36 protein-coding genes and 1 pseudogene are annotated in these 41,867 nt (G+C 47.5%); 5 read left to right on the forward strand and 32 right to left on the reverse strand.

Annotation, left to right across the window (positions count from 1 at the left end):
• Positions 1–653: 653 nt before the first annotated feature.
• The 5 genes from ARB69_RS10445 to ARB69_RS10470 form a co-directional block, all read right to left on the reverse strand.
• The gene (locus tag ARB69_RS10445; protein ID WP_055152978.1) at positions 654–3,314 is read right to left on the reverse strand and encodes an FtsX-like permease family protein; all 2,661 of its coding nucleotides are present in this window, start codon (positions 3,312–3,314) and stop codon (positions 654–656) included.
• Positions 3,311–4,018 carry an ABC transporter ATP-binding protein gene (locus ARB69_RS10450; protein WP_050640542.1) on the reverse strand — a complete coding sequence of 236 codons (708 nt, stop codon included), beginning with the start codon at positions 4,016–4,018 and terminating at the stop codon, positions 3,311–3,313. Before ARB69_RS10450 ends, ARB69_RS10445 begins: the two co-directional genes overlap by 4 nt.
• Before the next feature lie 95 nt (positions 4,019–4,113).
• Positions 4,114–5,037, reverse strand: a complete 924-nt coding sequence (locus tag ARB69_RS10455) for a sensor histidine kinase (protein ID WP_330377614.1) — start codon at positions 5,035–5,037, stop codon at positions 4,114–4,116.
• Positions 5,038–5,102: 65 nt separating this feature from the next.
• On the reverse strand, positions 5,103–5,774 hold the full coding sequence (locus ARB69_RS10460; protein ID WP_055152980.1) for a response regulator transcription factor: 672 nt from the start codon (positions 5,772–5,774) through the stop codon (positions 5,103–5,105).
• A 356-nt stretch (positions 5,775–6,130) separates the two neighbouring features.
• On the reverse strand, positions 6,131–8,662 hold the full coding sequence (locus tag ARB69_RS10470) for an FAD-dependent oxidoreductase (RefSeq protein WP_055152984.1): 2,532 nt from the start codon (positions 8,660–8,662) through the stop codon (positions 6,131–6,133).
• 153 nt (positions 8,663–8,815) lie between these two features.
• Between ARB69_RS10470 and ARB69_RS10475 the strand changes: the two genes are divergently transcribed.
• Positions 8,816–10,225: an MATE family efflux transporter gene (locus ARB69_RS10475; protein ID WP_129878385.1), complete on the forward strand. Its 1,410-nt coding sequence runs from the start codon at positions 8,816–8,818 to the stop codon at positions 10,223–10,225.
• Positions 10,226–10,328: 103 nt separating this feature from the next.
• On the opposite strand, the gene ARB69_RS10480 is transcribed toward ARB69_RS10475, so the two are convergent.
• The 8 genes from ARB69_RS10480 to ARB69_RS10520 all read right to left on the reverse strand — a co-directional run bounded on the left by ARB69_RS10480 (position 10,329) and on the right by ARB69_RS10520 (position 19,564).
• Positions 10,329–10,847 carry a nitroreductase family protein gene (locus tag ARB69_RS10480; RefSeq protein ID WP_055152988.1) on the reverse strand — a complete coding sequence of 173 codons (519 nt, stop codon included), beginning with the start codon at positions 10,845–10,847 and terminating at the stop codon, positions 10,329–10,331.
• Positions 10,848–11,154: 307 nt separating this feature from the next.
• The gene (locus tag ARB69_RS10485; protein ID WP_055152990.1) at positions 11,155–12,000 is read right to left on the reverse strand and encodes a MerR family transcriptional regulator; all 846 of its coding nucleotides are present in this window, start codon (positions 11,998–12,000) and stop codon (positions 11,155–11,157) included.
• A 1,043-nt stretch (positions 12,001–13,043) separates the two neighbouring features.
• Positions 13,044–14,291: an ABC transporter permease subunit gene (locus tag ARB69_RS10490; RefSeq protein WP_055152992.1), complete on the reverse strand. Its 1,248-nt coding sequence runs from the start codon at positions 14,289–14,291 to the stop codon at positions 13,044–13,046.
• A gap of 1 nt (position 14,292) precedes the next feature.
• Complete coding sequence (locus ARB69_RS10495; protein WP_055152994.1) at positions 14,293–15,180, reverse strand: ABC transporter ATP-binding protein; 888 nt, start codon at positions 15,178–15,180, stop codon at positions 14,293–14,295.
• Positions 15,181–15,262: 82 nt separating this feature from the next.
• Complete coding sequence (locus ARB69_RS10500) at positions 15,263–16,060, reverse strand: hypothetical protein (RefSeq protein ID WP_050640549.1); 798 nt, start codon at positions 16,058–16,060, stop codon at positions 15,263–15,265.
• Positions 16,044–16,625: an RNA polymerase sigma factor gene (locus ARB69_RS10505; RefSeq protein WP_242857576.1), complete on the reverse strand. Its 582-nt coding sequence runs from the start codon at positions 16,623–16,625 to the stop codon at positions 16,044–16,046. Before ARB69_RS10505 ends, ARB69_RS10500 begins: the two co-directional genes overlap by 17 nt.
• 404 nt (positions 16,626–17,029) lie before the next feature.
• A complete protein-coding gene (gene recQ / locus ARB69_RS10515) occupies positions 17,030–19,150 on the reverse strand; it encodes a DNA helicase RecQ (RefSeq protein ID WP_055152997.1) in 2,121 nt (706 codons plus the stop codon).
• Positions 19,151–19,198: 48 nt separating this feature from the next.
• Complete coding sequence (locus tag ARB69_RS10520) at positions 19,199–19,564, reverse strand: MGMT family protein (RefSeq protein ID WP_055152999.1); 366 nt, start codon at positions 19,562–19,564, stop codon at positions 19,199–19,201.
• A gap of 552 nt (positions 19,565–20,116) precedes the next feature.
• Here ARB69_RS10520 and ARB69_RS10525 point away from each other — a divergent pair.
• Positions 20,117–21,454, forward strand: coding sequence for an MATE family efflux transporter (locus ARB69_RS10525; protein ID WP_055153045.1), 1,338 nt, complete (start codon positions 20,117–20,119; stop codon positions 21,452–21,454).
• A 278-nt stretch (positions 21,455–21,732) separates the two neighbouring features.
• On the forward strand, positions 21,733–23,028 hold the full coding sequence (locus tag ARB69_RS10530) for an MFS transporter (RefSeq protein WP_055153001.1): 1,296 nt from the start codon (positions 21,733–21,735) through the stop codon (positions 23,026–23,028).
• Between the two features lie 134 nt (positions 23,029–23,162).
• On the opposite strand, the gene ARB69_RS10535 is transcribed toward ARB69_RS10530, so the two are convergent.
• The 5 genes from ARB69_RS10535 to ARB69_RS10555 form a co-directional block, all read right to left on the reverse strand.
• On the reverse strand, positions 23,163–23,354 hold the full coding sequence (locus ARB69_RS10535; RefSeq protein ID WP_025655996.1) for a hypothetical protein: 192 nt from the start codon (positions 23,352–23,354) through the stop codon (positions 23,163–23,165).
• A 224-nt stretch (positions 23,355–23,578) separates the two neighbouring features.
• A complete protein-coding gene (locus ARB69_RS10540) occupies positions 23,579–24,265 on the reverse strand; it encodes a DUF2461 domain-containing protein (RefSeq protein ID WP_055153004.1) in 687 nt (228 codons plus the stop codon).
• A gap of 10 nt (positions 24,266–24,275) precedes the next feature.
• The gene (locus ARB69_RS10545; protein WP_055153006.1) at positions 24,276–25,124 is read right to left on the reverse strand and encodes an RNA polymerase sigma factor; all 849 of its coding nucleotides are present in this window, start codon (positions 25,122–25,124) and stop codon (positions 24,276–24,278) included.
• A 125-nt stretch (positions 25,125–25,249) separates the two neighbouring features.
• Positions 25,250–25,468, reverse strand: coding sequence for a hypothetical protein (locus tag ARB69_RS10550; protein WP_055153008.1), 219 nt, complete (start codon positions 25,466–25,468; stop codon positions 25,250–25,252).
• 196 nt (positions 25,469–25,664) lie between these two features.
• Positions 25,665–26,078 (reverse strand): hypothetical protein, encoded by a 414-nt coding sequence (locus ARB69_RS10555; RefSeq protein ID WP_055153010.1) that lies wholly within the window; start codon positions 26,076–26,078, stop codon positions 25,665–25,667.
• 536 nt (positions 26,079–26,614) lie between these two features.
• Here ARB69_RS10555 and thrS point away from each other — a divergent pair.
• The gene (gene thrS / locus ARB69_RS10560) at positions 26,615–28,576 is read left to right on the forward strand and encodes a threonine--tRNA ligase (RefSeq protein ID WP_055153012.1); all 1,962 of its coding nucleotides are present in this window, start codon (positions 26,615–26,617) and stop codon (positions 28,574–28,576) included.
• A gap of 221 nt (positions 28,577–28,797) precedes the next feature.
• Here the strand turns inward: thrS and ARB69_RS10565 are convergent, their stop codons facing one another.
• The gene (locus tag ARB69_RS10565) at positions 28,798–29,289 is read right to left on the reverse strand and encodes a cysteine hydrolase family protein (RefSeq protein ID WP_050640558.1); all 492 of its coding nucleotides are present in this window, start codon (positions 29,287–29,289) and stop codon (positions 28,798–28,800) included.
• Between the two features lie 154 nt (positions 29,290–29,443).
• Here ARB69_RS10565 and ARB69_RS10570 point away from each other — a divergent pair, with 154 nt between their 5' ends.
• Positions 29,444–30,376, forward strand: a complete 933-nt coding sequence (locus ARB69_RS10570) for a helix-turn-helix transcriptional regulator (RefSeq protein ID WP_055153014.1) — start codon at positions 29,444–29,446, stop codon at positions 30,374–30,376.
• Between the two features lie 99 nt (positions 30,377–30,475).
• On the opposite strand, the gene ARB69_RS10575 is transcribed toward ARB69_RS10570, so the two are convergent.
• The 13 genes and pseudogenes from ARB69_RS10575 to ARB69_RS28460 all read right to left on the reverse strand — a co-directional run bounded on the left by ARB69_RS10575 (position 30,476) and on the right by ARB69_RS28460 (position 41,459).
• The gene (locus ARB69_RS10575) at positions 30,476–30,733 is read right to left on the reverse strand and encodes a TfoX/Sxy family protein (protein ID WP_050640560.1); all 258 of its coding nucleotides are present in this window, start codon (positions 30,731–30,733) and stop codon (positions 30,476–30,478) included.
• Positions 30,734–31,035: 302 nt separating this feature from the next.
• Positions 31,036–31,728 (reverse strand): ABC transporter permease, encoded by a 693-nt coding sequence (locus tag ARB69_RS10580; protein ID WP_055153016.1) that lies wholly within the window; start codon positions 31,726–31,728, stop codon positions 31,036–31,038.
• 77 nt (positions 31,729–31,805) lie between these two features.
• Positions 31,806–32,657, reverse strand: coding sequence for an ABC transporter ATP-binding protein (locus tag ARB69_RS10585; RefSeq protein WP_055153018.1), 852 nt, complete (start codon positions 32,655–32,657; stop codon positions 31,806–31,808).
• Positions 32,641–33,138 (reverse strand): hypothetical protein, encoded by a 498-nt coding sequence (locus ARB69_RS10590; protein ID WP_050640563.1) that lies wholly within the window; start codon positions 33,136–33,138, stop codon positions 32,641–32,643. The genes ARB69_RS10585 and ARB69_RS10590 overlap by 17 nt, the downstream gene beginning before the upstream one ends.
• Entirely contained in the window at positions 33,139–33,579 is a 441-nt protein-coding gene (locus tag ARB69_RS10595) for a LytTR family DNA-binding domain-containing protein (protein WP_050640564.1), read from the reverse strand.
• Between the two features lie 344 nt (positions 33,580–33,923).
• A complete protein-coding gene (locus ARB69_RS10605) occupies positions 33,924–34,919 on the reverse strand; it encodes an N-acetylmuramoyl-L-alanine amidase family protein (protein WP_055153022.1) in 996 nt (331 codons plus the stop codon).
• Between the two features lie 129 nt (positions 34,920–35,048).
• Positions 35,049–38,330 (reverse strand): annotated as a pseudogene (locus ARB69_RS10610) (UvrD-helicase domain-containing protein).
• A 25-nt stretch (positions 38,331–38,355) separates the two neighbouring features.
• Positions 38,356–39,063 (reverse strand): hypothetical protein, encoded by a 708-nt coding sequence (locus tag ARB69_RS10615; protein ID WP_055153024.1) that lies wholly within the window; start codon positions 39,061–39,063, stop codon positions 38,356–38,358.
• Positions 39,064–39,127: 64 nt separating this feature from the next.
• Positions 39,128–39,592 (reverse strand): low molecular weight protein-tyrosine-phosphatase, encoded by a 465-nt coding sequence (locus ARB69_RS10620; protein WP_055153025.1) that lies wholly within the window; start codon positions 39,590–39,592, stop codon positions 39,128–39,130.
• Between the two features lie 158 nt (positions 39,593–39,750).
• Positions 39,751–40,644 carry a Fic family protein gene (locus ARB69_RS10625; RefSeq protein ID WP_055153027.1) on the reverse strand — a complete coding sequence of 298 codons (894 nt, stop codon included), beginning with the start codon at positions 40,642–40,644 and terminating at the stop codon, positions 39,751–39,753.
• 36 nt (positions 40,645–40,680) lie between these two features.
• Positions 40,681–41,037, reverse strand: coding sequence for a transposase domain-containing protein (locus ARB69_RS27665; protein ID WP_055153029.1), 357 nt, complete (start codon positions 41,035–41,037; stop codon positions 40,681–40,683).
• Between the two features lie 27 nt (positions 41,038–41,064).
• Entirely contained in the window at positions 41,065–41,181 is a 117-nt protein-coding gene (locus tag ARB69_RS28245) for an IS66 family transposase (RefSeq protein ID WP_242857577.1), read from the reverse strand.
• A gap of 170 nt (positions 41,182–41,351) precedes the next feature.
• Positions 41,352–41,459, reverse strand: coding sequence for a hypothetical protein (locus ARB69_RS28460; protein WP_420319456.1), 108 nt, complete (start codon positions 41,457–41,459; stop codon positions 41,352–41,354).
• Positions 41,460–41,867: the final 408 nt, after the last annotated feature.

The raw sequence follows: 41,867 nt of genomic DNA on the forward strand, positions 1-41,867 counted from the left end.
GGCATATACAGCCCCGGTCCCTCCCCGGTATCCCTGTCATAAAGCTGGCTCATCCGACCGGTAGGAAAGGGCCCGTTCACCGGTTTGGATCCCTGACGGGGGCAGCGGATGTGAATTGACTACACGGAGCGTTCATCTGCATGAACGGATTCGTATGACTATTCAGGATGACATTCCCTAATAAAATTCCCCCCCCTCATAATATAATACCTAAACAATTAAAAACATTTAAACAAGATGCACATTACACACATCCAATCCCATCCGCCTCCCCCGTTTAGACCCCCACTAGGGAACGAGTCTTTTCCAACCGGTCGGATGAGCCAGACAAGCGGACTGTAAGCGGCAAGCCCTCCGGCCTGTATGGTCGGTTTAAAACGCCTTATAGCGGACGATTAGAAGCTCTTAGAGAGCCGGAGGCATCCGGAAGGGATGAAAATTGATTCTCCGAAATCAATTTTCAATCCGGCCTGTGCTGAAAAAATATCAATTTTTTCAGCGCATGCCGGATGTGCCCTTCCGGGTGCCTCTGGTTCTCTTAGAGCTTCTTCGTTAAGCGCTCAGGATTTTAAACCGACCATACAGGCCGGAGGGCTTGCCGCTTACAGTCCGCTTGTCGTCCCCCATCCGTCACCGAGTCTAAAGCTCGTTGACTATGCAATTGATTTGATGATCTGTTCTTTTAGTACGGATTGTCCCGAGATGAGTACTGCTACGATACAGATCAGGATATTTACCGCTGCCATCAGCAGAACAGGCAGTGGGGACATGCCCGCCTTGGGATGCAGGTACAGATACACATGAACCATGAAGTAATACAGGATTTTCTGTAAGATCAGGTACATCACCACCATGACAAGGCTGGAATACAGACCGTATCTCACACCCTCTTTCACCAGCATTTTCCGGAATCCTGCATCGGTGATACCCATGGCCCGCAGGATGCCGAATTCGTGCTTTCTTGCAGCCACCAGATATTGCATGCTGTTCAGGATATGGAGAAAACTGATTGCCAGGAGAATCGCTCCCACACCATAGAAAAACAGCATTTTCCGGGCAAGGTACTGATTCTCTTGTTTGATCTGCTCCGTATAATCTTTTACAACACATTTCTTGACTCCTGACACTGTCTTGCGTATCTCATCGGATACTTTCGAGGCGTCTGCCCCTTCTTTCAGGCTGATGCTGATTGTCCGGTAACCGCTGACTCCAAAATTCTTCTTCATCTGCTCATTTGTCATGATGATATCAACCCGGTCCCTGCCGTCATCCCCTATAAATGTATCCACCTTCGCCAGAGGCCGGCTTGCTACTGCGGCTGCCTGGAAGTCTGAATGTCTGTACCGGATCTCCTCTGATTCAAAACGCAGCACCTCCCGGGCGGCTTCTGGGCTTGCAGGCGTTTTCAGAGTGATGTTATCGCCTGCCTTGATCTCGATCCCGTCATAATTTCCCTGCCCGTCCATGATGGTCTTGAAGATCATACTGTTCTCTGCGCGCATCCTGTCCGGATCAATTTCTCCCTTCAGAAGATACTCGTTCAGGCCTTGAAGCAGCTCATCGTCATACCCGTATATATTTGCTTTCAGCAGATAATCCTTCTCTCCGATCTGCACAGCTACGCCATTGTACTTCTCCATCAGTACCGGATCTGGTTTGATATCCCCACTGTTCGCAATTTCAGGATAATAGGAATTCCATTTAAATGTCCCGTCCAGGAATGATACTTCCCCCAGCATATATCTGACCGCGTTCATGCTTTTGATTCCCTGTATCTGTCTCAGCTCCTGAACCGTCCGCTCGGGGATGACCGTCTCCAGTGCATCCGAATCTACATAGATCTGGATATCTGAACCCAAGCCGTCATCAGCCTTGAAGGTCAGTTCATTATTAATTCTGGTATTTTCAGACACGTATGCCGCACCCAGAAAAAGCAGGCCTCCAACGGACAGAGAGAGCAGAATTCCCAGAAACGCTCCTTTTCTTGCAAACATAAACTTTTTTGTCAGAACCCCCGTGAGATTTGGAAGCTTTACGCTGTATATTTTCCGGTTCTTTCTTTTCTTCCCGCCTTCTTTGGCAAGCAGCTCCCTGAGCGTCAATTTGTGCATTCTGCGCACCAGTATGAAGCTAATCAGAAAGATCAGAACAAGGAAGAATACCGCCCCTCCCACAATGACATCTTCAGATATATAAAATCTGCCGGGGGCAGGCAGGCTCACGGCTATCTGCCTGGTATCCCCGCTCTGGTGTACAATAAAGTCTTCCGGATACACGAAAATCTGCCCCTGGGCTCTATAGATCAGTGAGGCGGCAGCATTTCCCAGGATACAGCCCAACGGGTACCCGGGCAGAAAAATCATAAATAATTCTGCCGCAAGAATGCCAAAGGTACTTTTCTCCCCCATTCCCACGGTCTGCAGAATGCTGTACTGGGACATTCTCCGGATAACGGATACCTGGAACAGGCTGTACATGATGAAAATACTGAACAGCCCCAGTGCGGCCATAACTACCTTTTCGGTAAGATTCCAGTTTTCATTCAGCATGTACCAGATATAAGGCAGACCGGTGCCCTTCACCGTGACGCCCGTCTTAATCGTATTCAGCACAGACGTGCCGCCCTCTCCGCCCAGATATTTGAGCATTTGATTATTTCTTTTCAAACCGGATTTTTCAATCCCAAATGTATCTGCCAGTCTTGCCGCCTGCTTATACACCTTGCGGGACTCATCAAACTTCATATAAAGAAACTCACCGTTTGTCCCGTAATCCAGATCCTGGTCAACCAACACCTGCATACTGTCCGCATCCGGCATGCTGGAAATGATTCCGCACAGGGTGAATTCCTCATTGTCCAGCTTCACCCGGCTTCCGATCTCCGCCGGAATATCCAGATTTCTGAGCGTGTAGGTATCCATTGCCACTTCATTTTTCTGCTGTGGATAGTGTCCCTGCTCCAGCCTGCGGCCCATGATATCCAGATAACCTGAGTCTGCATATGCCATGGTAATCTCGTAGGGCTCTTCCATGACTTTCCGGATCGTCAGAACCCCAAACTTCTCTACTTTGTATCCCTTTCCCTCGGTATGCCCCTGAAAATCCGTGAACCAGGGGAAATCGCAGCGCACATAATAATGCCAGTCTCCTGCCTTTCCTCTGGCATTTTCAAGAGTAGCGTTTCTTCCGCTCCCCATCAGAGAGCCTATACCGGTAAGTATGGACGCAGAAAGAAGAATCCCCAGAAACAGGGACAGCGTCTGTTTTTTGTAATATTTTAAATAGGCAAAAGCCAGCCGGATGGTGTTTTTCAATGCTTCTCACCGCCTTTTGCGTAAAATTCTCTTTCGCCGTCATACAGCCGCCCGTCCTCGATGCGTATCAGCCTGTCACAGGTCTGAGCAAGCGCTTCGTTGTGTGTCACCATTAAAATTGTCTGGTTATACTTTTTGCTGCTGGACTTTAAAAGCCCCATCACTTCGATGGCCGTGCGGGAATCCAGATTACCGGTGGGTTCATCCGCCAGTATGATGGCTGGTTTATTCGCCAGCGCCCTGGCAAGGGCCGCCCGCTGCTGCTGACCGCCGGACAGTTCATTTGGGTAGCTCTTTCTCTTCTCCCAAAGTCCCAGCTCTTTCAGCAGATCCTCTATATAAGCGTGATCCATATATTTTCCTTTGTCGAAAGTGGCCGGAAGAGCCACATTATCGTATACGTTAAGCACCGGCATCAGGCTGTAATTCTGGAAAACGAAGCCGATATTACGGCGCCGGAAAATCGTCAGCTCTTTCCGCTTCAGCTCTGCTATATCGTGGTCCCGTATGATCACGTTCCCCTTCGTAGGTATATCGAGCCCCCCGATCAGATTCAGCAGGGTGCTTTTCCCGCTCCCGCTTGCCCCCACAATTGCCGCAAACTCGCCCTGCTCCGCGGAGAAACTCACGTCGGACAGCGCCCGGACCGGGATATCCCGGGAGCCATATACCTTATCTACATGCTGTATGTCTAAAATCTTCATCCTAAACACTCCTTTCCTGTTCATTCTGATTTTATCAGGGCGTGCTTACATACATCCTACAAATAAAAAAGAAATTCTTACAAAACTGTCAGAAATCAATTTCCACAGTTCTGTAAGAAAACAGAAAAGCAGCTTCCCTTCCCAGGCTCAGAAGCCACGTTCATATATCCTTTCTCTTTTTCCAGAATCAACTTGGACAGATACAGGCCAATCCCGGATCCGTCCATATTTTCCGCATCCTTACTCCGATAAAAGCGCTGAAAAATCTTTGTCAGCTCCTCTTTCGCGATTCCCATCCCTGTATCCCGAAACCAGATCTCCGAATACATCTCATACCGCCTCATCCCTATCGTAATACACCCTGACTCCGGCGTATACTTTACGGCATTCTCCAGAATATTGGCAAATACCTCTGTAGTCCATTTGGGATTATGGTACAGGAAACAGTCCGGAAAATACTCGGTCTCTATCTCAATCCCCTTGCGTTGTGCCTTTTCGTAAACCAGATTCACCGCGTCAAGCAGCGTCCGGCGTATCAGTGCCCCCTCCGCCTCAAATACAATCACATTCTGTTCCAGCTTCACCATCTTAAACAGAGAATTCAGAATCCACTCCACCTTTACCGACTGCTTCTTCATCTTACCAAGAAACTTCTCCTGTTCCTCCCGTGGAAGCGATCCATCCTCCAGAATTTCTTCATACATCATAATGTTTGCAAGAGGAGTCTTCAGCTGATGAGACATATTGGAAATCAAGCTTTTTACCTGCTCCTTCTCCCTCTGGGCGCCGCCCACTTCAGCCTCCAGTTTTTCCTGGATACGCCTCGCCTTCCCCGCAAGGGCAGACACCTCCCCCTCACTCAAATCCGTCTGTTCAATCCTTTTATTATCCAGAATCCGGTCCATCATCCGGTCAACTTCCCGGTAAAGCCTCTGTTTCTTCCGCCTGAACCACAGCGCTGCTCCGGCAAAAACAAGAGCCAGTCCGCCAAAAATCCCCATCCATAACCATTCCATCATTCTCTACCGCCCTGTTTCTATCCACCCTCACATGCGTAATCAGACACTCATTATTATTCGATATACTAGTTCTCTTTCCATATGTATCCCAGTCCATGCACCGTCTTAATACAGCTGGGGGAATCCGGGTTCTCCTCAATCTTAGAACGCAGTCTCCGAATATTCACAGAAACCGTATTCTCATCCACAAACCGCCCGGAACTGTCCCAGACATATTCCAAAATCTGTTCCTTAGACAAAACCTGATTCCGGTTTTCCAGAAAAAACAACAGCAGCTTATACTCCACCTTACTCAGCAGAACTTCCCCGCCATCCCGAAAAACCCTGCACTCCCGCAGATCAACCCGTATCCCATTAGACTGGACAGCCTGTCCTCCATCACGCCGCATAACCAGCCGTTTCACCCGCGCTTTCAGAACCGCAACCGAAAAAGGTTTCGTCATAAAATCATCAACCCCCAGCTCCAGAGCCATCACCTCATCCAGCTCCGTATCCCTGGCCGTCAGCATCAATACAGGCACATCACTCTCCGCCCGAATCTCCCTGCAAAAATCAAATCCGCTCCCATCCGGCAAATTACAATCCAAAATAACACAGTCATACCCGCCCCTGGCCAGCATCCGCCGCCCGTCCCGGATACTAACCGCCAAGTCCGTGACATACCCGTCCGCCGAAAAAGCAAACCCAATCCCTTCCCCCAAATCAACATCGTCCTCAACAATCAACAAACAAGCCATACTCAATCCCTCACTTCACAATCCCTGCAGTCACCAACATCCTCACAAAAAAATCCCCGTGCTGACCATATCTTATTTTAATATTCTATCATAGTAAAAAACTACTGTAAATCCAATCCAGCAATACCATCCCCACACTGGCTCCTCCAGCAAATATCCCCCTCTACTTACTACCAGTCCAACTCAATCTACTTCCAACCCAATCCGCCTCCCCCGTTCCATTCACTCCCGAGAAAAGCCACGCCCTTCCTACCGCCCGGATGCGCCCAGCGGTTTTGTCGGACAGACGGGAAGCAGCCTTCCGGCATGTGTACCCGAAGGCTGCTTCCCGTATGTCCGTCAAAACCGCGGACCTCCTACCCTTTCATAACCTCCCCATAAGCCATTCGTTTCTCCACTGCCGATCCCATCTTCCCCATCTCAGCCACATCCCCGATCAGGATAACTCCGCAAAGTCTATTATTAAGGAAGTAATATTTCTTATACTGTTTTCTACCCATATCTTTAAATTCCACCGTCTTATACACAAGGTTCGGGTTCTTCCCCGTATCTCCCACTGCATAAAGCGCGGTATTCATTCCGTTAAACGTAAGCGCCGCCGGTACCTGCTCATATTCAACTTCTTCTCCTGCCGCATTGGCGCCTGCCACTTTTCCCTGTTCCACGGCTTCCGGCCAGATTGCATAATTGACGTTCTGGTATTGTGCACAGTCACCGCATGCATATACATCTGCCATACTCGTTTCCATTCTGCCGTTCACCACCACGCCACGATCCGTCTCCAGCCCCATCTGCTCAGCCAGCCCGATATTGGCGCGGACTCCGCTGGAAATGATAACCATATCCGCAGGGATTTCCTCCCCGCCTTTCAGCCGAACTGCGGTTACCCGCTCTTCTCCCAGAATCTCCTCCACCTGTATGCCGGTCCTGATGTTAATTCCACACTCTCCGCCAATATCTTTTAACAACTCTCCCGCAGAAGCATCCAGCTGGCGCCCCATCAGAACAGGCGCAATTTCCAGCACCGTAACACTGCACTTTGCCTTCTTCATCTCCCAGGCAGCCTCCAGCCCCAGTACGCCGCCGCCAATGACAACGACATTTTTTACCTTAGGAAGAAGATCGGCAATCTTCCTCGTATCCTGCAGTCTCCGGATAGCTACGACTGCTTCCTTGTCACTGCCGGGAATCGGAGGGATAAAGCACTCCCCGCCCAGAGCATAAATCAGCTTTGTATATTTCAGGCGTGTTCCATCCTCCAATGACACCTCTTTTTCTTTTGTATCCACGGAAGTCACTTTCTTACCCAGAACCTGTACGATTTTCTGTTCCTGATACCACCTTTCATCCTGAATGGCGATCTGGTCCTCATCTAATTCCGCCATGATAGACTTTGTCAGCATGGGCCGGTTGTATGAGCGGTAAGGTTCATCAGAAATCATCACAACGGAAGCTGTCTTATCCCGTTCACGGATAGCCTTTGCCGCCTGATAACCTGCCGCGCCATTTCCCAGAATCAGATAGAAGTCTTCCGTATCTTTGCGGTAAGAACTCTCCTCCACTTCCACGGGAACAAAGTTTTCCTTCCCCACCCCGCAGACCGGGCAGATCTCCAGTGAGGCATCGAATATCTCTCCGCAGACAAGGCATTTTACAAGGCCGCTCTCTGCGGTTTTCTTCTTTGTATTTGGTCTGTCCAGAAGGATACACCCAAAATTATATCCAAAATCAAAGGCGTCCTGTCTGTCCGCCTGATCCGGTCTGAAACGAACCTGATACCCTTCCACCACCTGCATCCTCAGCTGTTTGAGGCGCTCTTCTATATGGGGAACGCCTTCGCCGCTCCATCCGTAACTGCCGAATACGCCTGCAAGCTTGCCGCCATGGGTAACCGGCGTCATAGCCAGCGTCAGATCCCAGATCGGTTTCAGCGCCTCCCCCACAATCGTAGGCGTCCCAAGCAAAATCCCGTCTGCGAATCCCAGTTCCTCCACGGCTTTGCCCGGATCTGCCTCTACCATATCATAAAGGCGGATATCAATATCCCCGCATTCCCGAATCCCTTCCGCAATGTTCTCTGCCAGCTCTTTTGTATATCCATAAGCACTGACATAGGCAATAATAACGGTTTTCTTCTGATTAGGATTGCGGACGTCACACCATTTCTCATACCATTGGTAGATCTGCTCCAGCTTTGTGTCCAGAACCGGCCCGTGACCGGTACATATCATCGTAATATCCAATTGGCGCACCCGCTCCAGCGCCTTGACCATATAAGACTTAAAGGGGCCGATGATACAGTCAAAATAATACTTCGTGGCCTTTTCATAATCCTCCCAGTTCTCCACTCTGCTCAGCAGCACATCATGAAATCCATAATGAGAGCCAAAAGAATCACAGGTTACAAGGATCTGCTCCTCCTCAATGTAAGTGTACATCGTATCCGGCCAGTGCAGGTTCGGCACAGCCATAAAATACAGCGTCTTATTCCCAATCTGCATACTCTGCCCATCTTTAACCACAATTCCCGTAAAATCCCGGTTCACGATCTCTTTCAAAAAACCGTTTGCAGTCCCGGTAGAAATAATCTTCAGATGCGGACACATATCCAGAAGCCGCTCTACGCTTCCCGCGTGATCCGGCTCCGTATGGCTTACGACCAGATAATCAATCTCACTGACTGTAGTCACTTCTTCCAGTTTTTCCAGGTAATCATCCCAGAATTTCTCTTTAGCTGTCTCGAACAAAATTGTCTTATCCCCGGCCTTTAATACATACGAATTGTATGTAGTTCCAAACTCCGTATACATAATGATGTCAAATACACGCAGGGAATCATCCACAATACCGGTCCAGTAAAATCCTTCTCTTAATTTCAGGCTTTTCATTGCGCATCTCCTTTCAGGAAACAAATGTCTTTTTCTTATAATACCACAGAAATCATTTTCTTAAACCTTATAACATGATTTCCAAATAAACGTTTAAAATATGTAAGAGTTCAGGCACGCTCGAACTGTTACTAAAATATACTTATAATCTTTATGAACTTAGCAATACTAATTTTACTGATTTTATTACTGAAAGGTGCCACACTCATGAATAAAGAATATTTAATAAACCAAAGACCTCTGAAGGCACTTCTTGTCTTTGCCTTTCCTATTATGATCGGAAACCTGTTCCAGCAGTTTTATACCATGGCCGATTCCGTCGTGGTCGGACGGTTTGTGGGCGAAGATGCCCTGGCTGCAGTTGGGGCGTCCTATTCGCTGACCAATGTATTCATTTCTATCGCCATCGGCGGCGGCATCGGTTCCTCCGTTGTTACGAGCCGCCTTTTCGGTTCCCGGGATTATACAAAGATGAAACGCTCCATATCCACCGCACTGCTCACATTTCTTGGTCTGAGCATCCTGCTGGGCGCTTTCGGCTTATGGCAGAGCAGCACGATCATGCTGTATTTGAACACGCCGTCCAATATCATGGGACAGGCCACAGAATACCTGAATATCTATTTTCTGGGGCTTCCCTTTTTATTTATGTACAATGTGCTGTCTTCCATGTTTAATGCGCTGGGGCGCTCCCGTATTCCGCTCTACCTGTTGATATTCTCCTCTGTATTTAATATCCTTCTGGATATCTACATGGTATATTCCCTGGATCTCGGGGTAGCCGGAGTCGCATGGGCCACGCTTATAGCCCAGGGCATCTCTGCAATCACCGCCTTTATTCTGTTCTTAAGGGAACTGAAGGCATACCCCGCCGGGCCTGCTGTACCGTATGGCAAAGAGGAACTGAAGGCTATGACCAGAATCGCACTTCCATCTATCCTTCAGCAGTCCACGGTCTCCATCGGCATGATGCTGGTGCAGTCGGTTGTCAACAATTTTGGTTCCGAAATCCTTGCCGGATACTCCGCCGCCATGCGCGTGGAGGCCCTGTGCTTCGTCCCCATGGCCGCAATGGGCAATGCCATGTCCCCCTACACAGCCCAAAACATCGGGGCCCGCCGGTTCGACCGGGTACAGAAGGGCTATCACACTGCCTATGGGATCGTTGCCGCATTTGCCGTATTGCTCTGCCTCGCACTGCAGCTGTTTTACCGCCCGATCATCACCATGTTTCTCGGGGAAGGCGGTTCCGTCCTGGCTCTGGATACCGGCATCCGCTGCCTCAGATTCATGGGCTGGTTCTACGCCCTGATCGGCCTGAAAATGATCACAGACGGTTTACTGCGCGGAGCCGGAGATATGAAAATGTTTACCGTAGCAAACCTGGTAAATCTTGGAATCCGGGTCTGTTTTGCTGCCGCTATGGCTCCTCTTTTCGGCATATCCATGGTCTGGCTGGCAGTCCCCATCGGCTGGACGGCAAATTATCTGATCTCATATATGGAGTACCGGACGGGGAAATGGAAAAAGCTGCATCAGCAGGAATCGGTTTCCCGGACATAAAGACAAACACATTGGAAGGCTTTTGCCTACCCAATGTGCCAGTTCCGACTTATACATCTTTTAACCGTTCTTGTATACATGATACAGGCCTGATCCCAGGCTTCTAAGCACGGATCACATAGCCGGCTTTCCTCGGCTTCGCCTCCCCCTGTTCCGCCGCATATCCCAAAATACAATGCCCCACGCCAATATACCGGTCCGGATCCAGGCCCCAGCCTGCCAGAATCTCTCTGCCCTCTTTCCCGGCAAACACCTCTCTCGCCCGATGAATCCAGCAGGATCCGATTCCAAGTGAAGCCGCCGCGTTCAGCAGATTCCCAATAACCAGACTGCCATCCTCAACGCAGGTCCCCCTGGATCTGTCTGCCAGCACGACAATCACCGTTGGAGCCCCGTAAAAAGGATCGCTGTCCGTCCCCATAACCTCCGCATTCAGAGCAGAAAGCCTTCGGATCATATCCGCATCCTGCACAACTACCATCACCGGAGACTGCAGCCCCATCCCGGTGGGCGCATACGTGCCTGCCTGTAGGATCTGCTCCAGAATCTTCTCCGGAATCTGCTCTCCCGTATACTTACGAATACTCCTGCGTTCCTCCAGACACCGCAATGTTTCATTCATTCGAATCACTCCTTCATACACTCCTAAACATCACAAACGGTTCCATCCCCATTGTACCACTTATATTTCTGCAATAAAACCCCATATGTCGCATAGCGCCATTGTCGTTACGATTCAGTTACTGTTCAGACCGTGCCGTGCACCCTGCTGCACAGAATCGGAGCCGATGACGTGATGGTCTCCGGGCATCTGCCCATGAGCCGTGAATAGTAACCCTCATCTTAAACACTCCGCATATGCGGCAATTCTCTCGAAAATTTAGGCTATCTTACAGACAGCTGCTGCTTTTACAATTTTCTAACGCGCTTTAGCAGTAAAACGCCCGGATTGCCCTGCACAAATATTTCGCTGTTCCGTCTCCATAGGCAGTATTATAGTATTTGTCCATTCCTTCGTCCGTCTCATACATCTCTGCCAATTCCAACATCATCGCGCTCACATCATCCATCTGATACAATTGTCTGGAAACAAAATCCAGCTCCCCTACAATCTGTTTTACCTCAAACGTGCTTACATCCTTCCCCTTTAATTCCGCAAGTTTTTGATAAAGTGTTTCGCTTCTTTTCTGATAGGCATTAAAAACTTCTTCCGGCAGGTTATCTTTTACCGCGTCCATTGCTTTGTCTTTACTTCCATACCATTCAATCATCTTCTGATAATTTTCCTGCGCCTGCCCGGAACCGGCTTTCTCCAGAAAAGATTCCTTAAATTTGTGCAGATCACCATACTGTTTTTTCAGAGCATCTTTCTGCGATTCTCCCATATTTTCCAGCATAAGGCTGTACATTTCCTCGATATCCGCTTTACTGAATACTTCAAAACTCATCCTGTTCTCTCCTTTCAGAATATCCATGATCGTACCGATCAGCCGGTTCAGCCTGTCCCGTTTCAGTTCCAGCATCCGCATCTGGCTGGTGAGTACTTTATCCTTATCAAATTCGGGATTATCCATAATGGATTTGATCTCCTTTAAGGGCATATCAAATTCCCTAAAAAACAGAATCTGCTGAAGAGTCTCAAGTGCGTTATCGTCATAAAGCCGGTATCCGGCCTCACTACATGAAGTAGGCTTTAACAGCCCAATCTCATCATAATAATGAAGCGTGCGCACGCTGATACCCGTTATTTCTGATACTTCTTTCACTGTTCTCATTTTTCATACCCTCCTTTGATAAGACTACGATACACCCTGACGCACCGTAAGGGTCAAGACTTTTGGGGGAAGAATTTGTTAAGATTCGGGGAGGGGACGCCAAGGGGGAGGTGGGACGCAGGACTTTCTGCCTGTAAGGCCGGTTTAAAATCCTGAGCGCTTGACGAAGAAGTTCTAATAGAGCCAGAGGCGCCCAGAAGGGCACTTCCGACATGCAACGAGAAAGCCGGATGCTTTCTCGTTTTAGGCCGGAATGAAAATTGATTTTGAAAATCAATTTTCATCCCTTCTGGGCGCCTCTGGCTCTATAAGAACTTCTAATCGTCCGCTATAAGGCGTTTTAAACCGGCCTTACAGGCAGAAAGTCCTGCGTCCCACCTCCCCCTTGGCTGGTTCATCCGGACGGAAAGTAAGAAATTCTTTTCGTTGGTACCGTCTGAACGGGAGCAGCGGATGGAAAAGACTCCTCGGTACTGTTTTTGCCCCGGTTATTAAAACACTTTGTTCTTTAGCTGACACTCTTTAAGAGATCATCTGTAATATGACTTTATACTTCATAGTCAATAAACGGAAAAAGCTTGCGCCCTAAGACCTTTACAGACAAATTCCCCCTCTAAAAAACATAAATCCTAGTGAGCCCAAATACGCCGCTCCCGTCGTAGGCTTCCTCCCGGGAAATGAGTCCAAATCTTCCGTCCTGATGCGCCCAGCTAATGAGAAGGCGAGTCCGGCGCCTGGCGGGGCAATGTCTGCTGGTGAAAAGTCCATAAAGCAAGCTCTAGAAGCTGTTGAAGAAAACGGAAGGCAAAGAGGGGGCAGAATTTGCCTTACCAGGCAAATTCTGTTGACGCCTGCGGCGCGAATGCATCGGCATTCGGGCCAAATGCGTCAAGTACCCCTCTTTGCCTTCCGTTTTCTTCTACAGCTTCTTAGCGAAGTGTCAGGACATTTCACCAGCAGACATTGCCCCGCCAGGCGCCGGACTCGCCTTCTCATTAGCGCCCCTCATCCGCGCCCCCCACTCATACCCCAATTCATTCTTTTTAGATGGTACGTCTGCAGTAAGTTTCTGCCGTTAGTACACAGAACAATACTATATTTACGGCTGCAGCCACTGCCATGACACAAGGTACCCAGAAGGCATGCTCCCCGATAAACAGAAACCGGGTATCCAGCAGGGCGTACAAGAAGCTGTTCCCCATTCCTGTTCCGCCCGACGGCAGCACCGCGCTGATCCAGTCGCCCAAACCGCTATTCCAAAAGCTGTTGAGAAAGAAGGGCAGAATGCAGAAGACGAGAGCTGTGATGGCGGTTGAAGACACGCTTTTTAGTCTGCTGGATAAAAACAGGGTAAAGAAAATTGTGGCGAGTAAGGTCAGATATCCCATTCCTATAATAAGCAGCTGCAGCTGCCCCACTGTCAGTTTTATAAAAGTGATTGCGGAAAACAAAAACTGCACATCTGTCTGCCTGGCCTCCCAGCCAAATGCTGTGTTAATTATGATTGTGAAAATCGTCATGCATATCGCATATATTACGGTCAGTATGGTAAAGCAGGCGAGCAGTTTTACGATCGCAAGCCGACGCTTTCCATGTTTTGTGCAGCGCAGGATCTGGTCAGACTCTGTCTGGTATTCAATGGAAAATATTGGTACTGTGATTACGACTCCTACCACTGCCATCAAAAGTACCATGATCCCGAAATATTCTATAGAATTGGAATCCGTACCCGGGTAATAGGAAAAGGGCTTATCCACTTTTTCGTACATGGCCGCAGCCTTCTTCCTGGCCTGGGGATGATTCGGCTGTTCCAGATTCATCACATCTGACAGGTGCTGGCTGCACTGCTCATAAAACCGCCCGGCATCCTCCGCCGTCAGGCTCATTTCATCTGCTGCAAATCCTGATTTATCGTCTGCATACACCTCTGCCAGTTTCCTGACAATAAAGGAAACCGGCGCTATTTTTTCGTTGTATTCATTGACAGGCATATTTTCATCGTAAATACCGTTTTTATACTGCCCCGCGCATTCCTGATATTGTGCCAATGCCTGTACGATCATCTCCGGCGTCACGATTCCCGCATAGTCCGCCTGGGCCTCCTTCTGTACCCGTATTGCCTCCATCCCTTTGAACTCCGACTTATACCCGGAATCATCCTGTATGGTGTATCTCACAAAGCTAATCGGTGCATATGCCAATAATGCGGTCAGCAAAAGGGCTCCCAGTATCACGATCTGTACGGATCTGGTTTTCAGAATTCGTTTCAGTTCCATTAGAAAAAGTCTCATATCAGTGTTCCTCCTTTCCCGATTCTTCCTGCGGAAAGAGCCACAGATACAAATCCTCCAGTCTCGGCTGAGCCTGTACGGAATCGTGAAAAACCGGCTGGTCCGAGAGATAACGGACGGATACATAGTCACTGTTATCGTTGCGCAGATTTACGATCCTGGCCTTCTGCTCTGCCCGATGCACATCATAGGCGGGCATCTGCACATTCCAGACTTTGCCGTCCATAATTCCTACCAGCTCATCTGTCGTCCCCGATGCCAATATACGTCCGTCTTTCATGACAGCATTCTGGCTGGCTATATACTCTACATCCGGTACGATATGTGTGGAGATCAGTACGATCCTGTTTTGTGCAAACTCAGAGAGCAGGTTGCGGAAACGGACCCTTTCTCCTGGATCCAGCCCGCTTGTGGGTTCATCCAGTATCAGGATCTCCGGTTCGTTTAACAACGCCTGGGCGATTCCCACACGGCGTTTCATTCCGCCGGACAGCTTCGCAATCCTTTTATTTTTTACCTCCCCCAGCGTCAGTGTCTCCAGGAGTTCTCCGATCTTTCGTTTTGACTCCTGCCTGGTCAGCCCTTTTAACACCGCCATATATTCCAGGTAATCTTTTACGGTAAATTCCGGATAAAATCCAAACTCCTGGGGCAGATATCCAAAGATATCCCGGTAGGTCCCCCCAAGCGCAGCGATATTGATCCCGTCATACTTCACGCAGCCCGAGGTGGGTTTCATGATTCCCGCTATCATTCTCATCAAAGTCGTCTTCCCGGCTCCGTTTGCGCCGAGCAGCCCCCAGATCCCAGGGGTAACCGTCAGGCTAACATCATCCACCGCCGTCTTGTCTTTATATTTTTTTGTAAGATGTTCTATTTTCAGCTCCATATTTTCTCCTTTCAGCTCGTTTTACTTCGTACCTGCAGCAGTTCAGACGAAACTGAACTGCTGCCTCTGCTTAACATATATTTCAGCAAAACGCCGCTCCGTCCTTAAGGCTGTCTTTCTTCCAGATTCTCCGGATTTGATATGCACACAGCGCCAGGCAGAATACACATGCCGTCCATCCCACTGCTTGCGGCAGATCCGCCAGTTTTTTTGTGTCCAGCCGGTCCATGATAAAAGCGAGTACAAGAATGCATACCACCCCCGCGTTGCAGCTTTTCACATAAGACTGGATTCTGATGTGCCCAAGCAGGCCGGTACAGATACCGCTTACTGCCAGAAATGGCAGCAGACTTGTAAAAATAATCTCGCTGAAGCGGTATATATTTCCCGCAGCCGTAATACAAATCATTCCCGCCATCAATACAACCGCCCCGGCTTCTGTAATCAGCAGCCTTGCCGCCATCAGCCGGCCGGCCGAGAACAGAGATGCACTCTCGACTTCTGCCATATGGTATCGGAGGCTTCTTCCCATCATGGGGACTGCCATCCACGCCAGCATCACAGCCATCGCAAACAGAAGATAGGGCAGATGCCTGGAGGCCACCTCCATATTCGCTAAAATGGTATGAAGCGCACAAAACATTCCAACCAGCACCATCAACTGTAAACACCATATTTTCCAACCGATAAACCGGACCTGGCGCAGAACCAGTTCACCAAATCCGATTCTTCTGGCCCTGGACAGGCTGTTCTGCCTGCTTGTATAAAAAGTTTTCACCATACCGGCCGTTTTTTCCAAATGTTTTTCACAAATCTCCGGTTGTTTTTCCCGGAACTCTTTTCTAAGCTCCGTTATAAATGCATCATTTTTCATCTCCATCACCCCGCCATTCCTGCATGTTTTGCAATGTTCCCTCTTTGTCCTGCCCTGCAGCAGCCGTCTTTTTCAGCCTTTTCAGTGCATAACGAAGCTTTGACTGTACCGTTCTGACTGGCAGCCCGGTAATCTCCGCGATCTCCCGCAGTTTCATTTCCTGTCCATAACGCAGAAAGACCAGTTCCGACATTTCCTCCGGAAGCTGCCTGACAAGCCTCAAAAAGTCCGTATCGTCTTCCGTCTCCTGGAAGGAGGAATCCACCAAAGGCACTGCCTCCAACACCTCGTCCTCCACGGGCACCTCACATTTCCTCCGGCTCATATCAATGCATGTATTCGCAGCAATCCGATAGAGAAAGGCTCGGAATCTGCCCCGGTGGGCATACCTGTCCATATAGCGGACTGCCTTCAGAAATGTCTCCTGCACCGCATCTTCTGCATTTGCCTGGTTAGAGGTATGCCAACAGCAATACCGGTATATTTCCGGATAATACATACTGACCAGCTCATCCAGCCCCTCCATATTCCCTTGTTCTATTTGTTTAAAAATTTCATTTTCGCGCGTCAATTTTTCCTCCTCAGGGCGTCCCCTACTAATAATAACGGATGGGATTCCTGAAATGATTTAAATTTTCTAAATTAAATATATTTTCAAAGACAGCCAAATCGTGGATTTTGCCGCTTAAGCCAAGTATACATTCCGCTTTCCCGCCTCCTGTAATCTTTCATATCCTCCCATATCTCCTGCGGTCTGTCAACTTGGTGTATCTGGCAAAAAACAAAGTGGGCAGGCCCGCCTAAACTTCTCATCGCCTCACTCATGAAGGGCTTGCACACTTTGGCGCCGCCGCGATGCCGCTTTGCGGCTATATACCTTATCACAAAAAAGGAGGCATATCCCTGGTTAAACATGATTAACCGGAAGATGCCTCTTTTTATCTGTTTCTTTCTTTATTTTTTAACTGCCTGCAGTTAAAGAATCATTCCCATCTTCTTCAGCCTGCTGCGTATTCCGCCCTCTGAACGGTGATGCACTTCGCTGATCTCCTTTATCTTCATACCGGATTGGTACTCTTCCTTCAGCCGCTCCTCCTCTTCTTCGGTCCATGCCGCGTAAGCCTGCACAACACCCTGTGAGACCAGGCTGTCCCGGTATGCCTCAAATCCGTCTTTGATGGTTACTTTCTTTTTACCCGTCTTTTCGTCCAGTTCCTCTTCCGGCTCTGCCTTTGGCTCTACTTCCTCCGGACGGATCCCTTTTTCTTCCATATATGCCTTGACCATGCCCATAAAATCTTCGCCGTACTTTTCATACTTATTTGTACCAACCCCGTTAATCTCAAGCATGGCCGCCTTATTAGAAGGAAGATAAGTACTCATCTCTTTCAGCGTCCTGTCCGAAAAAATGATATACGGCGGCACATGGTTCTCCTGTGCCATCTCATACCGTTTCTGACGAAGGCGTTCAAACAGATCCGGATATTTCACGTCAACCACTTTCTGCTTCTTTTCCGCCTTCTGCTTTGCAGGTGCTTTTTCCACTTCTTTCGGAAGTTTGAGAATCACCGGTTCCGGAGTTTCCTCCCAGACCAGATTCCTTCCCATTTCTGTCATTTTCAAAACCGGGTATTCATTCGTGGTCAGGAACAGATATCCCTTCACCAGCAGATCATTCATAATCTGCCGGATGCGGACCAGCGTAACTTTTTTCAGCGTACCGTAATAAGGATTTCTGTCCAGCCTGAACTGGCGTACTTTTGCATTTTCAGATCCATGAACCGCATCGATAATGGCGTTGATGCCATATCGTTCTCCGCTTGTCCTGACCAGGTTGATCAGACTGACCGCCTCCTGCGTCACATCAATATCCTGGAATTCCATCAGGCAATTCTCACAGTTTCCGCAATAATTACCGCCGTATTCGCCAAAATAGCGCAGAATATAATCGCGCAGGCACTCATTTGTAAAACAGTAAAAGGTCATTTTTCTAAGCCGCTCGTTATCCCTCTCCCGTATCAGTTCCCGCTCTTCATAATCCAGATCTTCGTTCTCTGTCTGCCTGCCGATCAGGAATTCATTGATCTTCACATCCTGCCCGGAATACAGAAGTATGCACTCCGACGGCTCCCCGTCACGCCCGGCACGTCCGGCCTCCTGATAGTAGCTTTCTATATCCTTGGGCATATTGTAATGGATGACAAACCGCACATTGGACTTGTCAATCCCCATCCCAAACGCATTTGTCGCCACCATGATGGGCTTTATATCATAGATAAAATCTTCCTGATTCTGTTTCCTCGCGGAATCCGACAGGCCCGCGTGGTACTTTGCCGTCATGTAGCCTTCCCGCAGCAGAGCCTCATGGACCTCCTCCACATTTTTTCTGGTGTTGCAATAGATAATCCCGCTCTTATCCCCATTCTTCTGAAGATACGCCAGCAGCTCAGCCATCTTATTTTTTGGCTTTTTCACCGCAAAATAAAGGTTCTTTCTGTCATACCCCGTAACCATGACCGTCGGTTCCTGCAGACCCAGAATACAGACAATATCCTCCTTAACCACCTTGGTGGCAGTTGCCGTATAGGCCGCAATAACTGGTCTTTTTGGCAGCATATTGATGAAATCCACGATCTTGAGATAGCTGGGCCTGAAGTCCTGCCCCCATTGGGATATACAGTGCGCCTCGTCCACAGCTACCATGGAGATATTTACACAGCTGACAAGCGATAAAAAGGACTCCGTCAGCAATCGCTCCGGCGCCACATAGATGATCTTGTACCTGCCGTTTCTGGCATTGTCCATCGCTTTTCTGTATTGAACCTCCGTCAGTGAACTATTAATGAAGGCGGCGTGTATCCCCAGCTGGTTCAGGGCCGTCACCTGATCCTTCATAAGAGAGATCAGGGGAGATATAATGAGGGAAATCCCCTCAAACAATAACGCAGGGACCTGGTAACAGATCGATTTTCCAGCCCCGGTCGGCATGATCCCCAGTACGTCTCTTCCCTGCAGCGTGCTTTCAACAAGTTCCTCCTGTCCGTCACGAAATGAATCATATCCGAACACTTCTTTCAAAATTTTATATTTATCCATTCATTTCCTCTTCCTGTAAATTAATGCCATTGGCTATTACATAATCTGTCAGATGTTCCTTCTGTCAAATTCTTCCCGCAGCCATAAAGCTTCGTCCATTGTATTCTTCCAGCCGTCCCGTTTTAAATCTACCCGCCAGCCGTCTTCTGTCCAGAGTACCTCCACGCCCTCATTTTCCAGCATCTGCTTCTGCAAGTCCGGCGTGGCAAATGCCGCGGCTCCGCTTAATATCCCTTTCGCGTTCACCACACGGTGGGCCGGCGCATCCTCCCCCGCAAGCCCGCGGCTCAGGGCATACCCAACCTGCCTGGCATGCTTCGGTTTTCCGCACAGCAGCGCAATCTGCCCATAAGTAGAAACTTTTCCTTCCGGAATGATTGAACATACCAAGGCTGTCCTTTTGTAAAAATCCATAGTCACACCCGCTTTAAACCTCTGCATCTTAACACCATTATAATCCCTTAGGCTTTTAGTATATATCACACATTCCCAAACTGCAATATCGGGATTTAGCAACGAGATTTAGCAACGGGCCGGAGGGCTTGCCGCTTACAGTTCGATTGGCTGGTTCATCCGACCGGCAGTAAAGCCTCAGTCCCCAGGTTGTATCCGAGACGGGGTAGGCGGATGGAATGGGCTATTTGTATCGTGCATCATGTTAGAATAGGGGGGGGGGAAACTTTTAGGTATGGGAGCTTTGGGGTGTTTACGGATGATACTATGAAATTCAAACCAAATCTATTTTCTATAAATTCTATAAATTTTTTATACAATCTGAAGAGCTTCGATAGATATTGGCACTTCTGTTTGATATAATGATATACTATGAAGCATAGATGAACGAAGTTGTGTCTTCCTGGCAGTATAATTCCGCTATGCTGTGAAATAAGTTCTACATAACAAACAAATTACAAAAAGGACGCGATTGCATTGCACAGTAATACATCTCAGGATGAAAAATACCGGATGATGACGGAGGCGCCCATCCCCGGATTGATTGGCCGGCTGGCTGTTCCAACGATTATCAGTATGCTGATTACCTCATTTTATAATATGGCCGATACATTTTTTGTCGGCCGGATCGGCACCAGTGCGACAGCGGCGGTAGGGGTAGCATTTCCACTCATGGCTGTGATTCAGGCGCTGGGCTTTTTTTGCGGACACGGGTCGGGGAATTCTATTTCCAGAAGGCTTGGTTCTAAAGATGCGGATGCAGCGGGGCAGCTGGCGGCCACGGGATTTTTCCTGGCTCTGTTCCTCGGTTTTGCAGTAATGGCACTGGGACTGATTTTTCTGAAACCGCTCTGCATTGTACTTGGTTCTACGAAAACGATTCTGCCTTACACGGAGCAGTACCTTGGGATCATACTGATTGGCGCCCCCAATATGACTGCACAGCTTGTATTGAATAACCAGATCCGTTTTCAGGGAAATGCTTTTTATTCCATGGTCGGGATTACCATCGGGGCGGTCCTCAATATCGCGCTGGACCCGCTTTTTATCTTTGTCTTTCACATGGGGATCTCGGGAGCCGCCATTGCCACGATACTCAGCCAGTTCGTCAGTTTTATTCTGCTGCTGGCCGGCATCCGCATCTCTGGGTGCATCCCCATCCGGTTCCGTAACGTCCGGTTCCGAAAAGAACGGCTGCGGGAGATCCTGGGCGGCGGGCTGCCGTCGCTTTTCCGGCAGGGACTTGGCAGTGTCGCTACCATGACGCTGAATATTGCCGCGAATCCCTATGGGGATGCCGCGATTGCCGCCATGTCCATTGTGAGCAGGATTACCATGTTTGCCAGTTCGGCTCTGATCGGGTTCGGGCAGGGATTCCAACCGGTCTGCGGGTTTAACTACGGCGCTAAAAAATATGGCCGTGTCCGGGAGGCTTTCTGGTTCTGTGTGAAGGTCTCCACCGTGGTTCTGTTCGTTCTGGCGGTCACCGGTGCACTGCTGTCCGGCCATCTGGTCGGCATTTTCCGAAATGATTCGGAAGTCATCCGGATCGGAACAACGGCGCTTCGGTTCCAATGCCTGACTTTTATACTGAACGGATGGATTATTATGAATAATATGATGATGCAGACCATGGGGAAGACTGGATATGCTTCCGTGCTTGTCTCCGCCCGGCAGGGGCTTTTCTTCATCCCTGCACTGCTGATTCTGCCCCCGCTCTTCGGCCTGTTTGGCATTCAGATGGCACAGGCGGTGGCTGATGCCTGTACCTTTGCCATCACGACAGTCTTGTACCGCATTGTGATGAAGCAGATGCGCGGTGAGGAATTCGTAAGTAAAACTGACAGCTAATTATTATTCGAGGTACTCGCCAGATTCTATCTATTCTTGGAGATATTTTATATGCTTGTGAGAAAGGAGGAAATTCTTATGATACTCTGCATTGACAGAACTCCATGCAAGGTCTGATACGGACGAAACTGCATGGAGATAAGAAATGGGAAGCGTTTCATCTCTGCACTGTTTGACTGATGCACTGGTGCAGCAGCGCTTGACTATTTTTCGTCCAACCGGACTTTGCATTTTTAATATGACGATTTAAGTAAATGATTAAAAAGGAGCAAAGTCAAATGAAAAACTTTAAAAAATTATTTCAGGGATTACACTCATTCATCCTTCTGTGGGCAACCCAGTCATTTTCGGAACTGGGAAGTTCTATGACCAGTTACGCGCTTGTTATCTGGGCTTACCAGCAGACCGGATCCGCGCTTACATCCGCTCTGCTGACGGTGTGTTCTTATGCACCCTACGTACTGCTGAGTATCTTTGCAGGCGCTTTGAGCGACAGATGGGATAAAAAGCGCACCATGCTGGTATGTGACAGTCTCGCGGCAGCCAGCACCTTACTTGTATTCTTTCTGCTTGGGACGGGGCGCCTGGAAATCTGGCACCTGTATCTGATCAATGGCTTTAACGGATTGATGAACACCATCCAGCAGCCTTCCTCGGACGTAGCGGTCAGCCTGCTCACGCCAAAGGAACAATATCAGCGGGCCGGGGGAATGCGTTCATTCTCCAATTCTCTGATCACAATCCTGTCCCCGGTCATTGCCACCGCCATTTTTTCGCTTTTTGGAATGACGGCTGTCATTGCCTTTGATTTTCTGACGTTCGGGATTGCATTTATTACACTGGCATTTTTTATTCCTATTCCTGCCGTTAAGGTATCCGCCGGGAAAGCGCAGGAAACAGTTCTTCAGGCCGCAGGAAAGGGGCTGCAATTCCTTACCCGGAATAAAGGAATCTTTTACCTGATTCTTTTTCTTTCGGCCATCAACCTGACCGCCTCCATGTACAACGCGGCGCTCCCGGCAATGCTTTTGTCGCGCAATGGGGGAAGCGAGGCCGCCCTTGGGCTGGTCAATGCCTGTTCCGGAATTGCAAATGTAGCAGGAAGCCTGTTTGCTTCTTTTGCTTCGAAACCAAAGAGCCGGGTAAGGGTGATTACCAATTCTCTGCTTTTTTCTATGAGCACAGAGAATTTTCTGCTGGCACTGGGACACAGTGCACCCGTATGGTGCCTGGGCGCACTGCTTGGATGGCTGTTCATCCCGATTATGAATACGAATATGGACGTACTGCTTCGCACCCACATCCCTGTGGAGCTCCAGGGGCGGGTATATGCCATCCGCAATACCTTTCAGTTCTTTACCATTCCGATTGGCTATTTTCTGGGGGGAATCTGCGTAGACAAGGTGTTTGAACCATACATGAGCCAGAAGGCGGCTGACAGCCTGCCGGGGCTTTTATTCGGCACCGGTAAGGGAAGCGGTGCAGCAATGCTGTTTTTAATACTGGGATTTATCGGTGTGATAACCTGTCTGATATTTCGGAAAAACAAACACATCTGGGCGCTTGAAGAATAGCCAGACGTGCAGATTTCAAATTAGAAAATGCCTCTTCTGATTCAACATCAGGGAGAGGCATTTTCCACTTCGTCATCGTTCGTACGTCCGCCGGAAAACGTAAAAGGCTTTTCCAGGGAGTACCTGTTTGTTAATCAGACAGACCTGCAGCCTTCTACCGTAATTTGCGGCATCTGGAAATACGTCGTAAAGCCAAGCTTCAGGATATCCCCAAACTCTATTTGTTCAGGCGGCAGATAGACATGTCCCAATTCACTGGGTACCTTTTTGTATCCATTTTCTTCAAGTTTCTCATCCTTGCCGGCAAACCTTGCCAGCACCTCCACATAGGAGCCGCCTCATGTGCTGCACGCGCCAAGGAACAGCACGAGGTCTTTCTGACCCTTTTCGTTCATGTATTCTTTCAGATTATTACTCATTATAACCTTCATAACATGACCTCCTTTTCTTTAATATTATTATTATACACTATCTGTCTGGAAAAATCTGTGATTAAGTCACATAAAAGGGGTCTGACCCCTTTGCCCACCGTTTTCAGAATATTCTGAAATTATCTCTGGGGCATTTTGAATTCCTTCAGCGCCTGATTTAAATATTCATTGAATGGAGCCATAAGCCGAAATCGTTCAGCCGCAAATTGGATGAAAGCATCCTTGTTCTCCAGTCTCTGATCATTAAAACCGTCTTCAATATACCAGCTCTTGTTTTTTAAGTACTGCGCCATAGGGTGTTCGGCGTTGTACCCTTTTGGGACATTTTTTAATGCGCTTCCTTTGATTACAAAACCCGCCTTGCTGTCTTTGAATTGAGGGGATTCCACGATTTCCTGCAGCTCTGCTCCGTGAACGTTTATATAGTCTCTTACCATGGCAGTGGCATCACGGAACATGTCAGCAAATAATCCGCCCCCTAGAAATGATCGGTCTCCCGGGCGGATACACAGGAAATATCCGACCGGCACGGGCAGCTTGCCGGCAGGTGATATATGACATCGAAAGGCCGGATTGTACGGAGACTTGTCATTACTGAACCTGGTGTCCCTCATCAGCTTAAATGTAAGTTCTTTGGGCTGGTAGTTCAGGATTCTGGCATCGTCTTTGCCAAGTTCTGCCATCAAACCGGCGATGATCTCTTCAAACTCCCCGAACGCCTCCTGGTACTCCGCCTTATGGGAGTGAAACCACTCGCGGTTATTATTCTGTTCCAATTCACTAAGATAAGTAATTATTTTTGACATGTTGGGCCTCCTAATATTCCTGAATCTTTTTCATCTGGGAAGAATTCATTACCATTAGCATTCTTTCCTTTATCGTCTCCGGGGTCTGGTACATCGGAAGTTCATCAAATACAAGCGAAAGCTCGTCCAGCTTTTCCATCTCGTCTTTGTACTCTTCCAGCACCTGGTTTTCAAGGGGATGGAGCTTGAGGTACTCCAGGCGTTCCGGGCTGATTCTCTTCTGCCGGACCGCATATTCCACCCGCTTCCTGCAGGTGCACATTCCCACGCCGGACAGTCCGCAGTATTCTGCAAGAAATGCAGCCACCTTCCCGCGGATTCTGGAAAGCCTCTGCCGGAAATTTTCAGGAGACATCTGCAGGATCTCCCCCGCGGTACGGCTGTTGATCCGAAACATCGTCCCCAGAATAAATATACATCTGCTCTCTGCATCGAGACACTGCAGCATCACATTGGTACAGGACAATTTCAGTTCCTCCGCCAGCTGCTGCCTGCTCTCCTCCTCAATCAGCCCCTCCGTCTCATCCAAAACCGCGTATTTGATATCATTTCCATAAAATTCAAAATCCAGCGGCTGATGCGCAAACATAGACTTTTTATAATTAAGCAGATAATTCACCGCAATCCGGTACACCCATGTTTGAAAATCGCTTTCTCTCCGAAATGTCCCCAGATTCGTCATAACACGTACCAGGATCTCCTGCGCCGCATCCTCCGCATCCGGGATTGTCCCCAGCATCCGCAGAGACAGATTAAATACCATATCCTGAATTCCGGCCAGAAGTTTCTCCAGCGCATCTGCATTTCCACCGACTGCAGATTCTATAAGCGCATATTTGTTATCGTTTGCTTCCTTCATCTTATCCTTCTCCTAACTGTTTATTTTTTCTTCCTTTAAATTAGACACCATCTGCTCCATGGTGTGACAGATATTTTTAAAGTTTTAGCACAATTAATAATAATCAAGGCATTAGCAATTTCCCCCTATCTATCATCAATTATCTTTATATGAATCTGGGAATCTCTTCTTTTTTTTAGTTCTTCGGACTCTTTTTCTTCTTCATCAACTTCTTGAACCTGCGCATCACCTGTACCTGAAAGAGCTTCTAGCATCTTGGCTATCTCATTCATGGCTATGGGACCTGAACCCAGGGAAAGGATCACCATTAGGGTGATAAAAAATTTATATATCTTTTTCTTCACTAATATATTCCTCCAATTCAATCTCTGCTTCGCTCTAAAAATAGGTATGCGGTTGATACCCGCTATCTATTTGCATACAAAAAAGAAGCCATTGTTTGATTCTAAAAATGACTTATAACCACCAGAACACTTGCAATAAGGGATTCGTATGGTCATGTATATTTATGCTTTGGCCATGATTTGCGAAGGAATTGATTCAATTGTCCAGACGTATCTTTTGATTAATTAATGTCCATTTATCAGGCAATAATATAAATAAGGTTAAATAGAAAAAAAGAAAAACTATAATAAGAAAAAGAAGCAGGCCGGTTGCTTTTGGGATAGCTGCAATCGTGAGTATTGAGCATTTATTCTTCGTTATAGTTTCATTACTAGAATTATTTTTGTCCAAAAATGAAGTCTTAAAACAGGTAATATTATTACCGTCTTCATTGGTAACGATACTTCCTGAAATTTCGCACGTCTCAAAAACAGTTGTCTTATCTAATACTTCATATAGATTGTAGGCACTACAAAAAAGTGCATTCACAGTTATGCACACAGCAAAAAGCAACAGGATGAAAAAGACTCTAATACAGGATAGATGATTTTTCTTTATATTTTTTTCCATTACAGTTCCCTTCTTAGCTGCCGCTGCGGCTAGAGCGTGTCTGAAAATTTCAATTTACTTAATTATACCAGAGTAAATAGAAAAAATGAAGCGCTGTATATTTATACTATGAATAAACATTGCGTTCCGAGCTGTAACCTTGTTAGTATAAAAGACTTTGTCTACAGTATGAACAATTCCGGCAGCCCGGAACTGTTCAACCGGCTATGACCTGATTTCCACACCACCGCTCCGCTCCCCCTTGACTTTTCATTAAGAAATGATATACTAAAAAACAGGTTTGTCAATACCGTTAACGCGAAGACAGGACGAGTAAGGTGAGCAACCATACAGAGAGAAAGACATTTGCTGAGAGTCATTTCATGGGACATCATCCGAAAACCACCCTGGAGCGGCTTTAATACAGCCCGGCCGACACCGTTACCGTCTAATGAGTGGCACATGCAAAAAGGGTGGAACCGCGGTATCAAAGTCTATCGTCCCTGAACAGTTTTCAGATTGTTCAGGGGCTTTATTTTTTAAGGAGGAGAAAACAAATGAAAGTTACACTGAAAGATGGATCTGTAAAAGAATACCAGGAAAGCAAATCCGTCATTGATATTGCTTTTGATATCAGTGACGGGCTGGCAAGAGCGGCATGCGCAGGAGAAGTGGACGGAGAGGTCGTTGACCTCAGAACAGTCATTGAAAATGACTGCACTTTGAATATCCTGACCGCCCGTGATGAAGCAGGGCTCCGGGTTGTACGCCACACCTGCTCCCACGTACTGGCCGAGGCCGTAAAAAATCTATATCCGGATGCAAAGCTGGCAATCGGGCCCGCAATCGACACGGGATATTATTATGATTTTGACTCTGCGCCGTTCTCTCGGGAAGATCTGGATAAAATAGAAAAAGAAATGAAGAAGATCATTAAAAAGGGCGCCAAATTGGAGCGTTTTACACTTCCAAGAGAGGAAGCCATCTCTTTTATGGAAGAAAAAGGTGAGCCGTATAAGGCAGAGCTGATCCGTGATCTCCCGGAAGATTCCATCATCTCATTCTACAGACAGGGAGAATTTGTGGATCTGTGTGCAGGCCCGCACCTGATGAGCACAAAGGGAATCAAAGCATTTAAACTGACTTCCTCTTCCGGCGCATACTGGAGAGGCGACTCCAATAAAGCCATGCTGCAGAGGATCTATGGAAGTGCTTTTGCCACAAAGGACGAGCTGAACGAGTACCTTCAGTACCTGGAGGAAGTGAAAAAACGCGATCACAACAAGCTGGGCCGCGAGATGGAGCTGTTTACCACAGTGGATGTCATCGGCCAGGGACTCCCCCTGCTGATGCCAAAGGGCGCTAAAATTATCCAGACACTCCAGAGATGGATAGAGGATGAGGAGGATAATAACTGGGGCTATATCCGCACAAAGACTCCGTTGATGGCCAAAAGCGACCTGTACCAGATTTCCGGTCATTGGGACCACTATAAAGACGGCATGTTCGTGCTTGGAGACGAGGAGAAGGATAAGGAAGTCTTTGCTCTGAGACCCATGACCTGCCCGTTCCAGTACTATGTATACAAAGCCAGCCAGAAGTCCTACCGCGATCTTCCGCTCCGCTACAGTGAGACCTCGACCCTGTTCCGCAACGAGGAGTCCGGGGAGATGCACGGCCTGACCCGTGTCCGCCAGTTCACAATCTCCGAGGGGCACCTGATCGTCCGCCCGGACCAGATGGTAGAAGAATTTAAAGGCTGCCTGGCCCTGGCTAAAAAATGCCTGACCACCCTGGGCCTTCAGGATGACGTCACTTACCACCTGTCCAAATGGGATCCGAATAACACGGGAAAATACATTGGGGATGCAGAAGTCTGGGAAGAAACCGAGGGCCACATCCGCAATATCCTGACCGAGCTGGACGTACCTTTCGTGGAGGATGAGGGCGAGGCCGCATTCTATGGCCCCAAAGTCGATATTAATGCAAAAAATGTATACGGCAAGGAAGACACCATGATCACAATCCAGTGGGATGCGCTGCTTGCCGAACAGTTTGATATGTACTACATTGACCAGAACGGCGACAAAGTACGCCCCTATATCATCCACAGAACCTCCATCGGCTGCTACGAAAGGACCCTCGCCTGGCTGATCGAAAAATATGCCGGCATGTTCCCCACCTGGCTGTGCCCGGAACAGGTACGTATCCTCCCTGTTTCCGATAAATACCTGGATTATGCAGGCAAAGTGGAGAAGGAGCTGAAGGCTAATCATATCCTCGCCACGGTGGACGGCCGCTCCGAAAAGATCGGATACAAAATCCGCGAAGCAAGGCTTGCCAAGATCCCTTATATGCTGATTGTCGGGGAAAAAGAAGAAGCGGAAGGCACCGTATCCGTAAGAAGCCGTTTCCTTGGAGATGAAGGTGCGAAAGGCCTTCCGGAATTTATCGACGTAGTCTGCCGGGAAATCAGAACAAAAGAAATACGAAAAATTGAAGTACAGGAACAGAAATAGCTGCTGTTTGAAATACGCCGGAAACTTGCATAAACGATACGTTTTTGCAGGCTGCCGGCGTTTCTTTTATGCCTGTAAGCTGGTAGAAAAAATATCTCTCACCGCATTCCGTATATTCCGAACTGAGGTATTAGACAGCAGGAGTAAAAGTTCCGGCTTACCTGAACTATTACGGGCAGGAAACAATGCTATAAACTACAGACTATTTATATAGTAGGAGCTCAAAGTAACAGATCATTCAAACACATAATTTTACTGCCTTTACTCTCATAATAGCGCAGCATTTCGTCGATTTTTCTTTTATCATAGCTGGTAATACAATCCGAAAGTACGGAAACGCCGTAATTTGCTTTGCATAAGTTGTAGCAGGTCGATTTCACGCAGGCAGCAGCATCTGCACCTGCTATGTAGAAATCACATATTTCATTTTTGCTGATAAAGTCTGCAAACTCTTCACTGGTCAATGCGTTTCCTTTATATTTTGTAAAAATATTATTTGATACTATTTTTAAGTCTGAAGCTAATTCCGCCCCGTGTGTATTGGGTTTGAAAGTCCTCGTGCCTGCTGATAGATTTTCATGTCTGATATAAACCACATGAATATTATGATTGTCTGCCCAATCGACAGCTTTATTGATATTGTCTATAATATCTTTGTAATTTTTTGTGATGTCATTTTGAATATCTATTACTACTAAGGCTTTGTTCTGCATTTTGTCTCCTCCTACAGGTAAATTGTTTTGTTTGCTTTTTTATGATAACATTTAATTGTTGACAACATTATGGCAACAATTTATATTTAAAATAAGTTTTTGAGTAACAGTTCCAGCCTGCCCGAACTGTTACGTTTTGAAAGGTGGTTCTCACATGAAAGTTGACAGGCTTATTAGTATTATTATGATACTCCTTGATAAAGAGCGGGTAGGCGCACAGGAGTTAGCAGATATGTTTGAAGTTTCCCGCCGCACAATCTACCGGGACATAGACGCGATCAACATGGCAGGTATTCCTGTCCGCGGGGCATCGGGAGTCGGCGGCGGCTTTGAAATCATGCAGAATTACAAGGTGGATAAAAAGGTGTTTTCGACTGCCGACCTTTCCGCTATTTTAATGGGACTTTCCAGTCTTTCCAATATGATAAGCGGCAGTGAACTGGTAAATGCCCTTGCGAAAGTCAAGAGCTTTATCCCCGCCGACCAGGCGAAAAACATAGAATTAAAGGCAAATCAAATATATATAGACTTAAGTCCGTGGATGGGGAACATAAACATACAACCCTATTTAGAAATAATCAAAACAGCTTTACAGGAAAGCAAACTGATTTCATTTGATTATGCAGACCGCTACGGAAATAAAACTGCACGAACAGCCGAACCCTATCAGCTTGTATTGAAAAGCAGTCATTGGTATTTACAGGGGTATTGCCATAAAAGGAATGATTTTCGCTTATTCAGACTATCCCGTATGTCAAATCTGCAAATGAACGAGGAAACTTTTGCACCACGTGATTATCAAAAACCGCAGTTTTATTTTGCTGATATTTTGGCATCTATGCAGACCAAAATAAAAATTCGTTTTCATAACTCTGTCATGGACAGGGTACTTGATTATTGTACTTATGAAGACTTCTCGCCGGACGGTAATGAGCATTGCATTGCTAGTTTTCCTTTCATAGAGAACGAATATTACTACAATATTCTTCTCAGTTTTGGAGACAAATGCGAGTGTTTAGAGCCGTTACATATCCGTACAGAAATGAAGCGCAGATTATATGATATCGCTGCCATATACAAGAATTAATACGCAAAGAAAGACAAAAAAAGCACGCCAAAACTATATCACTCAGTCCGGCGGGCCTTTTTCATGCAGTCCAGTTCATCTTATATAAATCTTTGTTGATTACATTTTAAAATGATTATAAAAATCCTTCAGATCCTCTTTTACATCCGGAGGCAGCTGCGCCTTCTTGATCCCCCGTATTGCGCCCTCCAGCGAATACAGACGGTGGATACAGGCGGATGAATCGATCTCCTGTATTTTCAGCCAGGCCTGTTTACTTCCCATCGCCCGGAGCTGATCAAACGTAGTAATGCCGGCCTCCCGAAGCTGTTCTTCCACCACCGCTCCTATATTGGGCAGTTTCGATAATTCTCCCATTATACCTTACCTCCTGTCATCCGAATATTATATTTATTATACATCAAACAAACAAGGTGCGCCAGCCATTTCTATAGGATAACCACTACTTCATTAGCTACGAGACCTTGCAGCTAGTACATCGTAAAATAAGTAACTGCAATTTAAGCTGAGATAAATTTTCGAGAGTGCTGCTCCACAAACGCAGGCGTAGCGGGCTACGCTGAGGCTTGTGGAGTAGTGCTATCGGAAATTTAGGTCAGCTTATGTGGCAGTTACTTATTTTACGAGGCACTAAGTACACGGCATGGTCTGAACTGCAGCTAAGACTCCTCAGCCAATTTCCGGTAAACATAGATAAAGACTACCGTTAGAATACCGAGATTCACTAAAATAGTCCCCCAGGCCTTTGCTGTACCGCCATCGTCCATTCCGCTGATCATCAAGTAAATCTGCTGTGAATAAAAAACGGCAGCTATTTTCTTAATGGTATCGTTAAACGTAGACAGCATTGGTAAGAAAGAGAGCACCATCATAACGGGCACTGTCAGGGAAGTTGCGCTCATCTGGCTTTTACATGCAGTTCCGATAATTGCACCGATCAGAACGGACAGGATGATCCCCGTCATCATGACGCCGCAGAACTTCAAAAATGCCATGCCGGAAAGTCCAGCCGTCAAACCGAAGCACACCGTGCCTGCCAGACACGCCAGCAGGACGCACCCGCCCACTGCCGCCAGATACTGAGGCATTCTGACATTTGCCATCAGCAGCGCCTTTAATGTATGTTTTTCCTTTTCTTCTGCCAGAACCTCCGTCGTAGCAATAAGCGGCGCCATTCCAATATACATGGACGCAAACATATAAACAAAATAATTTCTCGGCAAGCCCGGCATCTCCACTGCAAACGTCATGATAACCGCTAATACAGGAAACATGACAAACTGGATCAGTACATTTTTATTTTTTAGGGTATCCTTCCATTGTTTTTTCAGAATCGCGGTTACATTTCTCATATCTGCCTCCTAATATGTCGTACAGACCTCCCTGCAGCTCTTTCTCAATATCAGTCTACGCAAGGGGATTGCCTGCTTCAGCCTTTCACCAGGCTTCTTCCTGTCAGTTTCATAAATACAGTTTCCAGATCCGGCTCTGTTGAATGGATGCTCTCTACCTCTCCCTGCCGGAATGAGGATGATATCGTGTCAGCAGCCTCCGGGGAATTGGGCAGAGTCATCATCTCTCCGTTTTTAAATAGAATCTGAATCTGATTCAATTCATTATACTTGCGGCACAAAGCGTCCGGTTCGCCGTATTCCACAATCTTTCCCTGATGGATCAGCGCGATATGGTCGCACAGCTTTGCCGCCTCCTCCATATTATGAGTGGTCAGAAATATGGTGGCGCCTTTCTCTTTCTGCTCACGAATCAGCCCGTGTATTTCCGCCGTCATAGCCGGATCCAGGGCACCGGTCGGTTCATCCATGAATAACAGCTTTGGTTCCTGCAGAATCGCCCTAGCGAAGATCAGACGCTGGCGCATCCCCTTGGACAGGCTGGACGCAGCCGTACGCCCTTCCCCGTCCAGGCCTACCTGGCGCAGTACTTCCCGAATCCGGCTTTTAGGAATCCCATGGATATCAGTAAACAGCTTCAAATTGTCGTAACAGCTCAGCCTTTCATAAACACCTGAATCATCCAGCATAGCCCCCATCTGGCTGTAGATTTTGGCCCGCTCAGTGACCGGCAGTCCCAGTACCCGGATCTCCCCCCGGTCCGCCTTTAACTGACCGGTAATTAACTTAATCAGCGTTGTTTTCCCAGCTCCGGAAGGCCCCAGCAGGCCAAAGACTTCCCCCTTCTGGATCTCGATAGAAATCTCTTTAAGCACTTGCTTTTCGTGAAATGATTTGCTGACACCTCTTATACTAATCGCGTTCTCCATCCTGATCCTCCTTCCATCTTTCCTTCAGATACTCCAGGCTTTCCTCCAGTTTCTCATTTTCCATCCGGTTCTTAACAGACATGATCCAGACGCTGGCCCCAAAACATATTGCAAAGCATAATACAAACATCACCCAGGCCTGCCACATCTGGACAGGAAACCATTTAAACAGAATAATAAAGAGTACAATTACCAGAACAGAACAAAGCAGCATCAGGCAGATCCGGTACAATTCCGGCATATATTTTGCCGCCCTTTCCGAAAAGAAAAGGAACCTTATCCCGGTGATCAGTATGGCTAACCCCAGATACTGGCACATCGTAGCCAGCGCAATCCCGCTCCCGCCCAGCCTGAACATCGTGGAAAGAGTGCGGGTCTCTTCTCCGAAAGCAAACGTAAAGATCATCATCAGGATCATCATAAACCCAAATGTACAAAGTACATTTTCCGCAAAGTCAAAAAAATTCTTTTTTTCTTCCATTTATTTCACCCCCAGTTTCTTTCGCACATAGTCCGCATACTGCCTGGACACGGTCAGCTGCTCCCCGTTTGTCATCGTTACCCGCAGCTTCCTGTCCAGATCCGCACGGATCTTCTGGATCTGCCGCAGATTAATAATGCAGGACTTTCCTGCCCGAAAGAAATCGAACTCTTTCAGTTCCTCCTCAAGCTCATATAATTTTAAGCAAGATTCAAAAACATCGTCCTTGGTATACAAAAAAGTTTTCTTATCAGCCGTATCAATATAAAGGATCTTAGAAATATCCAAAATATGCGATTCCCCGTCCTTCTCTCCCAGCAGCTTAAAATCTAAAATGCGCAGGATCGAAATCACCCGCTCCAGCTGCGGAGTCAAATGCCGGCAGGTAATCTGGATCTCTGTCTCATCAATCTGACTGTCCGTTTGAATCGAGATTTTCAAAAAGCCCTCCCCCTTTCAATATCTGTATTAACTATACTTGCTCAAAATCAGAAAAACAATCCCCATAAACTAACCTGCCTAAATAAGGGGCTGAGTTTCCATGTGGAGAGGATGAAGAGGACGCCTGGCATGGGACGGAACGCAGACGGAAGCATCTGTTTGTTGGGGATTCTGGCCGCTGTGCTAAGCAGCAGTAAAAGGTAACCCACAAAATCAGCCGGCAAAAATTGGATCATAATCAACTTTTGCCGACTGATTTTGTGGGTTACCTCTTACTATTCCTATAATTTAAGAAATTTGCTGACCAGGAAAAGATCCCACTCCTCATAAGTTTCCTCGTAAGCTCATTCTCTAATATATGACGCAATACCGTTTGCTATCCCCTCAGCCATTTTTTGCTGAAATTCTGGATCTGCCATCTGCGTATCATCCTGTTGGTTGGTCATAAATCCCATCTCAAGAATTATAACCGGAACCTGGCTCCAATTAATTCCTGTCATGGTATCGTCCGTTTGAACGCCTCTGTTATAAATACCGGTGGCTGCGCAGTATGAATTCAGGACATTCTCTGCGAGCCGGAAGCTCTCCTCGTACAGGCCTCCTGCATAAGGATTATCCGGTGACATAACCAGACACAGAGCACCGGCACTCTCTGGACTCTCACTGCCGTTTGCATGAATCCTTACACAAAGTTCTGCTCCGGATTCATTTGCAATCTTTGCACGGTCCTGATTGCTGACCGATGTTTCATGGTTTTCGCGGGTCATCACCACCTGAAAACCTCGTTCAGCCAAACACGCTTTTACCCGATTGGCTATATCCAGGTTGAGCTGATATTCCGCAAGCCCGGTAAAACGGCCTGCAGTGCCCGATGTTGTCTTCGCCTTCATGATACCGGAACCCGGCCCGTCCTCTTCTTCTCCCATCATTCCCGCATCCGGTCCCTGATGGCCGGGATCCAGCGCTATGATGATCTGGTTCTCTGTTTTCTCATGTTCTGCTGCAGTATCTGGTTCCTGAGTGTCCGGTTTTACAGGATCTGATTTCTTTGTATTCGATTCTTCAATATCTGATTTCTCAGTATTTGATTCCTCCGTGTTTGATTCCTTCGCGTTTAATTCCGCTAAGCCGGCTTTGGGAGTGTCTCCGTTATTCTGTTTCTCAGCACCGGCTTTCGGAGTTTCTGTCTGTGAGGAAGCCTGCCGGCTGACCTGACCGGCCATTACCTGTTTTCCTGCTGCCCGTTCCGGCTTTCTGGCCGAATAGATAAAGACTCCGGCCGCGGCTACCGCTAACACCACGGCTATTCCCGCTATTCCTCTGATTTTCTTCTTGTCCATAATTCTCCCTTTCAGCCGCATTTCGGGCCCTATTACAAATATGAGATATTATATGCCCCGCTTGTCCAAATTATGAACAAAAAGAAAGTTTAAAGCACCTTTTTTGAGTGTTTTTTCCGATGTCCGTTTTTATAAAAAATCGAACAGACTCATCTGTTTCCCACTGTCCGCATTTTTACGTTTGTCTGCCCGCTCCCTGCAGATTTCCTCCTCAGGAAGTTCCGCGAGAAATTCGGATTCTTCCTGGGAAGTTGTCAGTATCAGTTCGTCTTTCGCCCTTGTCATACCGACATAGAAAAGCCTGCGCTCCTCTTCTGTATCTACAGTATCGTCTTTTTCAAAGGGGATAAGCCCTTTTCTGACACCATAAATGAATGTTACAGGAAATTCCAGTCCCTTCGCCCCGTGAAGCGTCATAAGTGTGACCGCCTCGCCTGTATAGCGCTTGTCACCGCAGCGTTTTAAATCGCTCTCCACGCCCATGCTCAGCGCCTCCATAAATTCATCCATATTCTTATAGAACACAGTCATCTCCGCAAGTTTTTTCATCGCAGTGCTATCCTGCATCTGCATTTCTTCTATCCATTTCTCCAGGAACTTCTGAGGCCTGCTTTTTGCATAGAGGGGTCTGAACTTTTCTGCCATTGCCTGAAATACGCCCTCTGCCACCACATTCATTTCCATATTCCATAACAGCTTCAGGGATATTTTCTTAGAAAATTCATCCGCCGGATTCGCCAGGCATTTGAAGAAGGAAATGCTCCCTCTTACTTCATCCTCTGCCAGAAATGCTTCTCTTCCCGCTGTAACATATGGGATTCCTTCTTTTCTGAGGCATTTCTCCAACAGGTCAGCCTGCCGGTGTGTCCGGTAGAGCACGGCAATGTCACCGAATCCCCGTTCTTTACCGCTTCCGGCGCCGATCTCCTGGGCCTCCAGCATGCCGATTCCGCCTGTAAGCCTGTTGATCTCCTTTGCTGTAAATATGGCCTCTGCCATCTCGCTTGCTGCTTTTACTACGCGTACCGGCATTTCTTCCTGCCTGTAGGCCATGAGCCGTCTCTCCGGTCCCGGATTGTGTGAAATAACAGACGCAGCCGCATGAAGTACGGAAGGTGTACAGCGGTAGTTCCATGCAAGCCGGATCTCCTGCATATCCGGATCATCCTCTTTCAGCTTTTCAAAACAACACGCATCCGATCCGCGGAAACCATAGATGGACTGATCCGGATCCCCAATTACAAACAGCTCCCTTCCGCCTTTGCTCCAAGCCTGAATAAGCCGGTACTGTATGGGACTAATATCCTGAAATTCATCGACAAGCAGATAGGAAAACCCTTTTTCCCATCCATCCTGTGCGCCTCCCTGTTCCATCCGCTTTAATGTCTCCAGAAGCAGGTCGTCAAAATCCAACAGCTTCTGTTCCTGCAGAATCCTCTGGTATGCATCCACTCCTTCCTGCCAGTTCAGAGGCATATCCGGCGCCTCTTCATCCGCACCGTTTTGCACCAGCCTGGTCTGCATCTCTACGGCGGACATTCCCGATTTGAGAAGAGATACCACCCGGTGCAGTTCTTTTGGCTTCATCTTCAGCCCGGTTTCGTCCACTGCTCTTCCTGCCGCCTCCAATGAGGCCGCATCATCCGCCAGTGAGAATTCGATTCCCTGTTTTTTCAGGAAATTCAGGCAGATTGCGTGGAAAGTCCCTACCTGCATTTTGTTCAGATTTCTGGATCTGCCAATCTCCTTTTTGATTCTTTCCATCAGCTCCCCTGCCGCCTTATTTGTAAATGTAACCGCAGTAATTTCGGAAGGCTTTACCTTTCGCACTTCCAGCATATGTAAAATCCTTGCTATCAGAGTCTTTGTTTTTCCGGTACCTGGCCCGGCAACCACGGCAATTGCGCTGCCCACGGCACGAACGGCCTGTTCCTGTTCCGGGTTGAGTCCCGCCGATTGGTTCTGGCTGCCCGCTTCCCCGGCAGTTTTCTCACCGTCTGCCATGCTCTCTGGTACAACATTTTCTGCACCTGTTTTTGCTGCAGCCTCCTTGCCGTCGCCGGACATCTGTGGCTTATCAGCCTGATTCCCCTCTTCATTGATGCGTTTCTCTACCGTCTCTGCCGCCTGGATACAAAGGGCATCAAAGAAACTCATTTGCCCATCCAGACTGTCGATCTCGTTCTGCGTAAATAATTGAATTGTCCCATACTCTCCGTCAAACCCCGGATTGCGCTCTACCTTCCCGTCTCTCAGCCTTCGGATACCTTCCGCAATCAGATGACCCGATATTTTTTTCACCTCTTCCTCAGGGACCGTCCGCAGTATTTCGAACTCCGGTCCCAATGTACGCAGCATATTCCGGTACTCCTTCTGTACTTTTGTACTCGCCGCGGAGTGCCCCAGGGACGCACCAATCACTTCCGGCAGCGGCACCAGGCTCTCAAAACCTTTCGCCTCAGTCAGAACGTAGCCTTCTTCCCGGTCAGCCAGTTGTTCAACCCGATGCGACACTCCGATTGTCAGCTTTCGGCCGCATACGGGGCAGATGCCCCTATATTTTATCGTCTCCGCGGGCGTCAGGCAGATGCCGCATTTTCGGTGGCCGTCGTAATGGTATTTTCCCTCTTCAGGGAAAAACTCAATCGTTCCATACAGGCCTTTTCCGGTCTATATTGCCTCCCTGAGTTCTGCAAACGAAAGCCCGATATCCAGCAGATTCGCTTCACGGCCCAATTTAGCCGGGGAATGCGCATCTGAGTTGGAAATCAGCTGATACTGATCCAGCGCAGAAATCCGCCAGTTCATCGGCGGGTCAGAGGACAGGCCGGTCTCCATAGCATGGATATGTCCTGCTAAATCCCCAAAGCACTCCTCCACGGAATCGAATCCTGAGAAAGCACCGAAAAGGGAGAAATGGGGCGTCCAAATATGAGCGGGCACATAAATTGCACCGGGGCACAACTCCAGCATAATTTCCAGCAGATCATGACAGTCCAGCCCCAGAATCGGCCGGCCGTCTGAATGGATATTTCCAATGATCTCCAGCTTTCTTGCCAGTATCTCCGCATCCTCCAGGCCCGGCAGCAAAATCAGGCTGTGTACCTTGCGGACTCTGTCGTACTTCTTATAGATGGAACTGATTTCTCCTGTGATTACAAACCTTGGGATCATCACATCCGCCACAGAGCCGTCTGATATGCGGTATTCTTCTTTCAAAGTGTAAAACCCTTCTTCCGCCGGCTGGAGCTTTTCCAGCATCTCTTCCCGCCAGGCCGGATGGGTAAAGTCACCGGTTCCGACAATGTGAATCCCCTTTCGTCTCGCCCATAAGTCCAGGTTTTCCAGATTGCAGTCCCTGCTGGTGGCTCGGGAATAATGGGAATGGATATGCAAATCTGCTATGTACATATAAACACCCTCTCTTCTGAATACTTTATGAAATTACTTGTCCGCTTTTGTATCTTTGCTGTTCATTATAACATGTGATATCGTCGGAAATCCAGTCTATCGCATCCTGCCATGTATAGAATATAGTCCTGCCCTTCCTCCTCATCAGCTGAGAAAAATACGTGCTTATTATGGCCGCCTGGCCCCTGCTTCCGGGAGGGGGCATTACTGGTTCTATTGGAAATCTGCTGAGGATGTCGGTGTAACGCTTTTTCTGGTAAATCGGATTTCTGCTGGAGAAAAGTGATATTTCCCGGTATTTTTCCTGTCCGTTTTGGCTCGGATAGTCGTATATTTCAAAAAATAGTTCCAGGGCTTTCTGTACTAATTCCGGGGAACGGTATACACCGAATGAACAGGATAACACTTCTCTTGTATCTCTGCTTAGAAGAACACAGAGATAGATGTTTCCATCCATCTCTGTGTGATATTGTCCTATGCCGACACACAGCTTGTGCGGGGACGGGACCTTTACGCACGGCTGATTGCACGGCTGATTTGGTATTGGGACGCCCTCTGTTGTATACGGACACTTGTCTAGCTGCGGTCTCTCGGCTGTTTGAACTTTCTTGGCGATCCGGAGCCATCCGGCCCCTTGCTGCAGCTCTGAATCGTCCTTCCAGCGGAGAATATCTTCTGGTATGTCTTCGTAATCTTCCATGTGGAGTACGGGATTTAACTGCTCTAATCTCATACTTTATCTCCTAATTTTTGGTGATTTTATGTTACGTTAAAAACAGGCGGGATCTGTCTCGCAGCTATATTTTGTCATTTTCCAGGATATGTAACAGCAGGCCTTCGCATCCTTCTACTATATCGTCGTATGTTCTGTCGAAATTGCCTGTGTACCAGGGGTCGGCAATATCACGGGGATTGACGGTAAAGTCTAGAAGGCGGTGTACCTTGTGGTCTGGGTCGGATCCTATGATGCGGTGGATGTTGCGGATATTGCGGTACTCCATGCCTATGATGTAGTCGTATGCAGCGTAATCCTTCTTTTGCATTTGGACTGCATATTTGCCGGCTGTACTGATGCCTTGGGTCTTTAACTTTTGGACCGTTCCGTGATGGACTGGGTTGCCTTCTTCTTCGCGGCTTGTGGCTGCTGAGGCTATGGAAAATGAATTGGGTAAGCCTCTCTTTTGGACCATGTCGCGGAAAACAAATTCTGCCATGGGGGAACGGCAGATGTTGCCGTGGCAGATAAATAGTATTTTTATCATCTTGATTACATCCCTTCCAGTTTTTGAATAACACATTTTAGGTTAATAAAAATGGGCTATCTAAATCTAATATACAGTCAAATACATCCTTATTATCCAGTTCATTATCAAAGCCAAGTATTCTGAAACAAACATTTTTATCTCCCATACAACAATATTCATTCTTTAAGCATTGCTAAATAGCTGTCCAGTCTTTCATTCACATATCCCGCAAATAATTTCTCCATCGCTCCCAAATTATGCTTCACATGGTATTCGTCAAAAGCATTGTAATACGCAATTCGATCCGCAAATTTTATGTCGATCGGTGGATATCCAGCTTTCATCAATTCCAGATTCACAAGCAAGCGCCCCGTGCGACCATTACCATCGATAAACGGGTGAATGCCTTCAAATTCAATATGAAGCCGGGCAAGCTTGGGAATGATATGCTCTGGGCTTTTTCTATAACGCTCCAACAACTGATCCATCTTCGGCTGGATTAAATACGGCTGTACAGGCTCATGTTTTGCCCCCATAATTCTTACCGGGACTTTTCTGTATACACCCCTGTCATCTTTTTTATCAGCCAACACTAAATAATGGATTTGTTTAATGATACTTTCTGATAATGGTGACTGTTCTTTCACCAATTCCCGCACAAAATCGAAGGCTTCCTTATGTCCAACCGCCTCCATATGATCTTTTAACGGCTTCTGATCAATGGTCAAACCGCGCAGTACCATATCAGTTTCACGGAGAGTCAGCGTATTCCCCTCAATGGCATTGGAATTGTAAGTAAATTCAACCACAAATTCCTCTGTCAGCCGCTCCACCTCTCCCTCAGTCAAAGGACGTCTGGAATCCAGTTCTATTTTCTTCCTATCAATGTTCTCAAGCAGGCTTTCCGCAGACTTATACCGGCCATCCTCAGGTTTTTGCGCCTCTGCTGGAACCTTCCAACTGCGCCCCTCACGGATAACGCCTGGAATTTTCCGCTCTGCACATAATATTCGTACTCTTCTATCTGAAATGCCCCATTTCTCTGCGGCCTGTTTTACTGACATATACATATTTCTGCACCTCGCTTTGAACAATAGTATACCAAATTATCGGAATAATAGCAACGCTATCGGAATAATATTACCCGTTTTTCGGAACAATACAAAAGCCCAAAAGCGACTTTTTCCAATGCAAGTAAGTAGGTAATCATCCGACAGTTTGGCGGACCATGGGAGAATATCCACCATCTCTTCCTTTACCGAAAACGCACCGAAATCTTTCATTTTTTCCATCACATGTGAGAGATAGTTGTATGGCTTCAGTCCATTCATAAGCGCAGTTTCTGTGATACTGTACAGAGTTGCACTGGCCTGTGCCCCGCGGATGGTGTCCGGCTCGTCGATCACCTGGACACGGGTTGCATCTCCATGGGCATACCTGCCCTGGAGGAATTCTTCCTTCATCAGTCCATAAAGTGGCTGCAAATACCTTTACGCACACTGAATGATCCAATTTGCCATGGTTTCCTTAGAAAGGTTCAGACCATAACGGGCAAATTCCCGCTCCTGACGCGCCAAGGACATGCCATTGACATACTTTGAGCTCATGATACCTGCCACCAAGGATGGTGTTGCCACACTGCCATTAAGAAGGGAAGGCGTCTTTTCCGTTTCAAAGGCGGAAAGGTCTTCTCCTATTTGCCGGGACACTTCTTTCCTTTATAGGAAGACGGATGGATTTCCTCCATTTCCGGCTCCGGCGCACCCGGATCTGTTTCCTACTCTGCCCCGTTAAAAAGGCTCAGCTGGGTATATCCATCCGCGTATTTTTCGCTGGATGTGCCAAACTGTTTCCGCTGCGCAAGGGTCAGACGGTCAGAGATCACCGCGTTCAGGATTTCAATTCCTTTGTTTTTTTCTTCAAGGACCTAGAGCTTTGTCTCCTGTTTCCGATACTGCTCCTGCATGGTTTTCATTAGGGTGATGATATCCTCCCGCTCATCCTGTTCAGTTGTTCCTCTATAAAAAACGGATCCATAACACAGCCTCAATTTTCTGGAATCTCTACCAGAAGTATACCATAGGAAAAATTTCATTCCTATAGGGTACTGCATTCCGGGGCAGAGGAAAATTTGCCCAGAATAAAAGAATTTTGGCCTTTTTGCGGTAAGAGCTTAATTTTCAGCCATGATAGAAAAAATACCCGACTACTTTTCAGCAGTATACGGTAAATCACTAGTACCGTGCTAGTTTTATCTATCTATGAGATAATAACTCCAGAAAACTACAAGTTT

The organism is Faecalicatena contorta, from assembly GCF_001404335.1.
GTDB lineage: Bacteria > Bacillota > Clostridia > Lachnospirales > Lachnospiraceae > Faecalicatena > Faecalicatena contortus_B.

Bases quoted from the DNA above. Each gene is read 5' to 3' on its own strand.
- ARB69_RS10580 (WP_055153016.1), bottom strand. From the start codon at position 31,728: ATGAGAAATGTAACCGCGATTCTGAAAAAACAATGGAAGGATACCCTA.
- thrS (WP_055153012.1), top strand. From the start codon at position 26,615: ATGAAAGTTACACTGAAAGATGGATCTGTAAAAGAATACCAGGAAAGC.
- ARB69_RS10585 (WP_055153018.1), bottom strand. From the start codon at position 32,657: ATGGAGAACGCGATTAGTATAAGAGGTGTCAGCAAATCATTTCACGAA.
- ARB69_RS10545 (WP_055153006.1), bottom strand. From the start codon at position 25,124: ATGAAGGAAGCAAACGATAACAAATATGCGCTTATAGAATCTGCAGTC.
- ARB69_RS10615 (WP_055153024.1), bottom strand. From the start codon at position 39,063: ATGAGATTAGAGCAGTTAAATCCCGTACTCCACATGGAAGATTACGAA.
- ARB69_RS10475 (WP_129878385.1), top strand. From the start codon at position 8,816: ATGAACTTAGCAATACTAATTTTACTGATTTTATTACTGAAAGGTGCC.
- ARB69_RS10530 (WP_055153001.1), top strand. From the start codon at position 21,733: ATGAAAAACTTTAAAAAATTATTTCAGGGATTACACTCATTCATCCTT.
- ARB69_RS10480 (WP_055152988.1), bottom strand. From the start codon at position 10,847: ATGAATGAAACATTGCGGTGTCTGGAGGAACGCAGGAGTATTCGTAAG.
- ARB69_RS27665 (WP_055153029.1), bottom strand. From the start codon at position 41,037: ATGAAGGAAGAATTCCTCCAGGGCAGGTATGCCCATGGAGATGCAACC.
- ARB69_RS10555 (WP_055153010.1), bottom strand. From the start codon at position 26,078: ATGGAAAAAAATATAAAGAAAAATCATCTATCCTGTATTAGAGTCTTT.
- recQ (WP_055152997.1), bottom strand. From the start codon at position 19,150: ATGGATAAATATAAAATTTTGAAAGAAGTGTTCGGATATGATTCATTT.
- ARB69_RS10490 (WP_055152992.1), bottom strand. From the start codon at position 14,291: ATGAGACTTTTTCTAATGGAACTGAAACGAATTCTGAAAACCAGATCC.
- ARB69_RS10450 (WP_050640542.1), bottom strand. From the start codon at position 4,018: ATGAAGATTTTAGACATACAGCATGTAGATAAGGTATATGGCTCCCGG.
- ARB69_RS10605 (WP_055153022.1), bottom strand. From the start codon at position 34,919: ATGGACAAGAAGAAAATCAGAGGAATAGCGGGAATAGCCGTGGTGTTA.
- ARB69_RS10540 (WP_055153004.1), bottom strand. From the start codon at position 24,265: ATGTCAAAAATAATTACTTATCTTAGTGAATTGGAACAGAATAATAAC.
- ARB69_RS10485 (WP_055152990.1), bottom strand. From the start codon at position 12,000: ATGAGAACAGTGAAAGAAGTATCAGAAATAACGGGTATCAGCGTGCGC.
- ARB69_RS10575 (WP_050640560.1), bottom strand. From the start codon at position 30,733: ATGGGAGAATTATCGAAACTGCCCAATATAGGAGCGGTGGTGGAAGAA.
- ARB69_RS10565 (WP_050640558.1), bottom strand. From the start codon at position 29,289: ATGCAGAACAAAGCCTTAGTAGTAATAGATATTCAAAATGACATCACA.
- ARB69_RS10525 (WP_055153045.1), top strand. From the start codon at position 20,117: ATGATGACGGAGGCGCCCATCCCCGGATTGATTGGCCGGCTGGCTGTT.
- ARB69_RS28245 (WP_242857577.1), bottom strand. From the start codon at position 41,181: ATGAGCTCAAAGTATGTCAATGGCATGTCCTTGGCGCGTCAGGAGCGG.
- ARB69_RS10495 (WP_055152994.1), bottom strand. From the start codon at position 15,180: ATGGAGCTGAAAATAGAACATCTTACAAAAAAATATAAAGACAAGACG.
- ARB69_RS10470 (WP_055152984.1), bottom strand. From the start codon at position 8,662: ATGAAAAGCCTGAAATTAAGAGAAGGATTTTACTGGACCGGTATTGTG.
- ARB69_RS10455 (WP_330377614.1), bottom strand. From the start codon at position 5,037: ATGATGGAATGGTTATGGATGGGGATTTTTGGCGGACTGGCTCTTGTT.
- ARB69_RS10625 (WP_055153027.1), bottom strand. From the start codon at position 40,644: ATGTATATGTCAGTAAAACAGGCCGCAGAGAAATGGGGCATTTCAGAT.
- ARB69_RS10460 (WP_055152980.1), bottom strand. From the start codon at position 5,774: ATGGCTTGTTTGTTGATTGTTGAGGACGATGTTGATTTGGGGGAAGGG.
- ARB69_RS10620 (WP_055153025.1), bottom strand. From the start codon at position 39,592: ATGATAAAAATACTATTTATCTGCCACGGCAACATCTGCCGTTCCCCC.
- ARB69_RS10590 (WP_050640563.1), bottom strand. From the start codon at position 33,138: ATGGAAGAAAAAAAGAATTTTTTTGACTTTGCGGAAAATGTACTTTGT.
- ARB69_RS10520 (WP_055152999.1), bottom strand. From the start codon at position 19,564: ATGGATTTTTACAAAAGGACAGCCTTGGTATGTTCAATCATTCCGGAA.
- ARB69_RS10500 (WP_050640549.1), bottom strand. From the start codon at position 16,060: ATGGAGATGAAAAATGATGCATTTATAACGGAGCTTAGAAAAGAGTTC.
- ARB69_RS10570 (WP_055153014.1), top strand. From the start codon at position 29,444: ATGAAAGTTGACAGGCTTATTAGTATTATTATGATACTCCTTGATAAA.